The 42605-nt window shown below is 71.6% G+C and carries 46 protein-coding genes (1 of these 46 only partly in view); 22 read left to right on the forward strand and 24 right to left on the reverse strand.

Features of this window, described 5'->3' with window-relative positions:
• A protein-coding gene (locus tag ACWDLG_RS08585; protein ID WP_449917451.1) for a class F sortase crosses the window boundary here: on the reverse strand, positions 1-53 show its start. The gene continues 508 nt to the left of window position 1, outside the view; 53 of the gene's 561 nt are visible here — the first part of the coding sequence; the start codon lies at positions 51-53; its stop codon lies beyond the left edge, outside the window.
• A 1097-nt stretch (positions 54-1150) separates the two neighbouring features.
• Complete coding sequence (locus ACWDLG_RS08590) at positions 1151-1642, reverse strand: hypothetical protein (RefSeq protein ID WP_354913712.1); 492 nt, start codon at positions 1640-1642, stop codon at positions 1151-1153.
• Positions 1643-1861: 219 nt separating this feature from the next.
• Between ACWDLG_RS08590 and ACWDLG_RS08595 the strand changes: the two genes are divergently transcribed.
• Both ACWDLG_RS08595 and ACWDLG_RS08600 read left to right on the forward strand, forming a co-directional pair.
• Complete coding sequence (locus ACWDLG_RS08595) at positions 1862-2692, forward strand: AAA family ATPase (protein ID WP_449917454.1); 831 nt, start codon at positions 1862-1864, stop codon at positions 2690-2692.
• Positions 2689-4029 carry a vWA domain-containing protein gene (locus ACWDLG_RS08600; RefSeq protein ID WP_449917457.1) on the forward strand — a complete coding sequence of 447 codons (1341 nt, stop codon included), beginning with the start codon at positions 2689-2691 and terminating at the stop codon, positions 4027-4029. Before ACWDLG_RS08595 ends, ACWDLG_RS08600 begins: the two co-directional genes overlap by 4 nt.
• Here ACWDLG_RS08600 and ACWDLG_RS08605 read toward each other — a convergent pair.
• Positions 4010-4783 carry a nuclease-related domain-containing protein gene (locus ACWDLG_RS08605; protein WP_449917460.1) on the reverse strand — a complete coding sequence of 258 codons (774 nt, stop codon included), beginning with the start codon at positions 4781-4783 and terminating at the stop codon, positions 4010-4012. The two genes, ACWDLG_RS08600 and ACWDLG_RS08605, sit on opposite strands and share 20 nt — an antisense overlap.
• A gap of 146 nt (positions 4784-4929) precedes the next feature.
• On the opposite strand from ACWDLG_RS08605, the gene ACWDLG_RS08610 reads away from it, so the two are divergent.
• Positions 4930-5508: a TetR/AcrR family transcriptional regulator gene (locus tag ACWDLG_RS08610; protein WP_354913720.1), complete on the forward strand. Its 579-nt coding sequence runs from the start codon at positions 4930-4932 to the stop codon at positions 5506-5508.
• On the opposite strand, the gene ACWDLG_RS08615 is transcribed toward ACWDLG_RS08610, so the two are convergent.
• On the reverse strand, positions 5489-6283 hold the full coding sequence (locus ACWDLG_RS08615; protein WP_449917464.1) for an SDR family NAD(P)-dependent oxidoreductase: 795 nt from the start codon (positions 6281-6283) through the stop codon (positions 5489-5491). The genes ACWDLG_RS08610 and ACWDLG_RS08615 overlap by 20 nt on opposite strands.
• Positions 6284-6353: 70 nt before the next feature.
• On the opposite strand from ACWDLG_RS08615, the gene ACWDLG_RS08620 reads away from it, so the two are divergent.
• Positions 6354-6917, forward strand: coding sequence for a TetR/AcrR family transcriptional regulator (locus ACWDLG_RS08620; protein ID WP_449917467.1), 564 nt, complete (start codon positions 6354-6356; stop codon positions 6915-6917).
• A gap of 3 nt (positions 6918-6920) precedes the next feature.
• On the opposite strand, the gene ACWDLG_RS08625 is transcribed toward ACWDLG_RS08620, so the two are convergent.
• Genes ACWDLG_RS08625 through ACWDLG_RS08635 form a run of 3 tightly spaced genes read right to left on the reverse strand, consistent with a single transcriptional unit; the run spans position 6921 to position 10296 of the window.
• On the reverse strand, positions 6921-7967 hold the full coding sequence (locus ACWDLG_RS08625) for an acyl-CoA dehydrogenase family protein (protein WP_449917470.1): 1047 nt from the start codon (positions 7965-7967) through the stop codon (positions 6921-6923).
• Complete coding sequence (locus ACWDLG_RS08630; protein ID WP_449917472.1) at positions 7964-9103, reverse strand: acyl-CoA dehydrogenase family protein; 1140 nt, start codon at positions 9101-9103, stop codon at positions 7964-7966. Before ACWDLG_RS08630 ends, ACWDLG_RS08625 begins: the two co-directional genes overlap by 4 nt.
• Positions 9094-10296, reverse strand: coding sequence for an acyl-CoA dehydrogenase family protein (locus ACWDLG_RS08635; protein WP_449917474.1), 1203 nt, complete (start codon positions 10294-10296; stop codon positions 9094-9096). The genes ACWDLG_RS08630 and ACWDLG_RS08635 overlap by 10 nt, the downstream gene beginning before the upstream one ends.
• A gap of 107 nt (positions 10297-10403) precedes the next feature.
• Here ACWDLG_RS08635 and ACWDLG_RS08640 point away from each other — a divergent pair, with 107 nt between their 5' ends.
• On the forward strand, positions 10404-10991 hold the full coding sequence (locus ACWDLG_RS08640) for a GNAT family N-acetyltransferase (RefSeq protein ID WP_449917477.1): 588 nt from the start codon (positions 10404-10406) through the stop codon (positions 10989-10991).
• 88 nt (positions 10992-11079) lie between these two features.
• On the opposite strand, the gene ACWDLG_RS08645 is transcribed toward ACWDLG_RS08640, so the two are convergent.
• A complete protein-coding gene (locus tag ACWDLG_RS08645) occupies positions 11080-11682 on the reverse strand; it encodes a TetR/AcrR family transcriptional regulator (RefSeq protein WP_449917480.1) in 603 nt (200 codons plus the stop codon).
• Positions 11683-11757: 75 nt separating this feature from the next.
• On the opposite strand from ACWDLG_RS08645, the gene ACWDLG_RS08650 reads away from it, so the two are divergent.
• Entirely contained in the window at positions 11758-12951 is a 1194-nt protein-coding gene (locus ACWDLG_RS08650) for an FAD-dependent monooxygenase (protein WP_449917482.1), read from the forward strand.
• On the opposite strand, the gene ACWDLG_RS08655 is transcribed toward ACWDLG_RS08650, so the two are convergent.
• The 3 genes from ACWDLG_RS08655 to ACWDLG_RS08665 form a co-directional block, all read right to left on the reverse strand.
• On the reverse strand, positions 12854-13738 hold the full coding sequence (locus ACWDLG_RS08655; protein WP_449917485.1) for a hypothetical protein: 885 nt from the start codon (positions 13736-13738) through the stop codon (positions 12854-12856). The two genes, ACWDLG_RS08650 and ACWDLG_RS08655, sit on opposite strands and share 98 nt — an antisense overlap.
• Positions 13739-13812: 74 nt before the next feature.
• On the reverse strand, positions 13813-14175 hold the full coding sequence (locus ACWDLG_RS08660; RefSeq protein WP_449917488.1) for a VOC family protein: 363 nt from the start codon (positions 14173-14175) through the stop codon (positions 13813-13815).
• Positions 14176-14200: 25 nt separating this feature from the next.
• The gene (locus tag ACWDLG_RS08665) at positions 14201-14851 is read right to left on the reverse strand and encodes a TetR/AcrR family transcriptional regulator (RefSeq protein ID WP_449917490.1); all 651 of its coding nucleotides are present in this window, start codon (positions 14849-14851) and stop codon (positions 14201-14203) included.
• A 79-nt stretch (positions 14852-14930) separates the two neighbouring features.
• Between ACWDLG_RS08665 and ACWDLG_RS08670 the strand changes: the two genes are divergently transcribed.
• From ACWDLG_RS08670 to ACWDLG_RS08685, 4 genes are all read left to right on the forward strand, one after another.
• Positions 14931-15914, forward strand: coding sequence for an SDR family NAD(P)-dependent oxidoreductase (locus ACWDLG_RS08670; RefSeq protein WP_449917493.1), 984 nt, complete (start codon positions 14931-14933; stop codon positions 15912-15914).
• A 160-nt stretch (positions 15915-16074) separates the two neighbouring features.
• Positions 16075-16953: a DMT family transporter gene (locus ACWDLG_RS08675; protein ID WP_449917495.1), complete on the forward strand. Its 879-nt coding sequence runs from the start codon at positions 16075-16077 to the stop codon at positions 16951-16953.
• An 80-nt stretch (positions 16954-17033) separates the two neighbouring features.
• Complete coding sequence (secA2, locus tag ACWDLG_RS08680) at positions 17034-19223, forward strand: accessory Sec system translocase SecA2 (protein ID WP_449917496.1); 2190 nt, start codon at positions 17034-17036, stop codon at positions 19221-19223.
• Between the two features lie 84 nt (positions 19224-19307).
• A complete protein-coding gene (locus tag ACWDLG_RS08685) occupies positions 19308-19658 on the forward strand; it encodes a PRC-barrel domain containing protein (protein WP_354913749.1) in 351 nt (116 codons plus the stop codon).
• Between the two features lie 66 nt (positions 19659-19724).
• On the opposite strand, the gene ACWDLG_RS08690 is transcribed toward ACWDLG_RS08685, so the two are convergent.
• Positions 19725-20321, reverse strand: a complete 597-nt coding sequence (locus ACWDLG_RS08690; RefSeq protein WP_354913751.1) for a nucleotidyltransferase family protein — start codon at positions 20319-20321, stop codon at positions 19725-19727.
• Between the two features lie 60 nt (positions 20322-20381).
• Here ACWDLG_RS08690 and ACWDLG_RS08695 point away from each other — a divergent pair, with 60 nt between their 5' ends.
• From ACWDLG_RS08695 to ACWDLG_RS08705, 3 genes are all read left to right on the forward strand, one after another.
• Entirely contained in the window at positions 20382-20843 is a 462-nt protein-coding gene (locus ACWDLG_RS08695; RefSeq protein WP_354913753.1) for a DUF1360 domain-containing protein, read from the forward strand.
• Positions 20840-21322, forward strand: coding sequence for a DUF6328 family protein (locus tag ACWDLG_RS08700; protein ID WP_449917500.1), 483 nt, complete (start codon positions 20840-20842; stop codon positions 21320-21322). Before ACWDLG_RS08695 ends, ACWDLG_RS08700 begins: the two co-directional genes overlap by 4 nt.
• Before the next feature lie 61 nt (positions 21323-21383).
• On the forward strand, positions 21384-21533 hold the full coding sequence (locus tag ACWDLG_RS08705) for a GPGG-motif small membrane protein (RefSeq protein ID WP_164903902.1): 150 nt from the start codon (positions 21384-21386) through the stop codon (positions 21531-21533).
• 246 nt (positions 21534-21779) lie between these two features.
• Here the strand turns inward: ACWDLG_RS08705 and ACWDLG_RS08710 are convergent, their stop codons facing one another.
• Genes ACWDLG_RS08710 through ACWDLG_RS08725 form a run of 4 tightly spaced genes read right to left on the reverse strand, consistent with a single transcriptional unit; the run spans position 21780 to position 25302 of the window.
• Complete coding sequence (locus ACWDLG_RS08710) at positions 21780-23330, reverse strand: membrane dipeptidase (RefSeq protein ID WP_449917504.1); 1551 nt, start codon at positions 23328-23330, stop codon at positions 21780-21782.
• A gap of 38 nt (positions 23331-23368) precedes the next feature.
• Positions 23369-24100: a metallophosphoesterase family protein gene (locus tag ACWDLG_RS08715; RefSeq protein WP_449917507.1), complete on the reverse strand. Its 732-nt coding sequence runs from the start codon at positions 24098-24100 to the stop codon at positions 23369-23371.
• Positions 24093-24341, reverse strand: a complete 249-nt coding sequence (locus ACWDLG_RS08720) for a BON domain-containing protein (protein WP_354913760.1) — start codon at positions 24339-24341, stop codon at positions 24093-24095. Before ACWDLG_RS08720 ends, ACWDLG_RS08715 begins: the two co-directional genes overlap by 8 nt.
• A gap of 46 nt (positions 24342-24387) precedes the next feature.
• Positions 24388-25302 (reverse strand): DNA topoisomerase IB, encoded by a 915-nt coding sequence (locus ACWDLG_RS08725; RefSeq protein ID WP_449917511.1) that lies wholly within the window; start codon positions 25300-25302, stop codon positions 24388-24390.
• Positions 25303-25357: 55 nt separating this feature from the next.
• Between ACWDLG_RS08725 and ACWDLG_RS08730 the strand changes: the two genes are divergently transcribed.
• The 3 genes from ACWDLG_RS08730 to ACWDLG_RS08740 are packed head-to-tail and all read left to right on the forward strand — an operon-like array spanning position 25358 to position 28493.
• The gene (locus ACWDLG_RS08730) at positions 25358-25615 is read left to right on the forward strand and encodes a hypothetical protein (protein WP_449917514.1); all 258 of its coding nucleotides are present in this window, start codon (positions 25358-25360) and stop codon (positions 25613-25615) included.
• Positions 25615-26619: an SDR family oxidoreductase gene (locus ACWDLG_RS08735; protein WP_449917517.1), complete on the forward strand. Its 1005-nt coding sequence runs from the start codon at positions 25615-25617 to the stop codon at positions 26617-26619. Before ACWDLG_RS08730 ends, ACWDLG_RS08735 begins: the two co-directional genes overlap by 1 nt.
• 44 nt (positions 26620-26663) lie before the next feature.
• Entirely contained in the window at positions 26664-28493 is a 1830-nt protein-coding gene (locus ACWDLG_RS08740; protein ID WP_449917519.1) for a transketolase, read from the forward strand.
• Positions 28494-28549: 56 nt separating this feature from the next.
• On the opposite strand, the gene ACWDLG_RS08745 is transcribed toward ACWDLG_RS08740, so the two are convergent.
• Positions 28550-28933 carry a ChaB family protein gene (locus ACWDLG_RS08745; RefSeq protein WP_449917521.1) on the reverse strand — a complete coding sequence of 128 codons (384 nt, stop codon included), beginning with the start codon at positions 28931-28933 and terminating at the stop codon, positions 28550-28552.
• 15 nt (positions 28934-28948) lie between these two features.
• Positions 28949-29197, reverse strand: coding sequence for a DUF6458 family protein (locus ACWDLG_RS08750; protein WP_354913772.1), 249 nt, complete (start codon positions 29195-29197; stop codon positions 28949-28951).
• A 37-nt stretch (positions 29198-29234) separates the two neighbouring features.
• Between ACWDLG_RS08750 and ACWDLG_RS08755 the strand changes: the two genes are divergently transcribed.
• The 4 genes from ACWDLG_RS08755 to ACWDLG_RS08770 all read left to right on the forward strand — a co-directional run bounded on the left by ACWDLG_RS08755 (position 29235) and on the right by ACWDLG_RS08770 (position 34658).
• On the forward strand, positions 29235-29720 hold the full coding sequence (locus ACWDLG_RS08755; RefSeq protein WP_449917524.1) for a shikimate kinase: 486 nt from the start codon (positions 29235-29237) through the stop codon (positions 29718-29720).
• A gap of 9 nt (positions 29721-29729) precedes the next feature.
• Entirely contained in the window at positions 29730-30299 is a 570-nt protein-coding gene (locus ACWDLG_RS08760) for a GNAT family N-acetyltransferase (protein ID WP_354913775.1), read from the forward strand.
• On the forward strand, positions 30296-33619 hold the full coding sequence (locus ACWDLG_RS08765) for an nSTAND1 domain-containing NTPase (protein ID WP_449917527.1): 3324 nt from the start codon (positions 30296-30298) through the stop codon (positions 33617-33619). The genes ACWDLG_RS08760 and ACWDLG_RS08765 overlap by 4 nt, the downstream gene beginning before the upstream one ends.
• A gap of 115 nt (positions 33620-33734) precedes the next feature.
• Positions 33735-34658 carry a LysR family transcriptional regulator gene (locus ACWDLG_RS08770; protein WP_354913779.1) on the forward strand — a complete coding sequence of 308 codons (924 nt, stop codon included), beginning with the start codon at positions 33735-33737 and terminating at the stop codon, positions 34656-34658.
• Here the strand turns inward: ACWDLG_RS08770 and ACWDLG_RS08775 are convergent.
• The 5 genes from ACWDLG_RS08775 to ACWDLG_RS08795 are packed head-to-tail and all read right to left on the reverse strand — an operon-like array spanning position 34627 to position 39438.
• The gene (locus ACWDLG_RS08775) at positions 34627-35379 is read right to left on the reverse strand and encodes a serine hydrolase (protein ID WP_449917531.1); all 753 of its coding nucleotides are present in this window, start codon (positions 35377-35379) and stop codon (positions 34627-34629) included. The two genes, ACWDLG_RS08770 and ACWDLG_RS08775, sit on opposite strands and share 32 nt — an antisense overlap.
• Positions 35376-36959 carry an N-acyl-D-amino-acid deacylase family protein gene (locus tag ACWDLG_RS08780; protein ID WP_449917534.1) on the reverse strand — a complete coding sequence of 528 codons (1584 nt, stop codon included), beginning with the start codon at positions 36957-36959 and terminating at the stop codon, positions 35376-35378. Before ACWDLG_RS08780 ends, ACWDLG_RS08775 begins: the two co-directional genes overlap by 4 nt.
• A gap of 31 nt (positions 36960-36990) precedes the next feature.
• The gene (locus tag ACWDLG_RS08785; protein ID WP_449917586.1) at positions 36991-37743 is read right to left on the reverse strand and encodes an amino acid ABC transporter ATP-binding protein; all 753 of its coding nucleotides are present in this window, start codon (positions 37741-37743) and stop codon (positions 36991-36993) included.
• Between the two features lies 1 nt (position 37744).
• The gene (locus ACWDLG_RS08790; protein WP_449917536.1) at positions 37745-38575 is read right to left on the reverse strand and encodes an amino acid ABC transporter permease; all 831 of its coding nucleotides are present in this window, start codon (positions 38573-38575) and stop codon (positions 37745-37747) included.
• Positions 38572-39438 carry an ABC transporter substrate-binding protein gene (locus ACWDLG_RS08795; protein WP_449917539.1) on the reverse strand — a complete coding sequence of 289 codons (867 nt, stop codon included), beginning with the start codon at positions 39436-39438 and terminating at the stop codon, positions 38572-38574. The genes ACWDLG_RS08790 and ACWDLG_RS08795 overlap by 4 nt, the downstream gene beginning before the upstream one ends.
• A gap of 122 nt (positions 39439-39560) precedes the next feature.
• On the opposite strand from ACWDLG_RS08795, the gene lysA reads away from it, so the two are divergent.
• Positions 39561-40796, forward strand: a complete 1236-nt coding sequence (lysA, locus tag ACWDLG_RS08800) for a diaminopimelate decarboxylase (protein WP_449917541.1) — start codon at positions 39561-39563, stop codon at positions 40794-40796.
• Positions 40797-40888: 92 nt separating this feature from the next.
• Positions 40889-41422, forward strand: coding sequence for a ferritin-like domain-containing protein (locus ACWDLG_RS08805; protein WP_449917544.1), 534 nt, complete (start codon positions 40889-40891; stop codon positions 41420-41422).
• Here the strand turns inward: ACWDLG_RS08805 and mreB are convergent.
• Positions 41419-42411: a rod shape-determining protein MreB gene (mreB, locus tag ACWDLG_RS08810; RefSeq protein ID WP_449917547.1), complete on the reverse strand. Its 993-nt coding sequence runs from the start codon at positions 42409-42411 to the stop codon at positions 41419-41421. The two genes, ACWDLG_RS08805 and mreB, sit on opposite strands and share 4 nt — an antisense overlap.
• Between the last annotated feature and the right edge of the window lie 194 nt (positions 42412-42605).

The following is a 42605-nucleotide window of genomic DNA, read 5'->3' on the forward strand; positions in this document are numbered from 1 at the left end:
ACAGCCGCCGTCCGGGGTGGCTTGACCGGGAACGGCCTGGCGCGGGCGGACACGTCCGCCGGAGCGGCCTGGAGACTTCCAGCCCGGCGAGCCTCGGACGTCCCGGCCCGACGGGACTCGGACGTCTCATCCCGGCCAGGTCTGGGGGTCTCGGTCCGACGGGGTGTGGAGGTCTCAGCCCGGCGAGGTTCCGATGTCCCGGCCCGACGGGGCTCGGACGTCTCAGCCCGACGGGGTGCGGGGGTCTCGGCACGGCGGGGCTCCGAGGTCTCGGCACGGCGGGGCTCGGACGTCTCAGCACGGCGGGGTGTGGAGGTTTCGGCACCGCCGGGCCTGGCGCGGTCGGCTCGGACCTGCTGCGGCGGCCTGGGGGTCGTCTCCACTCGCGCCGGCGCGGGCGCGGCAGTGTGGACCTGCTTGACCGGCCGGGAGACCGGCTCGCCTCGTACTGGCGCGGGCGCGACGGCACGGGCCTGCCCGGGCCTCTCAGCCCGGCCCGGAGTGTCGGCCTTTCCCGGGCCTGGTGTGCGGGTCCGGACCTGCTTGGGCGGGCTCGACGGCGCAGGAGGAACCGACGGCTTCGAGCGGGCGGCCGGCTTCGGCGGACTGGGCGGCGCAGGCGAAGTCACCGGCTTGGAACGACTGACCGGCTTGGGCGGGCTCGACGGCGCAGGAGGAACCGACGGCTTCGAGCGGGCGACCGGCTTGGGCGGGCTGAGCGACGCGGGCGGGGTCACCGGCTTGGAACGACTGACCGGCTTCGACGGGCTGGGCGGCGCGGGCGGGGTCATGGGCTTGGAGCGGGCGGCCGGCTTGGGCGGGCTCGACGGCGCAGGTGGGTGGGGTGACTGGGGTGGGGTGGGTGCCTTGGGCGGAGACACGTCGGGCGCCTGGCGCGCTCCGGGACGGGCGCGTTCGGAAGTCTCGGGTCCGGAAGGGGCGGAGGCCTTGGACGTGCGAGGCCCCGCGGGGTCGGAGGCCTTGGGCGTGCGGGGCCCGGAGGGGTCGGGGGTCTTGGGCGTGCGAGGTCCGGAGGGGTCGGGGGACTCGGCCCTGCCGGTGGCCGCGTTCGCGGGCGCCGGTGTGAGGGTCAGGGCCATGAGGGAGGCCGCCACGCACAGGGCGTGGCGGCCGATTGCGTGACGGATCATCACTTGCGGACGGTCGCCTTGGCCATGCCGCCGCCGCCGGTGTGGGGGCCGGGACCCCAGCCCGGGCCCCAGCCGCCGCAGCGGGGGCCGCCCCACCATCCGCCGCCGCCACCACCGCAGCCGTGGCCGCCCTTGAACCCGTGGCCACCCTTGAAGTCGTGGCCGTCCTTGAACCCGTCGCCCTTGAAGTCGTGGCCGCCCTTGAAGCCGGGGTCACCCTTGAATCCGGGGTTGCCCTTGAAGTCGTGGCCGATCTTGCCGAAGTTTCCCTTGCCGAAGTCGATCTTGCCGAGGCCGCCCTTGCGGCCGTTCATCCTGCCGAGGTCGTCGTCGAGGTCCTCGTCGAAGCGCCTGGGACCGAAGTCGTCGTCGGGATCGGCGGCGAGGACCGCGCGGCCGGGCAGGCTCTGCGCCGCGACGGAGGTCGCCATGGAGGCGAGACCGAATCCGGAGAGCAGGATCAGGCCGGTGGCGGCTACTGCGATACGCATCGCTTTTTCCTCTCTGAGTGACTGTGAAGTCGAAGCGGGAAATCCCCTCATGTCGCATCCGCCGAACCGACACAATCCGCTTCTTGCCATGGCCATTACTGCAATAAGGCAGAAGACCGTTTATCGCCATTTCTCTTAACGCCACAGAACCCGTCAATTCGGACTTATTGTTGGCCCCTGCTAGAATAAAGTTCGGCCCCCCGCCCGACAGGAGCATCGATGTTCAACTCGCCCGCCGACGTGAGCGAGCGCCTCTCCGCCGTTGACTACCTCTCCGACGACTCCATCGCCACCTCGGTGTTCCTGGCCGCCGCGCTCGGCAAGCCGCTGCTCGCCGAAGGACCGGCGGGGGTCGGCAAGACGCAGCTGGCCAAGGCGGTCGCGAAGGCGACCGGGGCCCGCCTGATCAGGCTGCAGTGCTACGAGGGGCTCGACGAGGCCAGGGCGCTGTACGAGTGGAACTACAAGAAGCAGCTGCTGCGCATCCAGGCGACCAGCTCGGACGACGACATCTTCTCCGAGGAGTTCCTGCTGGAGCGGCCCCTGCTCAAGGCGATCAGGAGCCCCGAGCCAGCCGTCCTGCTGATCGACGAGACGGACAAGGCGGACGTCGAGGTCGAGGGCCTGCTGCTGGAGCTGCTGTCGGACTTCCAGGTGACGATCCCCGAGCTGGGCACGATCGAGGCGACGCTGCGGCCGTTCGTCGTGCTCACCTCCAACGCCACGCGGGAGCTGTCGGAGGCGCTCAAGCGGCGCTGCCTCTACCTGCACATCGAGTACCCGACCCCGGAGCGCGAGCGCGACATCGTGCTGTCGCAGGTGCCGACCCTGCCCGCGGACCTGGCCGAACAGCTCGCCAGGACGGTGGCCACGCTGCGGGCGCTCGAGCTGAAGAAGGCCCCCTCGGTCGCCGAGACCGTCGACTGGGCGCGCACGCTGCTGGCGCTCGGCCGCGCGGAGCTCGACGAGGAGACCGTCTCCGGCACGCTCGGCGTGGTGCTCAAGCACGCCTCCGACCAGGCGCGCGCCCGCAAGGAGCTGGGCCTGTGAGCCTGGTGGACCGGCATGTCGGCTTCGTGCACGCGCTGCGCGAAGCGGGGCTGCCCGTGTCGCTGGCGGAGGGTCTCGACGCGGCCAGGGCGCTGCGCGTGATCGACCTGACCGAGCGGGAGTCGCTGCGGGCCGCCTACGCGGCGACGCTGGTCAAGAAGCCCGCCTACCGGCCGGGCTTCGACATGCTGTTCGACCTGTGGTTCCCGTCGTCCACCACCGGGCTGTCCGGTACGGCAGGCAGCCCAGGCGAGCACCCGGCCGACCCGCCCGACGACCCCCGCGAGCGCCTGGCCGAGCTGCTGCACGGTTCGACGGAGGCCGAGATGAGGCAGTTCGCCCGCGCGATGGTCGACCGGTTCGGCCGCCAGCCCGCCGCGGAGGGCAGGCAGAACTGGTTCTCCTACAGCGTCATGCGGGCCCTGTCCCCCGAGACCCTGATCGCGAGCCTGCTGCGGGGTGTCCCGCGGGGCGGCCTGGAGGAGAGGACCGCCAGGCAACGGATCACCACCAATATCAGGCGCTTCGAGGAGGCCGTGGCCGCCGACGTCCGGCGGCGGATCGCCGAGGACTCCGGCATCGAGCGCATCGCCCGCTCCGCCGTACGGCCGCCGGTGGACCAGCTGGACTTCCTGCGGATCACCAGGGCGGACCTGGCCAGGCTGCGCAGAGAGGTGTATCCGCTGGCCCGCCGCCTGGCCACGCGCCTGACGATCAAGCACAGGCACGGCAGGCGCGGGCGGCTCGACTTCCGCAGGACGGTGCGGGCGTCGCTGTCCACGGGCGGCGTGCCCGTGGAGCCGAGGTTCCGGCCGCCGCGCCCGCACAAGCCGGAGCTGGTCATCCTGTGCGACACGAGCGACTCGGTCTCGTCCTTCGCCCATTTCACGCTGCTGCTCACGTACGCGCTGAGGGAGCAGTTCACCAAGGTGCGCGCATTCGGTTTCGTCGACACCGTGGATGAAATCACGCGGTTCTTCACCCCGGGTGGAGATGTGGGCGAGGCACTGACCCGACTCGCAACAGAAGCTCATATGTCGCGGTTCGGCCGGACGAATTATGGGCGGGCATTCGAGGAGTTCGCCGAAAAGGACGCCGTCGGGCCCAGGACCAGCCTGCTGATTCTCGGCGACGCGCGTTCCAATTACCAGCCGCCCGCGCTCGACACGCTGCGCCGGCTGGCCAAGGGCGCCCGGCACGCGTACTGGCTCAACCCCGAGCCGAGGCGGCAGTGGGACAGCGGCGACTCCCTCGCCACCGCCTACGGCTCGATCGTGCCGATGCGCGAGTGCCGCAACGTCACCCAGTTGGCGGAGTTCATCGAGCGACTGGCCTAGCCAGCTCCCGCGCCGCCGTACGGGCGATCAGCTCGATCTGCTCCTCGGTCAGCACCACCCGGCCCGCCCTCTTGATGACCTTGGCCACCAGCGAGGGCTTGAGCAGCGTGATGCCCTCGCCGCTCACGATGCCACCGCGCGGCAGCCGGCCGCAGTGGACGGCGAGCATCGGCTCGATGGACAGCGCGATGCCGGTCTCCCTGCTGAGCAGTGCGGCGAAGGCGTCGGCGGTGTCGACCAGCGGCTTGGCCACGTGGGAGCCGAACTTCTCGCCGAAGAACAGCCGCCCGCCGTAGGCCGCGATGTCGGTGTCGGGCGACCACGCCTCGTTGTCGACGATCCAGGCCCCGGCGGGGCCGATGATCAGATGGTCGATGGAGGCCTGGCCGCGGATGGCCCGGCCCTGCAGGATGCGGTAGCCGGACTTGTTGAGGCCGCGTCTGAGCTTGCGCTGGGTGATCACCTCACCGCGGCGGCGGCCGCGCCAGACGGAGGTGGCGTTGAAGTTGTACCAGACGATGCCCCAGTCGAGGGCAGCGACGAGACCGGCGAACAGCAGCCCGAAGACGGGGATCCAGGGCAGGTCGAAGCGGAAGGCCAGCCCCAGCCCCGCGACGAACCCGACTCCCGCCTTGATCGCCCTCGACCGTTGCCGGTTCTTGGCGTCCTCGCGCCAGAACTTCTCGTACCACCACTGCGGGGACGAACCTGTGAACTTCTCGTCCTGCTGCACGTAGATCGAGCCACCGGGCACGGCAAACTCCCCGAGTTCAGTAGGTCCACCTTGGATCTGCCACGCCGAAGATCCCTCGCTGGTCATCAGATACCCAAGGTAAGCCTAACTTAGCCGTGACGAGGCCCTTCCGGACACTCAACCGACCAGTCGGTATGCTGTTGACCATGGCACAGGATGAACCGGTCAGGCAGCGGCTGTTGTCGGAGGCGACGAGGCTGTTCGCCGACCGCGGCTTCGAGAGCACGTCGGTGCAGGAGATCGTGGTCGCGGCCGGGGTCACCAAGGGCGCGATGTACCACTACTTCGACTCCAAGGACGACCTGCTGCACGAGATCTACGGTCGCGTGCTGCGGATGCAGATGGACAGGCTGACCAGGATCGCCGACGGCCCGGGGACCGTGGCGGAGCGCCTGCACGCCGCGGCGGCCGACGTCGTGGAGACAACGGCGGACAACCTCGACGACTCCAAGATCTTCTTCAGGTCGATGCACCTGCTGGCCCCCGAGACGCAGAAGACGGTCAGGGCCGATCGCCGGCGCTACCACGAACGCTTCCGCGACCTGGTGGCCGAGGGGCAGCGCGAGGGCGTGTTCCGTGCGGACGTGCCCGCCGAGATCGTGGTCGACTACTTCTTCGGCTCGGTCCACCATCTCGGCACCTGGTACCACGCCGACGGCCGGCTGTCGGGCGCCCAGGTCGGGGCGCACTTCGCCGACCTGCTGATCAGGTCGTTGCGACCGTAGGGGTGCGCGCGACACCCCTGGTGACCATCCGGCTCACCAGGGCCAGCAGCCGGCGCGGCCGGCGCGGCATGAGGTGGGCCATCGCGAAGTTGCTCGCCCCCGGCACCACGTAGCCGCGGTCGCGGTCGAGGCCGCGCAGCGCCGCGGCGACCACCTGCCGGGGCGTCGACATCTTGCCGCCGATCGCCGCGTCTCTCGTGCCGAGCACGTCGAAGAAGGGGGTCTCGACCGGCCCCGGGGTCACGGCGAGCACCTTGACGCCGGTGCCGCGCAGCTCGCTCCACAGGGCCAGGCTGAAGTTGAGGACGAAGGCCTTGGACGCGCCGTAGGTGGCGAAGTAGGGCGCGACGTTGAAACCCGCGGTGGAGCCGACGTTGACCACCGCCCCCTCCCCTCTCGCCAGCATGCCCGGCACGAGCGCGTGGGTCAGGCCGACGAGCGCGACCACGTTGACCATGAGCTCGTCGTGCTCGCGCTCCGGCGAGAGGTCCTGGAAGCGGCCCGCCGTACCGAAACCCGCGTTGTTGACCAGCAGGTCGATCCGGCGTCCCTGGACGCGCTCGGCCACCCTGGCGGCGGCGTCGGGGGCGGACAGGTCCTGGCCGATCACCTCGACGGCGACGCCGTGCCGGTCGGCCAGCTCGGTGGCCAGCGCCTCCATCTTCTCCACGGAGCGGGCCACGAGCACGAGGTCGTGACCCCGGGCGGCGAGCTGCCGGGCGAACTCGGCGCCGATCCCGGAGGAGGCGCCGGTGACGAGAGCAGTCTTGTTCATGAGAGCGAATGTAGCAGCTTGGCCGATAACTGCAACACTTTGTCTCAGTTAGGTGCTGTAGCGTCGGCGCATGACAGTCAGGCGGTTGCGGGCGGACGCCGAGCGCAGCGTGCGAGCGATCATGGCGGCCGCCGAGCGGCTGTTCCGCGAGAACCCCTCGGCCACGATGGAGCAGATCGCCGAGGCGGCGGGGGTCGCGCGGGCCACGATCCACCGGCGCTTCGCCAGCCGTGAGGCGCTCATCGAGGCGATGGAGCTGGCCGCGTGGCGCGAGCTCGACGCGATCGTCGAGGCCGCGCGCCCGCAGACCGCTCCCCCACTGGTCGCCCTCCACCAGGCGACGGCGGCGATCCTCGAGGTCAAACCGGGATGGCGGTTCACCCTGGCCGGCCCCGTGCCGATGGGCGCCGAGGCCAGGCAGGTGCAGGAGAGCGTGATGGGCAAGTGCGACGCGGTGTTCGCCAGGGCGCGGGACACCGGGCTGCTGCGCCCCGAGGCTGACGTGGCCTGGGTACGGCAGGCCTACCTGGCGCTGCTGACCGAGACCGCGCACACGGCGCCCGACGACGCCGATCCCGACGCCCTGGCCGCCCGCCTGCTCGACACCCTCCTGTACGGCGTCGCGGCGCGTTGACGATCAGGCGGGAGCCGGCAGGTCGGCGAGCCCGGCCAGCGCGTCCCTGTGGTCACCCGGCGTGCCGAGCGCGATCTCGGTGGACTTGGCGCGCTTGAGGTACAGGTGGATGGGATGCTCCCAGGTCATCCCGATGCCGCCGTGCAGTTGCACCGCCTCCTCCGCCGCGTGCACCGCCACGCCCGCGTTCCAGGCCTGCGCGACCGCGGCCGACACCGGGTCGGCGGCGGTGGCCGCGCGGGCCGCGGCCCTGGCCCTGACGACGTCCAGCCACAGGTCGGCGAGCCGGTGCTTGATCGCCTGGAAGGACCCGACGGGCCTGGCGAACTGGTAGCGCTCCTTGACGTAGGCGAGCGTCGTCTCCAGGCACCACTCGGCCACGCCGAGCTGCTCGGAGGCCAGCAGCCCCGCCCCGAAGCGCAGCGTCTCCGCCAGGTCGAACGCGCCCAGCGGTTCGGCCGCGGCGCCGTCCAGGGTGACGTTCGAGAGCGGCCTGGTCAGGTCGAGCGACGGCACCACCTCGACGCGGGCGCCGGCCGCGCGGACCGCGTGCAGGACGCCGCCGGCCGGCACCAGCAACACGTCGGCCACGTCGGCGCCGGCCACGCCGCGGACCTGCCCGCTCAGCCTCCCTCCGCTCAGGGTGACCCCGGAGGGGACCTCCCGGTACGGCGTGGCCACGAACGGCACGGCGAGGGCCGCGGTGCTCTCGCCCTCCGCCATCGCGCCCAGCGGGCCGGCGGCGCCCACCTGGAGGAGGGCGTGGGTGGCCAGCACCGCGCTGGTGAAGAACGGGACCGGCGCCACCGCCCTGCCCAGTTCCTCCAGCACGACCGCGGCCTCCCTCGCGGAGGCGCCCGCTCCGCCGTACTGCTCGGGGATCAGCAGCCCGGCCACGCCGATGTCTCGCGCCAGCGTCTTCCACAGCCCGAGGTCGCAGGGCTCGCCCTCCACCCTGGCCGGCGCCGCGGACGGCGGGCAGCGGTCGGCGAGCACGGCGCGAACGGTGGCCCGCAGCTCGTCCTCGACGTCGGTGTAGAGCAGCGTCATCGCGGCAGGTCCTTCCAGGGCACGTCCTTGTCGGCGCGGGGTTCGGAGGGCAGGCCGAGCACGCGCTCGGCGATGATGTTGCGCAGGATCTCCGAGGTGCCGCCCTCGATCGAGTTGCCCTTGGCCCGCAGGTAGCGGTAGCCGGGGCCGCGGCCGAGGAAGTCGACCGAGTCGGAGCGGCGGAAGGCCCAGTCGTCGTAGCCGAGGTCGCGGTGGAACTCCACCTCGAATCCGGTCAGCGCCTGGTTGAGCCTGGCGAACGACAGTTTCATGCCCGAGCCCTGCGGGCCGGGCTGTCCCGCGGCGAGCTGCTCGCGCAGCCGTACCCCTGACAGGCGGGTGACCTCGGCCTCCACCCACAGCGCGAGCAGGCGCTGGTGCAGGTCGTGGGTGCGCAGCCCGGGGTGTTCGCGCCAGGCGTCGGCGACCAGCCCGATCATGCCGCCGCCCTGGCGGACGGGTCCGCCGCCGATGGCCACGCGCTCGTTCATGAGCGTGGTCTGGGCGACCCGCCAGCCGTCGCCGACCTCGCCGAGGCGCAGGTCGTCGGAGAGCCGCACCCCGGTGAGGAAGACCTCGTTGAACTCGGCCTCTCCGGTGATCTGCCGCAGCGGGCGCACCTCGACGCCGGGGGCGCGCATGTCGCAGATGAAGTACGTCAGGCCGCGGTGCTTGGGCAGGTCGGGGTCGGTCCTGGCGACGAGGATGGCCCAGCGGGCGTGGTGGGCGCCCGAGGTCCACACCTTCTGACCGTCGACGACCCATTCGTCGCCGTCCTTGACGGCTCGCGTCGCGAGCGTGGCCAGGTCCGAGCCCGCGCCGGGCTCGCTGAACAGCTGGCACCAGATCTCCTCGCCCGTCCACAACGGGCGCAGGAAGCGCTTCTTCTGCTCCTCGGTGCCGAAGGCGAGGATGGTCGGGGCGGCCATGCCCAGGCCGATCGCCTGCACGCCGGTGTCGGGCTGCGGGGTGTGCGCGAGCGCGCGTTCGACCTCCTGCTGCGTCTCGCGGGGCGCGCCGAGCCCGCCCAGCCCGACGGGGAAGTGCACCCACGCCAGCCCCGCGTCGAATCTGGCGCGCAGGAACTCCAGGCGGTCGGAGGGAGCGTTCGCGAGGAACCTGTCGACTACATCCACTTCTTCAGCTCCCTGTGGGCGAGCGAACGCTTGTGCACCTCGTCGGGCCCGTCGGCGAAGCGCAGCGAGCGCACGCCCGCCCAGAGCCCGGCCAGCGGGAAGTCCTGGCTGACCCCGCCGGCGCCGTGCACCTGGATGGCCTTGTCGAGGATCCACTCCACGTCACGAGGAGTGGCGATCTTGATCGCCTGGATCTCGGTGTGGGCGCCCTTGTTGCCGACGGTGTCCATCAGCCAGGCGGTCTTCAGCACCAGCAGCCTGAGCTGCTCGACGCGCACCCTGGACTCGGCGATCCAGTCCTGGACCACCCCCTGCTCGGCGATGGTCCTGCCGAAGGCCGTACGGCCCAGCGAGCGCCTGCACATCAGCTCGATCGCCCGCTCGGCCATGCCGATCATGCGCATGCAGTGGTGGATACGGCCGGGGCCGAGCCTGGCCTGCGCGATCGCGAAGCCGCCGCCCTCCTCGCCGATCAGGTTCCCGGCAGGCACGCGCACGTCCTCGAAGACCACCTCGGCGTGGCCGCCGTGGTCGGCGTCGCTGTAGCCGAAGACGTGCATGCCGCGCTCGATGCGCAGGCCGGGGGTGTCGCGGGGAACGAGCACCATGCTCTGCCGGCGGTGCTTGGGCGCGTCGGGGTCGGTCTTGCCCATGACGATGAAGATCTTGCAGTCCGGGTTCATCGCGCCGGAGATGAACCACTTGCGGCCGTTGATGACGTACTCCGCGCCGTCCTTGACGATCCGGGTGGCGATGTTGGTCGCGTCGGAGGAGGCGACCTCGGGCTCGGTCATCGCGAACGCCGAGCGGATCTCGCCGTCGAGCAGCGGCTGCAGCCACTCCTTGCGCTGCCACTCGCTGCCGAACATCGACAGCACTTCCATGTTCCCCGTGTCGGGCGCGGCGCAGTTGGTCGCGGTCGGCGCGATGCGCGGGCTGCGGCCCATGATCTCGGCCAGCGGCGCGTACTGCAGGTTGGTGAGGCCGGCACCGTGCTCGCCGGGCAGGAAGAGGTTCCACAGCCCTCGCCTGCGGGCCTCCTCCTTCAGATCGGACATCAGCGGCGGGCTGCTCCAGCCGCCGGCCGCCGCCTGCTCCTCGAAGGCCTCCTCGGCCGGATAGACGAACTCGTCCATGAAGCGCAGCAGCCGCTCGCGCAGGTCCTCGGTGACGGTGTCGAAGGCGAAGTCCATGACCTGACCCTACCGACCGGCCGGTATGGGTGTCGACAAGTGGTCGCGAGGAAAACCGGCCGGGTGGCCATGACCGCAGGTGGGCGCTGCTCTGTACGGTGTGCCGCATGACCGTCAAGATGCCGACCGCCATCGTCCACGAGAACTCCGTCGTACGGCTCGAGCCGCTCACCCTCGGCCACATACCCGACCTGTTCGAGGCGGGCGGCGGTGACGACGAGGTGTGGCGCTGGCTGTCCGTCCCGACGCCGCGCACGCCGGACGAGCTCGCCGCGATCGCCGCCGAGATCATCGGCAGCGACAAGTACGCGGCGCACGCGGTCATCCCCCGGCACACCGGCAAGGCCGTCGGCTGGACGACCTACATCGACGTGCCCGGCTTCGACCAGAGCATCGAGATCGGCTGGACCTGGTACGGCCGGACGGTCTGGCGCACGGCGGTGAACACCAGCTGCAAGGTGCTGCTGATCGACCACGCCTTCGACGTGCTCGGCCACAACAGGGTGCAGCTGAAGACCGACCACCTGAACCTCAGGTCGCAGGCGGCGATCAGGCGGATCGGCGGGGTGCACGAAGGGACACTGCGGCGGAACAGGCAGCGGCCGGACGGGACGTGGCGGGACGCCGTGGTGTTCGGCATCCTGCCCGAGGAGTGGCCCGAGCACCGGGCCCGCCTCGTGTCCTCCTCCGCCTGAGCGCGCCGGTCACCACGGCCCGGGTGACACCGACCGCGGTCACCCCCGTCACCCCTCCATGCCGCCGCCGGGGTCAGGGGGCGAGCGCTCAGGACAGCATGCCGGACAGGAACTCGCTGATCCCCGCCCGCAGGTCCTCCGGCGTCGGCGTCGTACCGGCCCCCGCGATGGCGTCGAACATGACGCCTTCGCCGTAGGCGACCAGTTGCCGCCCGTGCCGTTCCGGATCCGGCGACCCCGCCGCGGCCAGCAGGGCGACGGCGGGGGCCCGGAAGCGGGCGCCCGCCCTGTCGTAGATCTCCCGCAGCTCGGGACGGCGGGTCGCCTCCAGGGCCAGCTCGTAGCGGGCGAGGGTCCTGCGGCGGTCGGCGAACAGGCCCCAGAGCACCTCGGCGATCACGCCCGCCAGATCGTCGCGATCCAGCGGCTCCTCCGCCGCGGACTCGGTGAGCCGGCCTTCACCCGGCCACTCCACCGGCAGGGCGGCCGCCGGGGACATCGCCGTCGACTCCAGCTCGGTCAGGCGTTGCAACGTCAGCTCCAGCAGCGCCGCCCTGGTCCGCGCCAGGTTGGAGGTCGACCCAGGAGGAAGGCCGGCGAACTCGTCCACCGCGCGGTGGGTCAGCCCGCGCATGCCGCGCTCGGCGAGCAGGGTGATCGCCGCCTCCGCGACGGCCTCCGAACGTCTCATGTGACCGAGACTACACTTGTAGTTGAAACTACGGCTGTAGTACCGTCCGAACTACAGCCGTAGTGAGGAGTGCACATGTCGAAGGCAGTCGTGATCGGCGCGGGGATCGGCGGCCTGGCCGCGGCCATCGCGCTGGAGCAACGCGGATGGGACGTCACCGTCCTGGAACGCGCGAAGGCGCTCGAACCGGTGGGCTCAGGGCTGGCGATCGCGGCCAACGCCCTCAAGGCACTCGACACCGTCGGTCTCGGCGACGAGGTCCGCCGGCTGTCACGGATCCAGGGCAAGGGCGGCATCAGGACGCCGAGCGGCCGCTGGCTGGCCCACACCACCGAGGAGCGGGCCACCGCCAGGTACGGCGACTCGGTGGTCGTCATGCTGCGGGCCACGCTCATGGACCTGCTCGCCGACCGGGTGAAGGATCTACGGCTCGGCACGGCCGTCACCGCCGTCGACGCCGGCACCGGCGAGGTCCGCGCCGAAAGCACCCCGGCCGGCCCCGCCTCCGGGGCCACGGGCACGGACGGCATCGCGTTCGAGGCCGACCTGGTGATCGGGGCGGACGGCATCCACTCGGCCACGCGCACCACGCTCTTCCCCGGCCACCCCGCCCCCGTCTACTCGGGCGTGACCGCCTGGCGGGCCCTGATGCCCCATCCGGGCGGCACCGTCCAGAGCGCCGAGACGTGGGGAAGGGGCCAGATCGTGGGTGTCCTCCCGCTGGCCGGCGACCTGGTCTACCTCTACGCCACCGACCTGTCGCCAGCGGGAGCCGTCCATGGGGACGAGCGCGCGGAGCTGCTGCGCAGGTTCGGAAGCTGGCACGAGCCGGTGCCCGCGCTGCTGGAGTCCGTCGCCCCGGAGAAGGTGATCCGCAACGACGTCTTCTTCCTCGACACCCCGCTGCTCGCCATGCACCGCGGCCGGGTGGCGCTCGTCGGCGACGCCGCGCATCCCATGACGCCGAACCTCGGCCAGGGCGCCTGCCAGGCGATCGAGGACGCGGTCGTCCTGGCGGCCAACACCGGCGACCTCGCCGCCTACACCGCGGCGAGGCTGGAGCGCACCTCGATGGTGGTGGCCCGGTCGATGAAGCTCTGCCGCATGACCAAGCTCCGCCACCCGCTCGCCGTACGGCTGCGCGACACGGGCATGTCGCTGGCGGCCAGGTTCAGCCCCGATCTGATGTTGCGGTCGATGGATGAGGTACTGGGATGGACACCTCAGGACTCGGCCGGGAGTGGTCGGGGGCCAGCCGTCCCAGCGTGATCGTCCCTGCGATGGTCAGCGCCGCGGCCAGCAGCGCGGGCACGGCCGTCGACGGCGAGGTGGGCAGCGGCTCGCCGAGCAGGATCGCCCCCGCGAGCACCGAGGTGACCGGGTCGATGACCTGCACGCCCGCGTAGGCGACGCCGAAATAGCCGACCGCGTAGGAGCGCTGGAGCAGCACCACCGCGAAGACCAGCATCACCGGGATGACCAGCGTGAACCAGTGGAGGAGCCGGGAGAGGTCGCCGTGCAGACCGGCGCCGACCACCCGCACGAACGTCGACACACTGGCGGTCACCACCCCCGCCCCGACCGACAGCAGCAGCGCCTTGGTGGCGCCCTGCGATCTGGCCGCGGCCGCGTTCGAGACCAGTACGATCAGCCCGATCACCGCGAGGAAGCCCAGCGCGGCGGGGGTGGACAGTTCGGGGGTCACGTTGGTGTGCGGGACCAGCAGCGTCAGCCAGAGCAGGCCGACCGCGACGGCGATGGATCCGAGGATCTCGGCCCGGTACGGCTTGCGGCCGTACAGGTAGGCGGCCAGCGGCACGGCGAACACGAGTGTCGCCACGGACACCGGCTGCACGACCACCAGCGGCGCGAAGCTCAGCGCCACGGCGTGCAGGCTGGCGCCGGTGAAGCCGATGACGCCGCCGATCCACCAGCGGGGCCGCTTGACCAGCTTGAGCGAGGCGCCGGCGGCGACGGCCTCGAACTGCTGCAGCGCCGCTCCGATCGCGTATCCCAGTGCCCCAGCGAGGGCGATGATCAGGCCGACCCAGGTCATGGGCGCCCACGCAGGGGCATGTTCACGAGCATTCCTCCAGCTTAGGGCGCCCGCCGCGGCCCTTGAATCAGACTTTAGGAGGACCTCTCCGGACATACACAGAACAGATGCCCCTCGGGGTCCTGCATGACGACCCATCCGTCACCGGGCTGGAAGTCGGGCCTGGTGGCGCCCATGGCCTCGTACTCCTCGACCGCCTTGGCCACGTCCGGAACCCTGAAGTCGAGGTGGAACTGCTTGTCGTCGCTGGGCCACGCGGGGGCCCGGTATCCCGGGATGCGGCCGAAGTAGATGGTCGTGGCGCCGTCGCTCACGGCGGAGTACTCGGGTTCGGCGACCTGGATGTCGAGACCGGTGACCTGGCTCCAGAACTCGGCCATGCGGACGGGGTCATCGCAGTCGATGGTGAACGCGATGAGGTTTGCCTTCGTTGTCATGCGCTCAGTCTTCACGTCATACCTGTCAGCTCGTGTCAGGTACACGAGGATTCGTCCCGAGGTCGCTCATGTGCTGCCGGCGGCAGCACATGACCAGGTCCACGGCCTGCCGCATCGCACGCCGTACTCCTTCGGGAGAGTCGCCACGCGCCAGAGCGGCCAGCGTCGCGGCGCTCACCGCACCGATCACGCCCCCCACCAGCGCGGCGGCACCGATCGGGTCAAGCTGGTCCGGGTAGGCCTCGTGCAGCGCCCCGGCCACCTCGTCCTGCGCGGCGAGGTAGCGCTGGAGCACGCGCGCCTGCAGCACCGGAGACGAGGCGGCCAGGCGAACCCGTAGCGCCGCGAGCCCGCTGGCCAGATCACCGTCCCAGCTGTTGGCGATCATCCGCTCCGTCGCCCGCAGGAGGACGTCGGGATACCCCTCGGCTGGACCGCGCTCGGCGATCACCCGCAGGGCGAGGTCGATCCGCACGTCGGCGTCGGCGAAGAGCACGTCCTCCTTCGCCTGGAAGTGGAGGAAGAAGGTGCGCGTGGACACCTCGGCCGCCTCGGCGATCTCGGCCACGGTGACGTCCTCGTAGCCCTTGTCCTCGAACAGGTGGACCGCCGCGTCGATCAGGGCCTGCCGCGTGCGCAGCTTCTTGCGCTCCCGCAACCCGAGGCTCTCCTTCATGGCGCCATCCTATTGCATTCCATGCATTGCTTCATGCTATGTATTGATGCATCGAATGTAGCGAGCTGGAGGGTCACCCATGGGACACCTGGACGGACGCGTCGTGCTCATCACCGGCGCCGGGCGGGGCATCGGGCGAGAGGAGGCGCTGCACTTCGCCGCCGAGGGCGCCAAGGTCGTGGTCAACGACCCCGGCGTGGCCATCGACGGCTCCGGTGGCGACTCCGGCGTGGCGGCCGCGGTGGTCGAGGAGATCGTCGCCCGCGGCGGGCAGGCCGTGGCCAGCACCGACAGCGTCGCCGACTGGGACGGCGCGCGGCGCATGGTGGACACGGCCCTGCAGGTCTTCGGCGACCTCCACGTCGTCGTCAACAACGCGACCATCGAGCGCAACCGGGCGCTCGCCGACCTGACGGAGGAGGAGTTCGACGACGTCGTCGCCGTGAAGCTGAAGGGCACGTTCGCGGTCACGCGGTGGGCGGCCCGGTACTGGCGCGAACGATCCGAGGCCGGGGTCCGCGTCGACCGGGCCGTCGTCAACACCTCCTCGGGCTCCGGCCTGCTCAACCCGCTGCCCACCCAGGCCTCCTACGCGGCCGGCAACGCGGGCGTCGCGGCACTGACCATCGTGGGAGCGCTCGAACTCGGCCGGTACGGCGTGCGAGTCAACTGCCTGTCCCCCTCCATGGCCCGCACCCGGCTCACCCTCGACGTCCCCGGCATGCGCGAGGAACCGCCCGCGGACGGCTTCGACCCGTTGCACCCCTCCACCAGCGCGCCCGTCGCCGCCTACCTGGCAAGCGCCGCGTGCCCGCTCACCGGTCAGGTGCTCTCGGTCCGCGGCGGGTCGGTCGCGGTCAACCACGGATGGTCGCGCGGCGGGCACGTGCGAAAGGAGGGCCGGTGGACCGTCGGCGAACTGGCCGAGAAGCTGCCGGCGGTGCCGATGGACGACCCCTTCGGCAAGCTCGCCGACGCCCTCGGCGGCGCCCTCGGCCCGGACGGGCGCGCCAGGATCCAGGAGATGATCGACGCGCTGCTCGACCAGGAGGGCAGGCGGTAGGGTGAGTCCCGTGCCGTTCTTCATCATCTCTCCGCCCGCCGCGCGCTAGCGGGCGGCCTCTCTCCTGATCTCTCCGGATCTACGGGAACCACGGGATCCGGCGGTGGTTGCTGCCCGCGTACGGGCCGAACGTCGACAACCACTCCATCCGGAGAAATCAATGACGCAAGTTTCCGTACGGCGCGGCGTGCTGTACGTCTCCGTGGCCGCGGCCGCCTGGGGCACCGGCGGCGCGGCGGGCTCCCTGCTCTTCCAGTCCGCCGGGATGGGGCCGATCGGGGTGTCGCTCTGGCGCTACCTGCTCGGCGCGCTCTTCCTGCTCTTCCTCATCCGGCGCCGGCCCCGCCCGCACGGCAGGCTCCTGCTCGTGGGAGCGGGGATGGCGGTGTACCAGACCGCCTACTTCGCGGCGATCTCCTCCTCGGGCGTGGCCGTCGCGACGGTCGTCACGATGGGCGCGACCCCGCTGTTCACCGCGCTCGGCGGGCGGCTGTTCCTCGGCGAACGGCTCGACCGGGTGGGCACCGTCTGCGTGGGCGCCGCCCTGACGGGGCTGGTCATGCTGACCGGCGAGACGGCGCTGAACGGCACGACCGCCCAGACCGGGGCGGGGGCGCAGACGCCGGCCGGGATCGGGTTCGCCCTGCTCTCGGCCGCCGGATACGCCGCGGTCACCCTCCACTCCCGGCGGCACCACGACGACCCGTACGGCACCGCGGTCGGCGGGTTCGCCGTCGGCGCGCTCTGCCTGGCCCCCTTCGCCCTGGTCGACGGGGTGCTGCCGCAGGTCACGCTGCCCACCGTCGGCCTGCTCCTCTACCTCGGCGCGGTGCCGACCGCCCTGGCGTACGGGCTGTACTTCAGGAGCCTGTCGGCGCTCAGGGCGACCACCGTCTCGGTGATCTCCCTCGGCGAGGCGGTCGGCGCGGCGGCCCTCGGCGTGCTGGTGTTCGGCGAGCGGCTGACCGTGCTCACCACGGCGGGCTGCCTCGTCCTGCTCGCCGCGGTGATCACACTGACCGTTCACGAACGCGGATGAGCTAGTGTCCGGTACGGCGGCGTCCGCCGTACCGGACAGGTCCGGGAACCGGTGCCGACCGAGCGCTCGTTGGAGGATTCGTGGCGTCGTTTTCCGGGTTTTTCAGGAACATCCTGGACCGGCCAGGTGGCCTGAACCTGTCCCCGTACAGGAAGATCGTCGATGCGGCGGGCAAGCTGTCCTATCCCGGCGAGCTGCCCCGGCCGAGGACGGACAACCTGGCCGAGTTCTGCGCCGTGGCGCGCGAGGCGGCCGACCGGACGCTGGGGCTCAGGCCGTACGACGTGCAGCTGCTCGGCACCGTGGCGCTGCTCCACGGTCACGTGGCCGAGATGGCCACCGGCGAGGGCAAGACGCTGTCGGGCGCGATGGCCGCGGCCGGATACGCGCTGCAGGGCAAGCGGGTCCACGTGATCTCGGTCAACGACTACCTGGCACGGCGTGACGCCGAGTGGATGGCGCCGTTCTACGACGCGCTCGGCGTCACGGTCGGCTGGATCGACCAGAACTCCACGCACGAGGAGCGCCGCGAGGCCTACGCCAAGGACGTCTGCTACGGCCCGGTCAGCGAGATCGGGTTCGACGTGCTGCGCGACCGGATGCGCACCGACCCCGCCGACATCATCATGCCCGCGCCCGAGGTGGCGCTGGTCGACGAGGCCGACTCCGTCCTGGTGGACGAGGCGCGGGTGCCGCTGGTGCTGGCCGGCGCGGCCGACGCCGGCGACGCCGTACCGGAGATGGCGGAGCTGGTGCGCACCCTGGTCAGGGGCTACCACTACGAGATCGACGAGCAGGCCAGGAACGTCTTCCTGACGTCCAAGGGCGCCGACAGCGTGGAGTCGATCCTCGGCGTCGAGCTCTACGACGAGCACGAGCCCGGCACGCTCATCGAGCTGAACCTGGCGCTGCACGCGCACGCGCTGCTGACGCGCGACGTCGACTACATCGTCCGCGACGGCAAGGTCCAGCTCATCAACCCCTCGCGCGGCCGGGTGGCGCTGCTGCAGCGCTGGCCCGACGGATTGCAGGCGGCGGTGGAGGCCAAGGAGGCGCTCTCGCCGACCGAGAAGGGCGAGATCCTCGACCAGCTCACCGTGCAGGGGCTGATCAGACGCTACCCGCAGGTGTGCGGCATGACCGGCACGGCGGTGGCGGTCAGCGAGCAGCTCGGCGAGTTCTACGACCTCAAGGTCGCCGTCATCCCGCCCAACAAGCCGTGCGTCAGGGAGGACGAGCCCGACCGCCTCTACCCGACCGAGCCCGACAGGGACGCGGCGCTGGTGGAGGAGATCCAGGCGATGCACGCCACGGGACGGCCGATCCTCATCGGCACCCTCGACGTGGCCGCGTCGGAGCACCTCGCCAAGCTGCTGCAGCGGCGCGGCCTCGACCCCGTCGTCCTCAACGCCAAGAACGACGCGGAGGAGGCGGCGATCATCGCGCGCGCCGGCGAGCGCGAGGCCATCACCGTCTCCACCCAGATGGCCGGGCGCGGCACCGACATCCGCCTCGGCGAGGGCGTGGCGGAGCTGGGCGGCCTGTACGTGATCGGCTCCGGCAAGCACGTCAGCAGCCGGCTCGACGACCAGCTGCGCGGCCGCGCGGGACGCCAGGGCGACCCCGGCGGCTCGGTCTTCTTCGCCAGCATGGCCGACGACCTGGTCACCCAGTTCGTCCCCGGCGAGCGCCCGCCGCCCGCCGACCCCGACGGCGTGGTACGGCACCGCCGCGGCGCCTACCTCGTCGGCCACGCGCAGCGGGTCGCCGAAGGCGTCAACCTGGAGATCCACCGCAACACCTGGCGCTACACCCGCCTGCTCGAGCACCAGCGCGAGCTCATCCTGGAGTGGCGCGACAAGGTCCTCCACGGCGACTCCGCCGCCAAGGCGCTCGCCGAGGCCGATCCGGAGCGCTGGGCCGCCCTCGACGAGGAGATCCGCGACGAGACCGCCCGGCAGATCGTGCTGCACGCCATCGACACCTGCTGGACCGAGCACCTGGCCTTCCTGAGCGACCTGCGCGAGGGCATCCACCTGCGGGCGCTCGGCCGGATGAGCCCGGTGGACGAGTTCCAGCGCGAGGCCGTGGCGGAGTACAGGACGTTGCTGGCCGAGGTCGAGCGCCGCTCGCTGGAGTCCTTCGAGGCCCCGGCGCGCGACCTGAAGCGCCCGTCGGCGACGTGGACGTACATGGTGCAGGAGAACCCGTTCGGCACCGAGCTCGACCGCCTGCTGAAGCGGGTCACCTCGGCCCTGCGGCACGGCTGAGCGCCGGACGGGATTGACCCTCACTTCCGCGGGTAGAGGGGGCGGGCCCGAGAAAGACGAGCAGAAGAGAGGGAGAGAGCACCGATGGAGCTCTGGAACTATCGTCCTGACGTCTACGACCGCAACCAGAGCCTGGACCTGGCGGGATACCACGTCCACGCGACGGACGGGAAGATCGGGAAAGTCGACGAGGCCACCTACGAAGTGGGCGAGAGCTACGTGGTCATCGACACCGGTCCGTGGATCTTCGGTAAGAAGGTCATGCTGCCGGCTTCGGTGATCACGCGCATCGACCCGCAGGAGAGCATCGTCTACGTCTCCAGGACGAAGGAAGAGATCAAGGACGCGCCCGAGTTCGACGAGGGCACGTTCAAGGAGCCGGAGTACCGGCAGCGGCTGGGCGACTACTACGGCCGCTTCCCGCAGTCCTTCTGACCCAGGAGGCAGGAAGGGCCGCGCCCCCAGGGGCGCGGCCCTTCTCATGTCCAGCGGTGGGTGGGTTCAGGGCCAGGAGACGCTCATCCCCTTCTCCACCGGCTTCTCGATCACCCCCAGCCGCTCCAGCAGCGTCAGGAACGTCGACGCGTAGGGCGACGCCTCGACCACCGCCGCCACGCGGCTCCAGTCGACCTGCTCGCGCATGGCCCTGACCTGGGGCAGCAGCCCGCCGTAGTCGCACGAGTGCTCGGACAGCGGCAGCAGCCAGGAGATCACCAGATCCGTCGCCTCCAGGACCGGCACGATCACCGCCGCCGCCACCAGCGGCTCGGCCCGTTCCAGCAGCCCCTCGGTGACCGGCCGGTAGGCCACCCTGAAGATCAGGTCCACCAGCCGTCCCTCGTCGTACGCCTTGACCAGCCAGTCCTCGGGCGGCCGCACCGTGTCGAACCCGGCGCGCGTCAGGGCGTCCAGCGCCGCAGGCGCGTCCTTCTCCAGGATCACGAAGTCCACGTCATGCAGGGACGGCGCCGCCCCTCGCGCGTAGGCGGCGCAACCTCCGGCGAGCGCGTATCTGACGCCCGCGTCCTTGAGGCCGGAGCTGGCGCGTTTCAGGGTTTCCAGGATCGCGTCGGTGACCTCGTGACTGTGGCTGCCCATGGCACGGCACTACCCGATCGATCGGCGACTAGACCTGGCGGCAAGGGGTAGCGGGCCCCCATGACCGAGATCTCCGAGGGGTACGGCCGCCCGCTGAGCGGCTACGTCAAGATCATGGCGGCGTACGGCACAGCCGTGGCCGCCGCGGCCGCGCTGGCCGCGCTGAACGGCAAGCGCCCGCCCGACCGGCTCGGTCTGCTCGATCTCTTCCTGATGGGGGTGTGCACCCACCGCCTGTCGCGCACGCTGGCCAAGGATCCCGTGACGAGCCCGTTGCGCGCGCCGTTCACCACGTTCCAGGGTGTCAGCGGCCCGGCCGAGCTCAAGGAGGAGCCGCGCGACGCGATCGGCGAGCTGATGGCCTGCCCGTTCTGTCTGGCGCAGTGGGTGGCGACGGGCTACGCCGCCGGGCTCGTGCTCGCGCCCCGGCTGACCAGGCTGGTCGGCGCGACCATGACGGCGGTGGCCGTCTCCGACTGGCTGCAGTTCGGTTACGTGAAGCTCATGAAGGAGGCCGAGTGAGGCGGGAACGTCCGGAGCCCGGTGAGAGCCACAAGGAACGGGTGGACCGGGAGCTCGCCGAACTGTTACAGGGTCTGCGGGTGGCGGTCACGGGCGTGCAGGTGCTCTTCGCGTTCCTGCTGACGCTGCCGTTCCAGGCCGGCTTCCCCAAGGTCGACGCCGTGGGCAGGTGGTTGTTCTTCGTGTCGCTGATCGCGTCGGCGTTCGCCTCGGTCTGCTTCATCACGCCCGCCGCCCAGCACCGGTTGATCTTCAGGACCGGGTTGAAGGAGCGGATGCTGCAACGCGCCAACGGGCTGGGCGTGGCGGGCGCGATCCTCCTGCTGGTCGCCATGTCGAGCGCGGTCGCGCTGGTGACCGAAACCGTGATCGACAGCTGGCAGGCCGCGCTGTTCGGCGGTGCGGTGGCAGTGGCCGGCGGATGGTTCTGGCTGCTGCAGCCGCTCCTGGACCTCTACCGCACCCGGGGGTCGTCATAACCGAGCCCCTTCCCGGGCCGTTCGACGTTAGACGGCCTTCCTCAGGGGCAGCTTGGATGCCATGGCTACATTGCTTTGGATCATCGCAGTCATCCTCGTCATCGCCGGGATCTACGTGATCCTGGCCCGTCGCGACATCCTCTGGGGGATCGTCCTCATCGTCCTCGGATTCCTGGTCGGCCCCGGTGGTGTGAGCATCTTCAACGTCTGACCCTCGGGGCGGGACTCCGGTCCATGCCGCCCCGAGGCGACGCCTGTGATAGCCCCTGACGGGGCCGGTTCCCGGACCGTGACGGCCGGCTGAGGCCGTCCGGGCCAGGGCGCCGACCGTCGCCGGCGCGCGTCAGGGACGAGACGGCCGCGGAGCCGACCGGCTCCGCGGCCATGGCCTGTCCGGGGGGTTGGACGACCGGTTCTCCGGCCGTCAGCGGGCTGGGGGTGCCGTCAGGAAGGCGCCTCAGCGCGCCGGTGGTGCCGTGGTCGCCTCCCACGTGCGCAGGTAGGCCTCGGCACCGGAGGCGAGGTCGTCCACGAGCGGCTGGCCGCCCAGCTGTCTCAGGTCCTCGATCCAGTCGGGAACCAGGCCGTAGTGGGCGACGCCGTCCACGTTGTAGTCCCACACCCGCTCGCCGGTGCGCGGCCGGTCCAGCGTGAGGGAGCCGTCGGCGGTGGTGAACGGATAGGTCACGGTGCTTCCCGCCCGTGGCGCGGGAAGCGGGCCGAGCCCGTTGGCGTCCAGGCCGTAGCCGTAGCCGGGGCGGCCGATCTCCTGGCGCAGCGGCTGGGTGCGCCGCCACTCCGCGGCGAACTCCTCGGCGGCGTGGCCGTACTGGGTGACCATGCCGCCCAGACGGTAGATGCGCGGCAGGTAGGCCGGGTCGGCCCAGCTGTGGGAGGAGATGACGCCGGGATAGCGGGCGGCTTCGAGCAGGTCGAGCGTCTGGTCGGCGGCCTTGACGCTCATGTGGTCGATCTCGATCATCATGCCGCGCCGCATCATGCCCTCGACCATGTGGCGGCCGAGCGCGGTCAGCCCCTTGGGGTTGCAGTGCGGGGCGGGCGGGTAGACCGGCAGGCCGATGCCCGGTGGGAGCCAGCGCGCCAGGTCAGGAGGCAGGACGGCGGGCGAGATCGGGTTGTCGTGCTCGGGCCCGGTGCACTTCTCGACCTTCCAGAAACTCCCCGACGACAGCAGGTTGCCCAGGTTGACGATCGCGCCCTGGGTGCCGGAGTCGAAGCGCACGCCGCACAGCGCGTTGTCGTACTTGTGGCAGACGAACATGCTGCGCACGCCCAGCGCGTACATCTCGTCGAGCCCGCGGTCGATCTGCGCCTTGGTGCAGTGCGGGACGCCGAGCGTGGTGCGGCAGCCGAACGGCTCGGAGGTCTCGATGCCGAGCACCACGGCCAGCTTGCCGGCCGTGATGACCTCGCGCGCCTCGGCGGGGCTCCTGACCACCCGGAACCAGCCGCGTCCCGGGCCGCCCGCCAGCGTGTCGATGTGGTCCTGCAGCTCGAACGTGCGCTGGGCCTCGCGCCTGATCGCCCACATCTCGTCGCACGGGTTGGTCTTCAGCGGGTAGATCTCGCACAGCTGCCGGTTGGCGACGAGATCGTTGACCATGACGCGCAGGCCGCCGCGCCAGGCGCGCTCGATCCATTCGTAGTAGGCCTGCTGGTGGGTGAGTGAGTCGTTGGCCGGCCAGTCCTTGAAGGTCGGCCAGCCGGTGGGGTCATGGGTGCCGGTCGGCGAGCCCGTCCTGGTGAAGTTCTCGAACCAGGCGGCTTCGCCGTTGGGGTAGTGGTCGAGGCAGTCGAGCAGGGCACGGGCGACGCCCCCGGGGTCGAACGGCTTGCCGCACAGCAGCTTGCCGCCGAACGCCTCGTAGGACATCAGGTGACTGTGCCCGTCGACGAACCCGCGGACGGGAGCGGAGGGCTGAGTGGGCGCGGCCATCGCGACCACGCACAGCAGGGCGAGTGAAGCCAGGACACGGCGTACGACCATGCACCGACATCAACACCAAGCTACCGCTCGGTCAAGACCTAACATGAGTCGGACTCACTAAGACAGTAAACCCCGTAGGCCCTCCCCAGCACGGGCAGCGCGACGTTGCGGACCCTGATGCCGCCCGGCGTCATGCCCTTCTCCGCCCCCTTGTGCGCGTGACCATGGAGGATGAGGTCGGCGCCCGCGATGTCGACCGCCTCGGCCAGCAGGTAGCTGCCGAGGAAGGGGTAGATCTCCAGCGGCTCGCCCTCCAGCGTCTCCTTGACCGGGGAGTAGTGCGACAGCACGACCTTGAGATCGGTGTCGAGCCCCTTCAGCTCGGACTGCCAGCTGTCGGCGATGCCGCGGGTGTGCCGGACGAAGTCCTTGATCTCCCGCTCGCCGAAGTCGCTCGCGCACTTGCCGGCGAACCCGCCGCCGAAGCCCTTGCCGCCGACGACGCCGAGCCGCCTGCCGTGCAGGGTGAGGACGGCCGAGTCGTCGTCGAGCACGACGATGCCGTGGTCGCGCAGCTCGCCGGCGATCTCGTACTGCAGGTCGGAGTGGTAGTCGTGGTTGCCCAGGACGGCGACGACCGGAACCGGCAGGTCGCGGAACTCCTGGGCGACCAGCCTGCCCTCGTCCAGGGTCCCGTGCCTGGTGAGGTCACCGGCGAGCATCAGCACGTCGGCCCGCTGCTCGATGCCCTCCAGCCGCTCGCGGTACCTGCCGCGCACGTCCTCGCCCAGATGCACGTCGCCGACGGCGGCGATACGCAGCTCAGTCAAGATGCTCATCCTCCCCCGGCTCACGGACCTGCACGACCTGCAGCTCGTTGTGCACGTGCAGCCCCGGGGCGGCCTCCTTCGCCACCTGCTCCATCTGGCGCCTGTGCTCCTCGCCGGTGACCCGGCCGCGCAGGAACAACTGGTCACCGCGCACGTCGACGCGGATGCCGAGCTCGTGGGACCTGTCGTCCTCGGCCAGCGCCCGCTGGACGCGCGCCGCGACGTACTGCGGAGCCTCCATCGCTTCCTCCTTCGTCAGATCACCCCGATGCCCGTGCGGTTACCGGTCAAACAGCTCTGATCAGGTCGATGACCGCGCGTTCCACGTCGCCGCCGGTGCCGACGGTCCTGCCCCGCTCGAACGCCTCGATCACGCGGGGGTCGACGTAGGAGGCCCGCGCCACCGCGGGGGTGTTGCCGAGGTAGTCGGCCACCCGGCGCATGACCTCCGGGACGTCCGGCGTCGTCGCCAGGCCCACCGCCGCCAGGACGGTGCCGTGCCAGGTGCGGAAGTCCTTCGCGGTGGCCTCGCAGCCGAGCGTCTCCCGCACGTAGGTGTTGATCTCGTCGCTCCGCACGTCCGTCCAGCCGTCGGCGCCCTTGTAACGCAGCAGCTCGCCCTCGTGACCGAGCGCCTTCAGCGCCCTGACGACCCTGCACGCGGAACGGTCGGTGACCTCCACCTCGCGCGGGACGTCGCCCTTGGCGGGATAGCAGAACAGGACCGAGCCGTTCGCGCAGGTCACGTGTTCCATCCTGAGCGTCGCCAGGCCGTACGACTCGTACTCCTCGCCGCCCACCCTGAAGTATCCGACGTCGAGCAGGCGAGCCGCGGTGGCCAGCACCCGCTCCCTGGTCAGCCCCCTGGTCTCCAGCTGCTCCTGGACCTTCTTCCGGAAGGCGGGCAGCCGCTCGGCCATCTCGAGCACCCGGTCGAACTTGAGCCTGTCCTGGTGGGCCCGCCACTCCTCGTGGTAGCGGTACTGCCGCCGCCCCGCCGCGTCGGTGCCCGCGGCCTGCAGGTGCCCGTCGGGCGAGCAGCAGATCCACACGTCCTTCCAGGCGGGCGGTACGGCCAGTGCCCTGATCCGGTCGAGCGTGGCGGCGTCGCGCACGGGACGGCCGTCGGGGTAGGTGTAGCTGAATCCCCGCCCCCTGCGCCTGCGCCTGATGCCCGGTTCGTTCTGGTCACTGGGGTGCACGTGACCTGGCTACCCTGCGCGTTATGCGGCAAACGGCCCGGGCAGGGGGGTGGGTATGCGTGAAGATGACTACCGTCCGGAGCAGCGGTCCGCGTCCGGCAAGCCCATGGTTCCTTCGACGCCGCGTGATGTCGTCCACATCAGGGTGGGGTCGTTCATTCTGATCTTCCTCCTGGCGATCGGCGCGATCAGCGTCATCGCGGGGATCGGCTGGCTCGCCGTCGTGGCAGGCGTGCTGGCCCTGGCCACGATCGCCGACATCGTGCTCGCCGTACGCCGGCAGAGAGAGCGAGGAGCGGGAGAGGCGGGCTGATGCGCCCTTCCCGTGTGGTGGTGGTGACGGGTGCCAGTGGGGGTGTCGGCAGAGCGGTGGTGCGCGAGCTCGGCGCGCGCGGCGACACGGTGGCGCTGATCGCGCGCGGGACGGCGGGCCTGGGGGCCGCGGCCGTCGACGTCGGCTCCGCGGGCGGCTCCGGCGTCGTCTACCCGGCCGACGTCTCCTCCTACGAGGAGGTACGGCAGGCCGCGCGACGCGCCGAGGAGGATCTCGGCCCCATCGACGTGTGGATGAACGTGGCCTTCTCGGCGGTGTTCGCCCCCTTCACCGAGGTGAGTCCCGAGGAGTTCGAGCGGGCCACCGCGGTGACCTACCTCGGTTACGTGTGGGGCACCAAGGTGGCGCTGGAGCTGATGCGGCCCCGCGACAGCGGGGTGATCGTGCAGGCCGGCTCGGCATTGTCCTACCGGGGGATCCCGCTGCAGTCGGCCTACTGCGGCGCCAAGCACGCGATCAAGGGCTTCACCGAGTCGGTGCGGACGGAGCTGATGGCCGAGGGCAGCGGGGTGCGGGTCACCATGGTCCAGCTGCCCGCCGTGAACACCCCGCAGTTCGACTGGGTGCTGTCGCGCCTGCGCCGGCATCCGCAGCCGGTGCCGCCGATCTTCCAGCCCGAGGTGGCGGCGCGGGCGCTGGTCCACGCCGCCGACCATCCCGAGCGCAGGGAGTACTGGGTGGGCGCGTCGACCGCTCTCACGCTGGTCGGCGAGCGCGTCGCACCCGGGCTGCTCGACCGCTACCTGGCCAGAACCGGTCAACAGTCGCAGCTCACCGCCGACAGGCCGCCGACGGGCGTGGCGAACCTGTGGGCGCCCGCCGACGAGTACCGCGACCACGGGGCGCACGGGACCTTCGACTCCCGCGCCCACGGCAGGAGCCCGCAGGCCTGGCTGTCCCGGCACCGCCGGTCCGTGCTGGTCGCGCTCGGCGCCGTGGCCGCGGGCGCGACGGTGGCCACCCGCGCCCTGCGCCGCACATAGCGACCGCGGGGCTGGGTAGGCGGCGGGAGACCCTAGGAGGACCGATGCCCGAGCGCGATGTTCATTACCTGTGCGAGCTGGCGGCGCAGCTGCGGGTGGACTCGGTGCGAAGCTCCGCGGCGGCGGGTTCAGGCCACCCGACCTCGTCCATGTCCGCGGCGGACCTGATGGCCGTGCTGTTCGCCCACCATCTGAGATACGACTTCGACGACCCCGGCAATCCCGCCAACGACCACCTCATCTTCTCCAAGGGGCACGCCTCTCCCTTGCTGTACGCGCTGTTCAAGGCGGCGGGGGCCATCACGGACGAGGAGATGCTGAGCTTCAGGAAGCGCGGCAGCCGCCTGGAGGGCCATCCGACCCCGCGGCTGCCGTGGGTCGACGTGGCGACGGGCTCGCTCGGTCAGGGACTGCCGGTCGGCGTGGGAGTGGCGCTGGCGGGGCGGCGCCTCGACCGGCTGCCGTACCACGTGTGGGTGCTGTGCGGGGACAGCGAGCTGGCCGAGGGCTCGATATGGGAGGCCGCCGAGCACGCCGCCGACGAGGGCCTGGCCAACATCACCGCGATCGTCGACGTGAACAGGCTCGGCCAGCGCGGCCCGACCCGGCACGGCTGGGACACCGGCGCCTACGCGCGCAGGTTCGGCGCCTTCGGCTGGCACACGATCGAGGTGGACGGCCACGACCCCGGCGAGATCGACTACGCGCTCGGCGACGCGCGCAACACGCGCAGGCGCCCGACCGTGATCCTGGCCCGCACCCGCAAGGGTGAAGGCGTCAGCGCGGTGGACAACCGCGAGGGCGCCCACGGCAAGCCGCTGAAGGACCCCGAGCAGGCCATCCGCGAGCTGGGCGGCGACCGGGGCGTGACCGTCAAGGTCAGCCCGCCGGACAACGACCGCCCGCCGCACGTCTTCGACAGCGGCCCCACCGAATGGCCGGTCTTCGAGGTCGGCACGAAGGCCGCCACCAGGACCGCGTTCGGCGAGGCGCTGAGAACCCTGGGCGAGGCCCGCGGCGACGTGGTGGTGGTGGACGGCGAGGTGGCCGACTCCACCAGGACCGAGGCCTTCGCGCACGCCTTCCCCGAGCGGTTCTTCGAGTGCTACATCGCCGAGCAGGAGATGGTCGCCACCGGCGTCGGTCTGCAGATCCGGGGCTGGGTGCCGTACGTGTCGACCTTCGCCGCCTTCCTCACCAGGGCGCACGACTTCCTCAGGATGGCCGGGGTCAGCGGCGCGAACCTGCGCGTCGTGGGCTCGCACGCGGGCGTGTCGATCGGCGAGGACGGCCCCTCGCAGATGGGGCTGGAGGACCTGGCCATGCTGCGCGCCGTCCACGGCAGCACGGTGCTCTACCCCTGTGACGCCAACCAGACCGCGGCGCTGGTCAACGAGATGGCCGACATCCGGGGTGTCTCCTACCTGCGCACCACGCGCGGGGACACGCCCGTCATCTACGATCCCGGCGAGCCGTTCACCGTCGGCGGTTCACGGGTGCTGCGGCACTCGCCCGACGACCGGGCGACCATCATCGCGGCGGGGATCACCGTCCACGAGGCGCTGGCCGCGGCGGACACGCTCAAGGGCGAGGGCGTTCCCGTCGGCGTCGTCGACATGTACTCGATCAAGCCCGTCGACCAGGCCGTGCTGAACGAGGCCGCCACCACGACGGGGAACCTCATCACCGTCGAGGACCACCGGCCGGAGGGCGGCCTCGGCGACGCGGTGCTCGACGCCGTCTCCGAGCTGGGGCCGCGGGTGATCAAGCTGGCGGTGCGGGGGATGCCGGGCTCGGCCACTCCCGCCGAGCAGCTGGCCGACGCGGGCATCGACCGGCGCGCCATCGTGGCGGCGGTCAGGCGCCTGCTGTGAGAGCCCGGGTACGCGAAAGGGGATCCCCGCGCCTGGGGATCCCCTTTCGCACTCGGTCAGCGTGATCTGGCCGTCTCCCGCCGGTTGGCCTTCTTGATCGCGTCGACGAGCTCGGACTTGGTCATCTTGGAGCGTCCCGTGACGCCGAGCCTGGCGGCCACGTCGTACAGGTGCTGCTTGCTGGCGTTGGCGTCGACGCCCTCGGCGGTCCGCCCGGAACGGTCGGTGGCGCCCTTGTCGGAGGGGCCCTTGCCGGACTTCGGCTCCCAGTGGTCGCCGACCTTCTCGAAGGAGTGCTTGAGCGCCGAGAAGGCGGTGCGGTGGGCGCGCTCGCCCTCGCCGTAGGTCTTCACCGCCGAGTCGTGCGCCTTGATCCAGGTCTCCTGCGCCTTCTTCGGCGAGCGCGCGATGGTCGAAGGCAGTTCCTCGCGTCCGGGCATGGCGAACCCCCTCTGTCAGATCTGCGGCGGGTCGGTGTAGCGCCGCTCCTCGTACACGGTCGTGCGCTCCCTGTCGGGCTCGACCGGCGACACGATCTCGCGCGTCACGCGGACCCGGTAGAGCCCGAACAGCAGTAAGGCGACTCCACCCAGCATGAGGATGACGCCCACGATGTTGATGTCCAGGCCGGCGATGTCCCATTCGACGGCCCATGTGAGCACGGCGCCGAGCATGATGAGGAAAATGCTTCCGGCGATGGTCATGGAATACCTCCCTAGAGCCAAGGAAACCTCTATCCCCATGTCGAGAAACAAACCCGTCGTCGTCATCGGGCTGATGGGGTCGGGCAAGAGCACCGTGGCCCTGCTGCTGGCGCAGGCGCTCGGCCTGCCGATGAGCGACAGCGACTCCTATCTCAGGCGCCGGTACGGCAGCAGCGCGGCCGAGATCGCCAGGACGGAGGGCGCCGACGTCCTGCACGAGCGGGAGGCCGAGCACGTGCTCGACGCGCTCGGCGAGAACCAGGTCGTGGCCGCGGCGGCGAGCACCGTGGAGCGCCCCGAGGTGCGCGCGGCGCTGCGGCAGGCGTTCGTGATCTGGCTGGACGCGACCCCCGAGGTGCTGGCGGAGCGGATGCGGTCGAGCGACCACCGCCCCGACTTCGACCCCGCCGTCATGAAGGCCAGGCGGGACCCGTACTTCAGGCAGGTCGCCGACCTGCGGGTCGACACGACGTCGACGCCGCCGCAGGAGGCGGCGGGACAGGCCCTGGACGCCATCCGATAGGAAGAGCGCATGTTCGTCACCAAACCCACCCTGACCGGGGAGCGGATCACGCTGCGCCCCGTCGGCGCCGAGCACGTCGACGGCCTGCTCGAACTGGCCTCCGACGAGGAGGTCAGACGGCTGACCGGATCGCGCGCGGGAGTGGACCGCGAGCGCGCCACGATGTGGTACGCCACCCGCAAGGACCACGACGACCGGCTCGACCTGGCGATCTGCCACGGCGACGAGTACGTCGGCGAGATCGTGCTCAACGAGCTCGACGCCGACAACCTCTCGTGCAACCTGCGGATCGCGCTGATCGGGTCGCGGGTGTTCGGCAAGGGCTTCGGCACCGAGGCGATCAGGCTGGTGCTCGGCCACGTCTTCGCCACGACCCCGATCAACCGGGTCAGCCTGGGCGTCTACGCCTTCAACGAGCGCGCCAGGCACGTCTACGAGAAGGCCGGCTTCGTCGTGGAGGGTGTGCTGCGCGACGCCCTGCTGTGGGAGGGCGTGTGGCACGACGAGATCGTCATGTCGGTGCTGCGCCGCGAATGGGTCACAACCAAATCCGGGATCGGCGCATCTAAGCTGCAGTGACGACGCGTTTGCTTCCCGACGATCCCGACCGGCTGGGCGGCTACTGGCTGGCGGGACGGCTCGGCTCCTGCTTCGACGCCTATGACCGTGGGGGCAGACGCTATGTGATCAAGATGGCGCGCGGCAGGGCGCCCGTGGTGGCGCCGCACTGCGTGGCCAGGGTGGTCGAGTCGGGGCCCGGCTACGTGGTCAGCGAGTTCGTCGAGGGGCCCAGCCTGCGGGAGGCGGTCGCGCATGCCGGCCCCTACGCGGGCGAGGCGCTGCACAGGATCGCGGTCGCGCTGGCCACCGCGCTGGTCGCGATCCACGACGCGGGCGCCGTCCACCTTCATCTGGGGCCCGGCTGCCTGCGGCTGGGCTCCGAGGGTCCCAGGGTCACCGGTGTCGGCACCGCCGACGCGCAGCGTCCCACCCCCGAGGTGTTCACCGGGGGCGCCGCGGGGCCGCCCGCGGACGTGTTCTCGTGGGGGGCGGCCGTCCTGTTCGCCGCGACGGGCCGCGACCCCTTCGCGGCCGAGAGCCTGGGCGAGCTGATGCACGCGGTGCTGACCGTCGATCCCGACGTGAGCGACCTGCCCGAACCGCTCAGGTCCCTGGCCGCCAGGGCGCTGTCCAAGGAGCCCGGCGACCGGCCCACGGCGCGCGAGCTGCTGATCGGCCTGACGGGCAGCGCCGAGCCGGCCGTCGGCGCCCACCTGGCCGCCGAGATCAGGCCGCCGGAGGGGCTGACGGGCCCGCCCGCGCTCGGCGACGTGGCCGAGCGCGTCTACCAGAGCCTGCCGCCCGAGCAGCAGTCGACGCTCCCGGAGATCCTGCTGCGGATGCGCGAGCCGGGCAGGCTCCCGCTGGCCGAGGTCGGCGACGACCCGGCGGTCGCCGCGCTGACCGAGGCGGGCCTCCTGGTACGGCGCAGCATCGCGGTGCCGCCCGCCGACCGGCCGGAGGGCAGGCTGGTCGCCGTCGCCGACGACTCGGTGGGCCCGGCCAGCCAGGCCCTGTTCCACGCATGGCCGAGGCTGCGCACGTGGGCCGAGGACGTCACGCCCTTCCGGCGGCGCAGGCACAGACGCAGGATGCTGGTGGCGGGGCTGGCCGCGGCCGTGGCGGTGGCGCTGGCGGCGACGGTGGTGACCGTGACGGACGGGCTGTCCCGCCACCGGCAGGCGGGCACAAGCGACCTGGCCGGCGCGGCCCACGACCCCTCCCGCGACGCGGCGCGCGAACCGTCCCGCGGCACGTCCGGCGACGGCTCCAGCGACGCGGCCCACGAGAGCGCCAGGGAGGTGGCGGCGCGCGCCGAGAGCCTGCGCAGCGCGGACCCCATGACCGCGATGAAGCTGAGCGTGGCCGCGTGGACCCTGGCGCCGGTGCCGGAGGCCCGCGACGCCCTGCAGCGCTCGCTCGGCCAGAGCGACCTCGACACCTTCAGCGACCCCGAGCCGGTGGCCGGCACGGCCTACCGCCTCGCCGACGACGGCACCAGCCTGCTCGGCCGGCGGAACGACCGGCTGCGGCGCTGGGATCTGGCCACGAGGAAGCTGGCCGGCGAGTACCGCCTGCCCGTGCCCGCCGACGGGTGGACCGCGCTGTCCGGTGACGGCAGGTTCTACGCCGCGGGCGACGCCGAGGCGGTCCGCGTGTGGGACCTGACCACCGGGGCACCCGTCCGGGGCACCTGGCCAGGCGGCAGGCCCGCGCTGTACGCGCGGGGCGGGCTCCTCGGCGTCACCACCGGCCACCGCACCCGGCTCTACTCGACCGAGGGCGGCCCCCCGCTCCTCGACGTCACCCAGGCAACCGTCGCCACCTCCCCCGACGGCAGGTGGGCCGCGGTCTCCGCCGCCTCGGGCCGGGTCCAGGTGTGGGACCTCACCCGGCGCGCGCGCCTCTACACCCACGAGGGCGAGCCGCTCGTCGGCGCGGCCGACGTCGAGCTGCCGCCGGTCACGGCCTTCAGCCCCGACGGGCGCCGCCTGATGATCGGCGGCACCCTGCTCGACACGACCACCGGCACCGTCAAAGCGCGCCTGGCCGACCACGAGCGGGACGTCGGGGGGTGGTGGGGACCGCAGTCGTTCTCGCCCGACGGCCGCTTCCTGCTCGAACCGCTCGAACCCGGCGAGCTGGAACCCGGGCCCGCCGCCTGGACCGGGCCGGTGTCGGACCAGCCCTCCCAGCCGCCCCCCGAGACGAGCCAGACCTGGCCCGAGCCGGAGTTCGGGCAGACGGTCCGGTTGTGGCGGCTGTCCGACGGCCACCTGCTCGGCACCTATCCGGCCGAGAAGGCGGCAGGAGAGTTCGCCTTCTCGGCCGACGGCAGGGCGATCCGCTACACGGTGGAGGGCGGCACCGTGCACTCCATCGACGTCTCCGACGTCCTGGCCGACGCGCCCCGCCGGCAGGAGACGATCGCGCTCAGCGCCGGCCGCCGGTTCTTCGCCGGCGCACCGCCGCAGCGGCTGCTCTCCCCCGACGGCAGCGTCGCCGCCGTCCAGCGGGGACAGCGGACCGACCTGCACGACACGGCGACGGGCGAGCTCATGGGCGGCCTCCCCGTGGCGGGCGAGCTCTCCTTCGACGGCACGGCCAGGTTACTGGCGGTGGGCGGGCAGGACACCACGGTCTGGGACGTGGCGAGCCGCACCCAGGTCCTCGCGATCCCCACCGGCCCGGTCGACGACGTGGCGCTGTCGGCCGACGGCCGGCGGCTGGCCATCTCGGCCGCAGGCGAGCTGAGAATCTGGAGCGTGCCGGAGGGCGAGCCGGTCATGGGCCCGCTCGCCACGATCGCCCGGCCGCTGGTCTTCTCCCCCGACGGCAGGCGGCTGTTCGCGGGACGCGACCTGGTGGACCTGTCGTCGGGCAAGGTCACCGAACTGGGCGGCAGCACTTCCGCCGGCGCTTTCGCTCCCGACGGCCGCACGGCCGCCTTCGTGATCGACGCCGACTTCTTCACGGTGTGGAGGCTGAGCACCTGGCCCCCGCAGACGGTCAGGCGTGCGGTGCCGGGCGCCAGCATCAGGTTCTCGCCGGACGGCACGCTGCTGGCGCTGGGCGGCGACCACACCACGCTGTGGGACGCCACGACGCTGCGCGAGATCAGCAGGGTGCCGCTGGGCCAGGACATCGCCGACGTGGCCTTCAGCGCCGACGGCGCGAGGCTGATCGGCCTGCGGGAGGACGGCACCGTGCGGGAGAGCCCCGTCGACCCGGCGCTGGCCGCCAAGGCCGTCTGCGCGAAGGCGGGCGGCGCGCTGGACGAGGCGGGCTGGCGGCGGCTGTTCCCCGGCCGGCCGTACCCGGCCGGCATGTGCTCCTGACCGTCGCCCGCCCCGCTCTGGGGTGTCGCGCGTGGACCCCGATGACGCCCGTCGCGGCGGGAGCGTGCCGACACCGCTGGTGCGGTTCGGTGATCAGGCTCATACTCTTGGTCACGTGTTGAGTAGTAACCGGCTGCGTGTCCTGCTTGAGGTGTTCAGGACGGGCAGCATCGCCGGTGCGGCGAGAGTGTTGAAGCTGTCGCCGTCCGCGGTGTCCCACCAGCTGTCCCGCCTGGAGCAGGAGGCGGGTGTCGGCCTGGTCGAGCGCAACGCGCAGAGCCTGCGGCTGACCGAGGCCGGACGCCGCCTCGCCATCCGCGCGCAGGAGGTGGTGGACATCATCGAGGCGGCGGAGAAGGACCTGCTCGCCCAGGCCAGGGTGGACGCCGGTGAGCTGCGCATCGGCTTCTTCGCCTCCGCGGGCTACCGGCTGCTGCCGCTGGCGCTGTCGCGGTTCGCCTCCCGGTATCCCAAGGTGGCGCTCGACCTGGTGGAGGGCCAGCCGTACGAGCTGCTGCCCGATCTGGAGCGCGGCGCGCTCGACGTGCTGGTGGTCTTCGAGCACGCCCTCGACCCGTGGCAGTGCCCCGAAGGGGTGGAGGTGGTGCACCTGTTCGACGAGCCGCAGCTCCTGGTCGTGCCGGCCGGCCACCCCGCCGCCCAGCGGCCCAGGGTACGGCTGGCCGACCTGGCCGACGAGCCGTGGATCACCACGTTCGGCGCCGAGCACCCGGTGTCGATCCTCGAGCGGGCCAGCACGCTGGAGGGCTTCTCGCCGCAGATCCGCTGCCGCAGCGACCACTACGAGGTGACGATCGGCCTGGTGCGGGCCGGGCTCGGCGTCGCGCTGGTGCCGAGCCTCGGCCTGCAGGGCGCGACGGGGCTGACCACCTGCCGCCTGGCCACGCCGAACCTGTTCCGCAGGATCGGCGTGGCCAGGCGGCCGACCAACCCGAACCCGGCCGCCCGGTCCTTCCTCGCCTACCTGCGCACGGCCTCGGCGCAGCTCAGGAACTCGCTGGAGCCCTCGTTGCGCTGAGGCGGGCCGCGATGTCCAGCCCCGCCTGCCGTACGGCGGACGCCAGCTCGTGCTCGCTGCCCGAGGGACCGTGGGCGAGCACGGCGTAGGCGATCCGCCCGTCCATGATCCCGACGTCGGACCTGACGCCGTCGTCGGTGCCGGTCTTGTTGGCCAGCCAGCCGCCTTCGGGATCGTGCCTGACCAGGGCGGGGACGAGGCTGTGGTCGGTGTTCTGCTGCATCCAGCCGCGCATGAGCACCTGCCAGCCGCCCGCACCCGCGACGAGCGCGGCCAGGCCGGAGAGCTCGGCGGCGGTGCCGATCGCGAACGTCGGCGGATCCTCGGGGCCGCGCGGCTCCCTGATGCGGTCGAGCAGCCGGGTTCTCGACAGGCCGAGGGCGGCGGCCGCCGCGTTGACCCGGTCCACGCCGACCCTGCGCAGCAGGGCGTTCGTGGCGGTGTTGTCGCTGATCGCGGCGGTCAGCAGGGCCAGGTCGCCGATCGTCCAGCTGCGCCCGGACAGCGACAGCAGCAGCCCCGAGCCGCCGCAGTAGTCGTCCTCGTGCAGCGTCACGGGCGTGTCGGGGTGGAGGATGCCGCCTTCGATGCTCATCGCCACCTCGGCCAGCAGGAGCAGCTTGCCGACGCTGGCCAGCGGCAGCTCGGCGTCCTCGTTGACGCCGTGGAACTCTCCCGTCACCAGATCGCGCATCGCCACGGCGAGCGTGATGTCGTTCACCGCCCGATGATCCTTCCTGGTCTGTCTTCGGTGAGCGTGCCGTCTTCCACGGCGACCCGGCCCGCCACGACGACGGCCCGGATGCCGGTGGGCGGCAGCAGCGGATCGGCGTAGGTGGCGCCGTCGGCCACCGTCTCGGGGTCGAGCAGCACCAGGTCGGCGTGCGCGCCGTCGCGCACGACTCCCCTGCCGGTGAGCCCGAACCTGTCGGCCGCCATGCCGGTCATCTTGTGGACGGCGACCTCCAGCGGGAACAGGCCCTGGTCGCGGGAGTAGCGGCCGAGCACCCTGGGGAAGGTGCCGGCCAGGCGCGGGTGCGGATGACCTGGCTTGGGCACGCCGTCCGAGCCGATCATGGCGAACTCGCTGGCCAGGACCCGCTGGACGTCGTCCTCCCGCATCGAGTGGCTGATGATCGTCACCTCGCCCTCCTCGGCGAGGAGCAGCTCGGCGGCGGCGTCCACGGGGTCGCCGCCCAGCTCGGCGATGGTGCGGCCCTCGACCTCGGGATGGTTGACGGCGCAGGCGACGGAGATGCGGTCCCATCCGCCGTTGCCGACCGTGTTCTCCCAGCCGGGCACGCCCTCCTCGATCGCCCGGCGCATCCGGTCGCGCTGGAGGGGGTCGCGCAGCCGTTCGAGCAACGCCTCGGTGCCGCCGTCGTTGGCCCACGGGGGGAACATCGCCGACAGCGACGTGCTGCCCTCGGTGTAGGGGTAGACGTCGCAGGTGACGTCCATGCCCTGGGCGCGCAGCTCGGCGATGCGCGGGAGCGTCCGCCGGGTTCTGCCCCAGGCGTGCCTGCCTGCGGTCTTGTGGTGGCTGACGTGCAGCGCGGCCCCGCTCCTGCGGGCGATCTCGACGGCCTCCTCCAGCGCCTGCTCGACGCGGGACATCTCGTCTCTCAGGTGGGTCACGTACGGCTTGCCGTACCTGGCCGCGACCCTGGCCAGCGCGACCACCTCGGCCGTGTCGCCGTAGGTGCCGGGGGTGTAGATGAGCCCCGTGGACAGGCCCGCCGCCCCGGCGGCCAGCGCGTCGTCCAGCAGCGCGCACATGGTGTCGAGCTCGGCCGGGGTGGCAGGGCGGTCCTCGTAGCCGAGCACGCCGGCGCGGAGGGTGCCGTGGCCGACGAGGGAGGTCAGATGGTTGGACCGCGGGGCCCGCTCGTGCGCCTCCACGAACGCCCCGTAGTCCTGAAATATCGGGATGTCGCCGCCGAAGCCCGCCCTGCTGGACCGGCTCAGCGCCGGCACCCGCTCGGGCAGCGCGGGAAACAGGCTCGACCCGCAGTTGCCGCAGATCTCCACGGTGACACCCATGCGCACGGGGGCGGCGGCCAGCTGCCTGCCCGCCTCGCCGAGCAGGGACACCCCGTCGGAGTGAGTGTGGACGTCGATGAAGCCGGGAGCGACCACCAGCCCGGTGGCGTCGATCACCCGCGCTCCCCCGCCGTCGGCCGGGCCGCCCTTGGGCAGCAGGACGAGGCGGTCACCGGTGACGCCGACGTCGGCCCGGCGCAACGGCGCGCCCGTCCCGTCGGCCACCAGGCCACCGCTGATCAGTACGTCGAGGCTCACGGAGCCGAACCCTTCCCGAGGAGTGCGCCGTTCACAAGACCTGCCCGAGGAAGGCGCGGGTGCGTTCGTGACGCGGCTGGGACAGCACCTCGCGGGGCGGGCCCTCCTCCACGATCACGCCGTCGTCGATGAACACCAGGTGGTCGCCCGCCTCCCTGGCGAACCCCATCTCGTGGGTGACCACGATCATCGTCATCCCGCTGGCCGCCAGGTCGCGCATGACCTGCAGCACCTCCTGCACCAGTTCGGGGTCGAGCGCGCTGGTCGGCTCGTCGAACAGCATGAGCTTCGGGTTCATGGCCAGGCTGCGCGCGATCGCGACCCGCTGCTGCTGGCCGCCCGACAGCTGCCGGGGGTAGTGCCCCGCCCTGTCGGCCAGGCCCACCCGGTCGAGCAACGCGAGCGCACGGGAGGTGGCCGCGGCCTTCGAGACGCGCTTGACCGTGCACGGGCCCTCCATGACGTTCTCCAGCGCGGTCATGTGCGGGAACAGGTGGAAGCGCTGGAAGACCATGCCGATCTCCTGCCGCTGCCGGCACAGCTCGTCGGGCCGCAGCAGGTGCAGCCTGCCGCCCTTCTCGGCGAAGCCCATGAGCTCGCCGTCCACCCACACCCGGCCCGCGTCGATCGTCTCCAGCCGGTTGACGCAGCGCAGCAGCGTCGACTTGCCGGAACCGGAGGGACCCACCACGCAGACCACCGAGCCGGCCGGCACGTCGAGGCTGACGCCCTTCAGCACCTCGAGCTGCCCGAAGCGCTTCCTGACCGACTCGATCTTCACCATGCTAGTGGCCACGGCTGAACCTCCTCTCCAGGAAGCGCTGGCCGACGGTGGCCACGCTGGTGAGCAGCAGGTACCACGTCGAGGCGACCACCAGCAGCGCGATGACCTCGAAGTTGTCCAGGTAGATCCGCTGGGAGACGGTCAGCAGCTCGGCGCCGGAGATGACGGAGACCATCGAGGTGGTCTTCAGCATCGAGATGAACTGGTTGCCGGTCGGCGGGATGATCACCCGCATCGCCTGAGGCAGCACGACCCTGCGCAGGATCTGCCGGTGCGTCATGCCGAGCGACTCGGCCGCCTCCCGCTGGCCGGGATCGACCGAGCGGATGCCGGCGCGGACGATCTCGGCCATGTAGGCGCCCTCGTTGATGGTCAGCCCGAGCAGCGCCGCCGTGAACGGCGTGATCAGCTCGTTGGCCGGCCACTGGAGGAACATCGGCCCGCCGAACGGGACGCCGATCCCGATCTCGGGGAAGACCAGGCCGATGTTGAACCAGAAGATGAGCTGCACCAGCAGCGGCGTGCCGCGGAAGAACCAGGTGTACAGGCCGGCCGCGCCGCGCAGCACGGGGCTGTCCGACAGCTGCATGACGGCGGCGAGCACGCCGAGGCCGACGCCGATGACCATGGACAGCGCGGTGAGCGCGATCGTGATCCACAGGCCGCCCAGGATGCGCCCGTCCAGCAGGAACTCGGCGATCACGTCCCAGTGCAGGTTGGGGTTGACGATGACGGTGTAGATCAGCCACGCCGTCACCAGCGCCGCCAGCACCGCCGCGACGAGCCGTCCCGGCCTGGGCGGTTTCACCGCCTCGATCCGAAGCTCCGTCATGCGCCGGTGTTGATCGTGACCTTGGCCACGGCGTTCGCCGTCGTGCCGTACTTCTCCAGGATCTTGCCGTACTCGCCGCTGTCGATCAGCTCCTGCAGCGCCTTGGCGACGGCGTCGCGCAGGCCGGTCTGCTTCTTGTCGATCGCGATGCCCCACGGTCCGGCGTCGTACTGCTCGGCGAGGACCTCGTACTTGCCGGTCTCCTTGGCGTACATGGCGGCCACGGGCGAGTCGACGATCGTGGCGACCGTGCGGCCGGAGTCGATGGTGAGCAGGCCGGTCGGGGCGTCCTCGCTCTGCATGATCTCCATCTTCTGCGCGCACTTGTCGTTCTGGCGCTTGCCGATCTCCAGGTTGGAGCTGCCCTTGGCCAGGACGACCTTCTTGCCGCACAGGTCGGCGAGGGTCTTGATGCCTTCGGGGTTGCCCTTCCTGACCATGATCGAGCCGCCGGCGTTGAAGTAGTCGACGAAGTCGACGGCCTTGCGGCGCTGCTCCAGATCGCTGAGCGCGGCCATGGCGATGTCCCACCTGCCGCCCTGCAGCCCCGGGATGAGGCCGTCGAAGGAGGCGTTGATGATGCGGGTCCGCAACCCGAGCCGCGCCCCGACGGCGACGGCCAGGTCGGCGTCGACGCCGGTCATCTCCTGGGTGCCCGGCTTGTACATCTCCATCGGCGGGTAGCCCTCCGAGGTCGCCATCCGCAGCTCGCCCGACTTCCGCACGGCGTCGGGGACGAGGTCCTTGGCGCTCTTGCCGGTCGAGGAGGGCGGCGTGGGCGCCGCCGTACCCGAGGTGGACCTCCCGCATCCCGCGCCCAGCGCGCAGACCGCCGCCAGGGCGATGACCAGGTGTTTTCGCATGGCTCCACATCGTGGCCAGGCGGTCATGCGCCACCAAGCCTCGTGAAGGCATGCGACCCTCACCAACGAATCCATCGACGCTCCGCCCTGCGAGGCGTCGGGGTTGCTTACGCTCGCGCCTCATGAGCTTGGACATCTGGCCCCAGACCGCGACGTGGGACGGCGGGGAGCTGCATCTCGGCGGCATCGGCGCGGTCGAGCTGGCCCGTGTGTACGGCACGCCCGCCTACGTGCTGGACGAGGCCGACTTCACCGCCCGCGCGCGGGCGTGGCTGGACGCGCTGCCGGACGGTGACGTCCACTACGGCGGCAAGGCGTTCCTGTGCCCCGAGGTGGTGCGCTGGCTCGACCGGCTCGGCCTGTCCCTCGACGTCTGCACGGGCGGGGAGCTCGCGGTGGCCATGGCCGGCGGGATGCCGCCCGAGCGGGTCGTCTTCCACGGCAACAACAAGTCGCCCGCCGAGCTGCGCCGCGCCGTGGCGTGGGGCATCGGCTGCGTCGTCGTCGACTCCTTCACCGAGATCGCCAGGCTCGCCGCGATCGCCGCCTCGCTGGGCGTCCGGCAGCGGGTGATGATCAGGGTGACGCCGGGCGTCGACCCGCACACCCACGCCTTCATCGCCACCGGCGGCGAGGACTCCAAGTTCGGCTTCTCGCTGAGCGCCGGCGCGGCCGCGCTCGCGGTGGAGCGGGTGACCGCCGAGCCCTCGCTGGAGCTGTACGGCCTGCACTCCCACATCGGCTCGCAGATCACCGAACTGGACGGCTTCGGCGTCGCCGCCGCCCGCATGTCCGAGTTCGCCGCGTCCGTCGGCGTCACCAGGCTCGACCTGGGCGGCGGCCTCGGCATCGCCTACACGCCGGACGACCCCACCCCGCCGACGCCCGCCGAGCTGCTCACGGTGCTCAGGAAGGAGACGGCGGGCCTGCACCTGGCCGTCGAGCCCGGCAGGTCGATCGCGGGGCCGTCCACGGTGGCGCTCTACGAGATCGGCACGATCAAGGGCGGGTTCGTGAGCGTGAACGGCGGCATGAGCGACAACCCCCGCCCCGGCATGTACGGCGCCGCCTACACCGCCTCGCTGGCCAACCGCGCCTCCGACGCCCCGCTCAGCCCGTTCACCGTGGTCGGCAAGCACTGCGAGAGCGGCGACGTGCTGGTCAGGGATCTGCCGCTGCCTGACGACGTCCGGCCAGGCGACCTGCTGGCCGTACCGGTGTCGGGCGCCTACCAGCGCTCCATGGCCAGCAACTACAACCACGTGACCCGGCCGCCCGTCGTGGCGGTGCGGGACGGCGCGGCCCGCGCGATCGTCCGCCGCGAGACCGAGGACGACCTGCTGCGGCTCTACCTGTAGAGCGCGCCGGCCGCGGGCCGTACACGAAGTGCAGGGCCATCCTTTGCGGGCCGCTGGTGCGTCACTTCGGACAGGGAGGGCATATGCGGGCCATGGCTGAGTTCCTGACCGACATCAAGACCATCCGCGAGCGCGCCAGGGCCGAGATCGGCAAGGGCCCCATCACCGACGCCTACGGGGCGGACCTGGATCGGGTGATCCAGGTGTGCAACGAGGCGCTGGCGACCGAGATCGTCTGCGTGCTCCGCTACAAGCGCCACTACTACACCGCCACCGGCATCATGGCCGAGTCGGTCGCCGCCGAGTTCCTGGAGCACGCGGCCGAGGAGCAGGAGCACGCCGACAAGCTGGCCGCCAGGATCGTGCAGCTCGGCGGCCAGCCCGACCTCAACCCCGACACGCTCACCGCCCGCTCGCACTCGCAGTACGACGCCAGCCCTGGACTCACCGAGATGATCAAGGAGGATCTGGTCGCCGAACGCATCGCCATCGCCGCCTACACCGAGATCATCCAGTGGCTCGGCGACAAGGACGTCACCACGCGCCGCGTCTTCGAGGAGCTCCTGGCGAAGGAGGAGGAGCACGCCGACGACATGAAGAGCCTGCTGGAGCGGATGCCCGGCTAGTTGCGCGCCGCCCACATGCCCAGGCCCAGCGCCACCGTGTGCTGGGGCCGGTTCACCAGGTCGACCGGGATGCCCAGATCGCGGCGCAGCCTCCTGGGCAGCCCGCTCAGCAGCGCGCCGCCGCCCGTCAGCAGCAGGCCGCGCCTGGCCACGTCGGCGGCGATCTCCGGCGAGCACGACTCCAGCACCTCGCGCACCGCCTCGACGATCGCCCGCACCGCCGGGTCGAGCGCCTCGTGCACGCATTCCGCCGACACCGTGGCCGACATCGGCGCACCGTGCCGCGGGTGGGTCCCGTTCACCTCCATCCGCCGGCCCGCGGACGGCTCGCAGGCCGAGCCGATCTGCTCCTTGAGCGTCTCGGCCGTCCGGTCGTCGATGACGATGCCGTGGGCGCGGCGGACCTCCAGCCTGATCGCCGCGTCCATCGCCTCGCCGCCCGTCCGCATCGACCGGACGGCCACCGCCCTGCCCATCGACACCGCGGCCACGTCCGTGGTGCCGCTGCCGACGTCCACGACGATGGCCGCCATCGGGTCGCCCAGCTCCAGGCCCGCGCCGAGCGCCGCGGCCAGCGGCTGCTCCATGAAGATGATCTGGCGGGCCTGCGCCTCGTAGGCCGCCTCCACCATCACCCTCCGCTCGATCGCGGTGATCCCGCCCGGGACCGCGATCGTCATCCTCGGCCTGGCGTACGGGTGGCCGTGCACCTTGTGCACGAAGTGGCGGAGCATCACGCGGGCCGCGTCGGGCTCGACGATCGCGCCGTTCCTGACCGGCCGTACGGTGACCACCCCGGCCCGCTGCCTGCCGGCCTCCGCGCCGAACGCGACGAACTGCCCGGTCTCGGAGTCGACGGCGACGAGGGACGGCTCGTTGAGCATGATGCCCTTGCCGCGCACGTGGATGCGGGTGGCGGCGGTGCCCAGATCGATGGCCAGGTCCCTGCTGAGGAACGGGAGCATCGATTCCAGTCGCCTGACACTCATCCCGTTCCTCATGGTTGTTCCGTTGCCCCCAGGCAGTCCACGCAAGACCAATCGCTCATCCCGACTCGGCAAACGAGGCGGGGGTGCGGGCCGGACGGCCGCTGCTGATCGGCGTGCTCATCGGCTGGATCTGGCCGGTGCTCGGCGAGTGGATCGGCCAGGCGGGCCGGGCGCTGGCCGACGCGGGAGCCCTC

Source organism: Nonomuraea sp. NPDC003727, from assembly GCF_053586935.1.

Bases quoted from the DNA above. Each gene is read 5' to 3' on its own strand.
- ACWDLG_RS08590 (WP_354913712.1), bottom strand. From the start codon at position 1,642: ATGCGTATCGCAGTAGCCGCCACCGGCCTGATCCTGCTCTCCGGATTC.
- ACWDLG_RS08595 (WP_449917454.1), top strand. From the start codon at position 1,862: ATGTTCAACTCGCCCGCCGACGTGAGCGAGCGCCTCTCCGCCGTTGAC.
- ACWDLG_RS08610 (WP_354913720.1), top strand. From the start codon at position 4,930: ATGGCACAGGATGAACCGGTCAGGCAGCGGCTGTTGTCGGAGGCGACG.
- ACWDLG_RS08615 (WP_449917464.1), bottom strand. From the start codon at position 6,283: ATGAACAAGACTGCTCTCGTCACCGGCGCCTCCTCCGGGATCGGCGCC.
- ACWDLG_RS08620 (WP_449917467.1), top strand. From the start codon at position 6,354: ATGACAGTCAGGCGGTTGCGGGCGGACGCCGAGCGCAGCGTGCGAGCG.
- ACWDLG_RS08625 (WP_449917470.1), bottom strand. From the start codon at position 7,967: ATGACGCTGCTCTACACCGACGTCGAGGACGAGCTGCGGGCCACCGTT.
- ACWDLG_RS08635 (WP_449917474.1), bottom strand. From the start codon at position 10,296: ATGGACTTCGCCTTCGACACCGTCACCGAGGACCTGCGCGAGCGGCTG.
- ACWDLG_RS08640 (WP_449917477.1), top strand. From the start codon at position 10,404: ATGACCGTCAAGATGCCGACCGCCATCGTCCACGAGAACTCCGTCGTA.
- ACWDLG_RS08645 (WP_449917480.1), bottom strand. From the start codon at position 11,682: ATGAGACGTTCGGAGGCCGTCGCGGAGGCGGCGATCACCCTGCTCGCC.
- ACWDLG_RS08650 (WP_449917482.1), top strand. From the start codon at position 11,758: ATGTCGAAGGCAGTCGTGATCGGCGCGGGGATCGGCGGCCTGGCCGCG.
- ACWDLG_RS08655 (WP_449917485.1), bottom strand. From the start codon at position 13,738: ATGACCTGGGTCGGCCTGATCATCGCCCTCGCTGGGGCACTGGGATAC.
- ACWDLG_RS08660 (WP_449917488.1), bottom strand. From the start codon at position 14,175: ATGACAACGAAGGCAAACCTCATCGCGTTCACCATCGACTGCGATGAC.
- ACWDLG_RS08665 (WP_449917490.1), bottom strand. From the start codon at position 14,851: ATGAAGGAGAGCCTCGGGTTGCGGGAGCGCAAGAAGCTGCGCACGCGG.
- ACWDLG_RS08670 (WP_449917493.1), top strand. From the start codon at position 14,931: ATGGGACACCTGGACGGACGCGTCGTGCTCATCACCGGCGCCGGGCGG.
- ACWDLG_RS08675 (WP_449917495.1), top strand. From the start codon at position 16,075: ATGACGCAAGTTTCCGTACGGCGCGGCGTGCTGTACGTCTCCGTGGCC.
- ACWDLG_RS08685 (WP_354913749.1), top strand. From the start codon at position 19,308: ATGGAGCTCTGGAACTATCGTCCTGACGTCTACGACCGCAACCAGAGC.
- ACWDLG_RS08690 (WP_354913751.1), bottom strand. From the start codon at position 20,321: ATGGGCAGCCACAGTCACGAGGTCACCGACGCGATCCTGGAAACCCTG.
- ACWDLG_RS08695 (WP_354913753.1), top strand. From the start codon at position 20,382: ATGACCGAGATCTCCGAGGGGTACGGCCGCCCGCTGAGCGGCTACGTC.
- ACWDLG_RS08705 (WP_164903902.1), top strand. From the start codon at position 21,384: ATGGCTACATTGCTTTGGATCATCGCAGTCATCCTCGTCATCGCCGGG.
- ACWDLG_RS08710 (WP_449917504.1), bottom strand. From the start codon at position 23,330: ATGGTCGTACGCCGTGTCCTGGCTTCACTCGCCCTGCTGTGCGTGGTC.
- ACWDLG_RS08720 (WP_354913760.1), bottom strand. From the start codon at position 24,341: ATGGAGGCTCCGCAGTACGTCGCGGCGCGCGTCCAGCGGGCGCTGGCC.
- ACWDLG_RS08730 (WP_449917514.1), top strand. From the start codon at position 25,358: ATGCGTGAAGATGACTACCGTCCGGAGCAGCGGTCCGCGTCCGGCAAG.
- ACWDLG_RS08735 (WP_449917517.1), top strand. From the start codon at position 25,615: ATGCGCCCTTCCCGTGTGGTGGTGGTGACGGGTGCCAGTGGGGGTGTC.
- ACWDLG_RS08740 (WP_449917519.1), top strand. From the start codon at position 26,664: ATGCCCGAGCGCGATGTTCATTACCTGTGCGAGCTGGCGGCGCAGCTG.
- ACWDLG_RS08745 (WP_449917521.1), bottom strand. From the start codon at position 28,933: ATGCCCGGACGCGAGGAACTGCCTTCGACCATCGCGCGCTCGCCGAAG.
- ACWDLG_RS08750 (WP_354913772.1), bottom strand. From the start codon at position 29,197: ATGACCATCGCCGGAAGCATTTTCCTCATCATGCTCGGCGCCGTGCTC.
- ACWDLG_RS08755 (WP_449917524.1), top strand. From the start codon at position 29,235: ATGTCGAGAAACAAACCCGTCGTCGTCATCGGGCTGATGGGGTCGGGC.
- ACWDLG_RS08760 (WP_354913775.1), top strand. From the start codon at position 29,730: ATGTTCGTCACCAAACCCACCCTGACCGGGGAGCGGATCACGCTGCGC.
- ACWDLG_RS08785 (WP_449917586.1), bottom strand. From the start codon at position 37,743: ATGGTGAAGATCGAGTCGGTCAGGAAGCGCTTCGGGCAGCTCGAGGTG.
- ACWDLG_RS08790 (WP_449917536.1), bottom strand. From the start codon at position 38,575: ATGACGGAGCTTCGGATCGAGGCGGTGAAACCGCCCAGGCCGGGACGG.
- ACWDLG_RS08795 (WP_449917539.1), bottom strand. From the start codon at position 39,438: ATGCGAAAACACCTGGTCATCGCCCTGGCGGCGGTCTGCGCGCTGGGC.
- lysA (WP_449917541.1), top strand. From the start codon at position 39,561: ATGAGCTTGGACATCTGGCCCCAGACCGCGACGTGGGACGGCGGGGAG.
- ACWDLG_RS08805 (WP_449917544.1), top strand. From the start codon at position 40,889: ATGGCTGAGTTCCTGACCGACATCAAGACCATCCGCGAGCGCGCCAGG.
- mreB (WP_449917547.1), bottom strand. From the start codon at position 42,411: ATGAGTGTCAGGCGACTGGAATCGATGCTCCCGTTCCTCAGCAGGGAC.